Source organism: Saccharothrix obliqua, assembly GCF_019375475.1.
In the GTDB taxonomy this organism is placed as follows: Bacteria; Actinomycetota; Actinomycetes; order Mycobacteriales; family Pseudonocardiaceae; genus Actinosynnema; species Actinosynnema obliqua.
The window spans coordinates 173015-230685 of record NZ_JAHXGQ010000008.1 but is presented as its reverse complement, the minus strand read 5'-3'; the positions used below and the strand labels follow the sequence as shown (position 1 = coordinate 230685).

Annotated in this window: 43 protein-coding genes (2 of these 43 running past the window's edge); 17 read left to right on the top strand and 26 right to left on the bottom strand. The window is 73.8% G+C overall.

Going from position 1 to position 57671, the window contains the following annotated elements:
* Window positions 1–1228, top strand: partial view of a UDP-glucose dehydrogenase family protein gene (locus KZQ38_RS24725; protein WP_219444917.1) — the 3' portion only. Its footprint begins 113 nt before the window's first position; only the last 1228 of its 1341 coding nucleotides appear in the window; its start codon lies off the left edge, out of view; it ends in the stop codon at window positions 1226–1228.
* Window positions 1225–2577: an NAD(P)/FAD-dependent oxidoreductase gene (locus KZQ38_RS24720; protein WP_219444915.1), complete on the top strand. Its 1353-nt coding sequence runs from the start codon at window positions 1225–1227 to the stop codon at window positions 2575–2577. The genes KZQ38_RS24725 and KZQ38_RS24720 overlap by 4 nt, the downstream gene beginning before the upstream one ends.
* A gap of 300 nt (window positions 2578–2877) precedes the next feature.
* Here KZQ38_RS24720 and wecB read toward each other — a convergent pair whose 3' ends face one another.
* The gene (gene wecB, locus KZQ38_RS24715; protein WP_219444913.1) at window positions 2878–3996 is read right to left on the bottom strand and encodes a non-hydrolyzing UDP-N-acetylglucosamine 2-epimerase; all 1119 of its coding nucleotides are present in this window, start codon (window positions 3994–3996) and stop codon (window positions 2878–2880) included.
* 4 nt (window positions 3997–4000) lie between these two features.
* Entirely contained in the window at window positions 4001–4975 is a 975-nt protein-coding gene (locus tag KZQ38_RS24710; protein WP_257902130.1) for a ParB/RepB/Spo0J family partition protein, read from the bottom strand.
* A 710-nt stretch (window positions 4976–5685) separates the two neighbouring features.
* Between KZQ38_RS24710 and KZQ38_RS24705 the strand changes: the two genes are divergently transcribed.
* From KZQ38_RS24705 to KZQ38_RS36425, 3 genes are all read left to right on the top strand, one after another.
* Window positions 5686–7455, top strand: coding sequence for an oleate hydratase (locus KZQ38_RS24705; RefSeq protein WP_219444912.1), 1770 nt, complete (start codon window positions 5686–5688; stop codon window positions 7453–7455).
* 151 nt (window positions 7456–7606) lie between these two features.
* Window positions 7607–9367 (top strand): hypothetical protein, encoded by a 1761-nt coding sequence (locus tag KZQ38_RS36430; RefSeq protein ID WP_257902255.1) that lies wholly within the window; start codon window positions 7607–7609, stop codon window positions 9365–9367.
* A 101-nt stretch (window positions 9368–9468) separates the two neighbouring features.
* Entirely contained in the window at window positions 9469–11487 is a 2019-nt protein-coding gene (locus tag KZQ38_RS36425; protein WP_308258588.1) for a CHAT domain-containing protein, read from the top strand.
* 1 nt (window position 11488) lies between these two features.
* Here the strand turns inward: KZQ38_RS36425 and KZQ38_RS24695 are convergent, their stop codons facing one another.
* Window positions 11489–12385, bottom strand: a complete 897-nt coding sequence (locus KZQ38_RS24695; RefSeq protein ID WP_219444910.1) for a hypothetical protein — start codon at window positions 12383–12385, stop codon at window positions 11489–11491.
* Between the two features lie 4 nt (window positions 12386–12389).
* Window positions 12390–12737 (bottom strand): hypothetical protein, encoded by a 348-nt coding sequence (locus tag KZQ38_RS24690; RefSeq protein WP_219444909.1) that lies wholly within the window; start codon window positions 12735–12737, stop codon window positions 12390–12392.
* Window positions 12738–13340: 603 nt separating this feature from the next.
* On the opposite strand from KZQ38_RS24690, the gene KZQ38_RS24685 reads away from it, so the two are divergent.
* Genes KZQ38_RS24685 through KZQ38_RS24670 form a run of 4 tightly spaced genes read left to right on the top strand, consistent with a single transcriptional unit; the run spans window position 13341 to window position 18975 of the window.
* On the top strand, window positions 13341–14780 hold the full coding sequence (locus KZQ38_RS24685) for a trypsin-like peptidase domain-containing protein (protein WP_219444908.1): 1440 nt from the start codon (window positions 13341–13343) through the stop codon (window positions 14778–14780).
* Window positions 14777–17146, top strand: coding sequence for a serine/threonine-protein kinase (locus KZQ38_RS24680; RefSeq protein WP_219444907.1), 2370 nt, complete (start codon window positions 14777–14779; stop codon window positions 17144–17146). Before KZQ38_RS24685 ends, KZQ38_RS24680 begins: the two co-directional genes overlap by 4 nt.
* On the top strand, window positions 17143–18588 hold the full coding sequence (locus KZQ38_RS24675) for a vWA domain-containing protein (protein ID WP_219444906.1): 1446 nt from the start codon (window positions 17143–17145) through the stop codon (window positions 18586–18588). The genes KZQ38_RS24680 and KZQ38_RS24675 overlap by 4 nt, the downstream gene beginning before the upstream one ends.
* 21 nt (window positions 18589–18609) lie before the next feature.
* Entirely contained in the window at window positions 18610–18975 is a 366-nt protein-coding gene (locus KZQ38_RS24670; RefSeq protein ID WP_219444904.1) for a CU044_2847 family protein, read from the top strand.
* Window positions 18976–18979: 4 nt separating this feature from the next.
* On the opposite strand, the gene KZQ38_RS24665 is transcribed toward KZQ38_RS24670, so the two are convergent.
* From KZQ38_RS24665 to KZQ38_RS24655, 3 genes are all read right to left on the bottom strand, one after another.
* Complete coding sequence (locus KZQ38_RS24665) at window positions 18980–20074, bottom strand: transporter substrate-binding domain-containing protein (RefSeq protein WP_219444902.1); 1095 nt, start codon at window positions 20072–20074, stop codon at window positions 18980–18982.
* A 145-nt stretch (window positions 20075–20219) separates the two neighbouring features.
* Window positions 20220–21503 carry a GlnX family signal transduction membrane protein gene (locus tag KZQ38_RS24660; protein ID WP_219444900.1) on the bottom strand — a complete coding sequence of 428 codons (1284 nt, stop codon included), beginning with the start codon at window positions 21501–21503 and terminating at the stop codon, window positions 20220–20222.
* A gap of 91 nt (window positions 21504–21594) precedes the next feature.
* Window positions 21595–22191: a class I SAM-dependent methyltransferase gene (locus KZQ38_RS24655; protein WP_219444899.1), complete on the bottom strand. Its 597-nt coding sequence runs from the start codon at window positions 22189–22191 to the stop codon at window positions 21595–21597.
* A gap of 153 nt (window positions 22192–22344) precedes the next feature.
* Here KZQ38_RS24655 and KZQ38_RS24650 point away from each other — a divergent pair, with 153 nt between their 5' ends.
* On the top strand, window positions 22345–23541 hold the full coding sequence (locus KZQ38_RS24650; protein WP_219444898.1) for a sensor histidine kinase: 1197 nt from the start codon (window positions 22345–22347) through the stop codon (window positions 23539–23541).
* A 76-nt stretch (window positions 23542–23617) separates the two neighbouring features.
* The gene (locus KZQ38_RS24645) at window positions 23618–24337 is read left to right on the top strand and encodes a response regulator (protein ID WP_219444897.1); all 720 of its coding nucleotides are present in this window, start codon (window positions 23618–23620) and stop codon (window positions 24335–24337) included.
* On the opposite strand, the gene KZQ38_RS24640 is transcribed toward KZQ38_RS24645, so the two are convergent.
* Window positions 24258–25112: an MBL fold metallo-hydrolase gene (locus KZQ38_RS24640; RefSeq protein ID WP_219444896.1), complete on the bottom strand. Its 855-nt coding sequence runs from the start codon at window positions 25110–25112 to the stop codon at window positions 24258–24260. The two genes, KZQ38_RS24645 and KZQ38_RS24640, sit on opposite strands and share 80 nt — an antisense overlap.
* Window positions 25113–25190: 78 nt before the next feature.
* Here KZQ38_RS24640 and KZQ38_RS24635 point away from each other — a divergent pair, with 78 nt between their 5' ends.
* Complete coding sequence (locus KZQ38_RS24635; RefSeq protein ID WP_219444895.1) at window positions 25191–25823, top strand: TetR/AcrR family transcriptional regulator; 633 nt, start codon at window positions 25191–25193, stop codon at window positions 25821–25823.
* A 3-nt stretch (window positions 25824–25826) separates the two neighbouring features.
* Here the strand turns inward: KZQ38_RS24635 and KZQ38_RS24630 are convergent, their stop codons facing one another.
* The 15 genes from KZQ38_RS24630 to fabD form a co-directional block, all read right to left on the bottom strand.
* Window positions 25827–26324 carry a hypothetical protein gene (locus KZQ38_RS24630; RefSeq protein ID WP_219444894.1) on the bottom strand — a complete coding sequence of 166 codons (498 nt, stop codon included), beginning with the start codon at window positions 26322–26324 and terminating at the stop codon, window positions 25827–25829.
* The gene (locus KZQ38_RS24625) at window positions 26312–27268 is read right to left on the bottom strand and encodes a hypothetical protein (protein ID WP_219444893.1); all 957 of its coding nucleotides are present in this window, start codon (window positions 27266–27268) and stop codon (window positions 26312–26314) included. The genes KZQ38_RS24630 and KZQ38_RS24625 overlap by 13 nt, the downstream gene beginning before the upstream one ends.
* A 158-nt stretch (window positions 27269–27426) precedes the next feature.
* Window positions 27427–29337 (bottom strand): KedN5 family methylcobalamin-dependent radical SAM C-methyltransferase, encoded by a 1911-nt coding sequence (locus KZQ38_RS24620; RefSeq protein WP_308258577.1) that lies wholly within the window; start codon window positions 29335–29337, stop codon window positions 27427–27429.
* 12 nt (window positions 29338–29349) lie between these two features.
* Window positions 29350–30090, bottom strand: coding sequence for a class I SAM-dependent DNA methyltransferase (locus KZQ38_RS24615; protein WP_219444891.1), 741 nt, complete (start codon window positions 30088–30090; stop codon window positions 29350–29352).
* Between the two features lie 91 nt (window positions 30091–30181).
* Window positions 30182–31732: an ABC transporter ATP-binding protein gene (locus KZQ38_RS24610; protein WP_219444888.1), complete on the bottom strand. Its 1551-nt coding sequence runs from the start codon at window positions 31730–31732 to the stop codon at window positions 30182–30184.
* The gene (locus KZQ38_RS24605; protein WP_219444886.1) at window positions 31729–32520 is read right to left on the bottom strand and encodes an ABC transporter permease; all 792 of its coding nucleotides are present in this window, start codon (window positions 32518–32520) and stop codon (window positions 31729–31731) included. The genes KZQ38_RS24610 and KZQ38_RS24605 overlap by 4 nt, the downstream gene beginning before the upstream one ends.
* On the bottom strand, window positions 32517–33473 hold the full coding sequence (locus tag KZQ38_RS24600; RefSeq protein WP_219444884.1) for an ABC transporter permease: 957 nt from the start codon (window positions 33471–33473) through the stop codon (window positions 32517–32519). The genes KZQ38_RS24605 and KZQ38_RS24600 overlap by 4 nt, the downstream gene beginning before the upstream one ends.
* Window positions 33470–35023, bottom strand: coding sequence for an ABC transporter substrate-binding protein (locus KZQ38_RS24595; protein WP_219444883.1), 1554 nt, complete (start codon window positions 35021–35023; stop codon window positions 33470–33472). Before KZQ38_RS24595 ends, KZQ38_RS24600 begins: the two co-directional genes overlap by 4 nt.
* Before the next feature lie 101 nt (window positions 35024–35124).
* Window positions 35125–36324, bottom strand: coding sequence for an NAD(P)/FAD-dependent oxidoreductase (locus tag KZQ38_RS24590; RefSeq protein WP_219444881.1), 1200 nt, complete (start codon window positions 36322–36324; stop codon window positions 35125–35127).
* Window positions 36325–36330: 6 nt separating this feature from the next.
* A complete protein-coding gene (locus KZQ38_RS24585; protein ID WP_219444879.1) occupies window positions 36331–37563 on the bottom strand; it encodes a beta-ketoacyl synthase N-terminal-like domain-containing protein in 1233 nt (410 codons plus the stop codon).
* Window positions 37560–37790 carry a phosphopantetheine-binding protein gene (locus KZQ38_RS24580; RefSeq protein WP_219444878.1) on the bottom strand — a complete coding sequence of 77 codons (231 nt, stop codon included), beginning with the start codon at window positions 37788–37790 and terminating at the stop codon, window positions 37560–37562. The genes KZQ38_RS24585 and KZQ38_RS24580 overlap by 4 nt, the downstream gene beginning before the upstream one ends.
* A complete protein-coding gene (locus KZQ38_RS24575) occupies window positions 37787–38749 on the bottom strand; it encodes a chlorinating enzyme (protein WP_219444877.1) in 963 nt (320 codons plus the stop codon). The genes KZQ38_RS24580 and KZQ38_RS24575 overlap by 4 nt, the downstream gene beginning before the upstream one ends.
* A gap of 1 nt (window position 38750) precedes the next feature.
* Window positions 38751–40544: a non-ribosomal peptide synthetase gene (locus KZQ38_RS24570; protein ID WP_219444876.1), complete on the bottom strand. Its 1794-nt coding sequence runs from the start codon at window positions 40542–40544 to the stop codon at window positions 38751–38753.
* A 3-nt stretch (window positions 40545–40547) separates the two neighbouring features.
* Window positions 40548–41492 (bottom strand): DUF6039 family protein, encoded by a 945-nt coding sequence (locus KZQ38_RS24565; protein WP_219444874.1) that lies wholly within the window; start codon window positions 41490–41492, stop codon window positions 40548–40550.
* Between the two features lie 64 nt (window positions 41493–41556).
* Window positions 41557–43890, bottom strand: coding sequence for an ACP S-malonyltransferase (fabD, locus tag KZQ38_RS24560; RefSeq protein ID WP_308258576.1), 2334 nt, complete (start codon window positions 43888–43890; stop codon window positions 41557–41559).
* Between the two features lie 114 nt (window positions 43891–44004).
* Between fabD and KZQ38_RS24555 the strand changes: the two genes are divergently transcribed.
* On the top strand, window positions 44005–50622 hold the full coding sequence (locus KZQ38_RS24555; RefSeq protein WP_219444873.1) for a non-ribosomal peptide synthetase: 6618 nt from the start codon (window positions 44005–44007) through the stop codon (window positions 50620–50622).
* Complete coding sequence (locus KZQ38_RS24550) at window positions 50619–51353, top strand: thioesterase II family protein (protein WP_308258575.1); 735 nt, start codon at window positions 50619–50621, stop codon at window positions 51351–51353. Before KZQ38_RS24555 ends, KZQ38_RS24550 begins: the two co-directional genes overlap by 4 nt.
* Before the next feature lie 50 nt (window positions 51354–51403).
* On the opposite strand, the gene bioA is transcribed toward KZQ38_RS24550, so the two are convergent.
* On the bottom strand, window positions 51404–52771 hold the full coding sequence (gene bioA / locus KZQ38_RS24545) for an adenosylmethionine--8-amino-7-oxononanoate transaminase (protein ID WP_257902124.1): 1368 nt from the start codon (window positions 52769–52771) through the stop codon (window positions 51404–51406).
* 200 nt (window positions 52772–52971) lie between these two features.
* On the opposite strand from bioA, the gene KZQ38_RS24540 reads away from it, so the two are divergent.
* The 3 genes from KZQ38_RS24540 to KZQ38_RS24530 all read left to right on the top strand — a co-directional run bounded on the left by KZQ38_RS24540 (window position 52972) and on the right by KZQ38_RS24530 (window position 56051).
* The gene (locus KZQ38_RS24540) at window positions 52972–54210 is read left to right on the top strand and encodes a cytochrome P450 family protein (RefSeq protein ID WP_219444871.1); all 1239 of its coding nucleotides are present in this window, start codon (window positions 52972–52974) and stop codon (window positions 54208–54210) included.
* A gap of 90 nt (window positions 54211–54300) precedes the next feature.
* Window positions 54301–55251 (top strand): ATP-binding cassette domain-containing protein, encoded by a 951-nt coding sequence (locus tag KZQ38_RS24535; protein ID WP_219444869.1) that lies wholly within the window; start codon window positions 54301–54303, stop codon window positions 55249–55251.
* Complete coding sequence (locus tag KZQ38_RS24530) at window positions 55248–56051, top strand: ABC transporter permease (RefSeq protein WP_219444867.1); 804 nt, start codon at window positions 55248–55250, stop codon at window positions 56049–56051. The genes KZQ38_RS24535 and KZQ38_RS24530 overlap by 4 nt, the downstream gene beginning before the upstream one ends.
* Window positions 56052–56108: 57 nt before the next feature.
* Here KZQ38_RS24530 and KZQ38_RS24525 read toward each other — a convergent pair whose 3' ends face one another.
* Window positions 56109–57359: a hypothetical protein gene (locus KZQ38_RS24525; RefSeq protein ID WP_219444865.1), complete on the bottom strand. Its 1251-nt coding sequence runs from the start codon at window positions 57357–57359 to the stop codon at window positions 56109–56111.
* Window positions 57360–57522: 163 nt separating this feature from the next.
* Window positions 57523–57671, bottom strand: partial view of an alpha/beta fold hydrolase gene (locus KZQ38_RS24520; RefSeq protein WP_308258574.1) — the final stretch only. Its footprint extends 1015 nt past the window's final position; the window shows 149 of its 1164 coding nt (coding positions 1016–1164); its start codon lies beyond the right edge, outside the window; its stop codon occupies window positions 57523–57525.

Genomic DNA, 57671 nt, shown 5'->3' with positions numbered 1-57671 from the left:
GGCGGCGTTGTCGGCGGGCCGGGTGCCGTTCGTGGAACCCGGCCTGGACGAGCTGGTCGCCCGGCACGTGGCGACCGGCGCGTTGCGCTTCACGACGTCCTACCGGGAGGCGGCGGCGTTCGGCGACGTGCACTTCCTGTGCGTGCCGACACCCGAGGCCGCCGACGGGCGTGCCGAGCTGAAGCCCCTCGTCGGCGCGGTGGAGGAGCTGGCGCCGCTGCTGACCCGGCCGGTGCTGCTGGTCGGCAAGTCGACGGTGCCCGTGGGCACGGCCGCGGACCTGGCGAAGCGGCTCACCGACCTGACCGGGCACCCCGGCGTGGAGCTGGCGTGGAACCCGGAGTTCCTGCGGGAGGGCACGGCGGTCGCGGACAGCCTGCGGCCGGACCGGCTGGTGTTCGGCGTCTCGTCGCCGGCGGCCACCGCGGCGCTGCGCGAGGTGTACCGGGTGCAGCTCGCGGCGGGCGTGCCCGCCGTGGTGACCGACCCGGCGACGGCGGAACTGGTGAAGCTGTCCGCGAACACCTTCCTGGCCACCAAGATCTCGTTCATCAACGCCGTTTCCGAGGTGTGCGAGGCGGTCGGCGCGGACGTCGGCGCGGTCGCCGCCGCGCTGGGCCACGACCCCCGCATCGGCGGCGCGCACCTGCGGCCGGGCCTGGGTTTCGGCGGCGGGTGCCTGCCCAAGGACCTGCGGTCGTTCCGCGCGCAGGCCGTGGACTTCGGCCTGACCGACACGGCCACGCTGCTCGGCGTGGTGGACCTGATCAACAACAGGGCCCGGCAGCGGCTGGTGGACCTGGTGCGGGCCGAGTGCGGTGGCGAGCTGCGCGGGCGGCGGGTGGCCGCGCTCGGCGCGGCCTTCAAACCGGACTCCGACGACGTGCGTGACTCGCCCGCCCTGGCCGCGGCCGTCGCCCTGCACCGTGAGGGCGCGGTGGTGACGGTGCACGACCCGGCCGCCGGGCCCACCGCCCGTCGCGCCGAGCCGCGGTTGCGGCACGCCGACACCGTGGTCGACGCGTGCCGGGACGCCGACGTCGTCGTGCACCTGACGGAGTGGCGGGACTACGGGGAACTCGACCCGGCGGCGCTGGCGGAGGTGGTGCGCGGGCGGGTGCTGGTGGACGCCCGCACCACGCTGGACCCCGCGCCGTGGCAGGAGGCCGGCTGGCGGCTGCGCGCCCTCGGCCGACCGGGACCGGAACAGCGGGAAGGGGAGTCATGAGCGGCGGAGTCGACTTCGAGGTCGGGATCATCGGCGGCGGGCCGGCGGGTGCGGCGATGGCCGGGTACCTGGCCCGCGCGGGCGTCGAGTGCGTGGTGTTCGAGAAGGACCTGTTCCCCCGGCCGCACGTGGGTGAATCCCTCGTGCCGTCGTCCACGCGGGTGTTCCAGGACCTCGGGTTCCTGCCGACGATGGAGTCCGCCGGGTTCCCGCGCAAGTACGGCGCGGCGTGGACGGCCGCCCGGTCGTCGTCGGTGTACACCACGAACTGGGACGGCCTGGCCGCGGACCCGAGCGTGGACGTGCTGTTCAACGAGCGCGACCAGCCGGGCATCGACCAGAACCACACCTACCACGTCGACCGGGCCCGGTTCGACACGCTGCTGCTCCAGCACGTGCACAACATGGGCGCGCAGGTCTACGAGGGCGTGAACGTGACCGGGGCGGAGGTGGAGGACGACCACGCCGTCATCCGGTACCGGATCGGTCGCCGCGAGGTGGGCACGAAGGTGCGGATCGTGGTGGACGCCAGCGGACGTCGGACGCTGCTCGGCACCAAGCGCCGGTGGCGGCGGGCCGACCCGGTGTTCAAGCAGTACGCGCTGCACACGTGGTTCGACGGCTTCGACCGGGCGTCCGTCGCCGACGCGCCGGAACAGGGCGACTTCATCTTCATCCACTTCCTGCCGGTGACGAACACGTGGATGTGGCAGATCCCCATCACCGACCGGATCACGAGCATCGGCGTGGTCACCCAGAAGCAGCACTTCGCGGCGAGCCGCGCGTCCCGCGAGCAGTTCTTCTGGGACTCCGTCGCGACCCGCCCGGAGCTGCACGAGGGGCTGCGCGCGGCCACGCAGCTCCGCCCCCTCAAGGAGGAGGGCGACTACAGCTACGAGATGACGCAGCTCGCCGACGACCGGCTGGTGCTGGTCGGCGACGCCGCCCGGTTCGTGGACCCGATCTTCTCCACGGGTGTGAGCATCGCCCTGAACAGCTCGCGGTTCGCGTCGGCGGACGTGCTGGGCGCCCTGGAGACCGGGAACTTCGGCCGCGACGCCTTCGCCCGGTACGAGCGGACGCTGCGCCGGGGTACCCGCAACTGGTACCGGTTCATCAGCGTCTACTACCGGTTGAACGTGTTGTTCACCGCGTTCGTGAACGACCCGCGCTACCGGCTCGACGTGCTGAAGCTGTTGCAGGGTGACGTGTACGACGAGGAAGAGCCCGCCGTGCTGGCCCGGATGCGCGACATCGTGCACGAGGTGGAGGGCAACCCGGACCACATCTGGCACGACGCGCTGGGCGACCTCACCGCCCGCGCGTTCGAAGAGCTGTCGATGACCTGACGCTCCCACCACGACGGCCCACGTCACCGCGCGACGAGCGCGGGACGTGGGCCGTTCCGCTGGGCGAGTGGCCCACGACCAGCACGGGGCATGGGCCGTCGTGGCGGGCGAGCGGGCCACGTCACCGCGCGACGAGTGCGGGGCGCGGGCCGTTCCGCCGGGCGAGCGGGCCACGACACCACGCGACGAGCGCGGGACGTGAGCCGTTCCACCGGGCGAACGACCCACGACACCACACGACCAGCACGAGGCATCGGCCGTTCCACCGGGCGAGCACGGCCACCGGGCGAACGGGCCACGTCACCGCGCGACGAGCGCGGGGCGCGGGCCGTTCCGCCGGGCGAGCGCGGTCAGGGCCGCCGCGATCCGGTCGGACGCGGAACCGTCCCCGTAGGGCGAGGGCAGCTCGGCCAGCGCGGCACGGCTGCCCGCCGGGTCCGCGAGCCAGCGCCGCACCTCCGCGCCGATGGCCGGTCCCGGCGGCACCAGCGTGCCGAACGTGCCCTCGATCTCCGGCCGCTCGGTGCTGCGCCGCACCACCACCACGGGGCGCTTGAGCACGCTGACCTCCTCCTGGACGCCGCCGGAGTCGGACACCACGACGGCGGCGGCGCTCATCAGCGCCAGGAAGTCCGGGTAGGCCAGCGGTTCCGCGACCAGCAGGCCGTCCAGCAGGTGCTCCAGGCCGAACGCCGTCAACCGCGCGGCGGTGCGCGGGTGCAGCGGGAACAGCACGGGCAGCGGCAGGGCGCGCAACTGCGTCAGCACGTCCCGCAGCACCGCGGGGCGGTCGGTGTTCTCCGGCCGGTGGATCGTCGCCAGCGCGAACCCGTCCACCGCCAGCCCGTAGCCGGCCAGCAACGCGGCTTCCCGGTGGTGTGCCGACCGGGCTTCCAGCAGCGCCTCCACCACCGTGTTGCCGGTGACGGCGATGCGCGCGTCCGGGACGTTCTCGGCCAGCAGGTTGGCGCGGTTGCCCTCGGTCGGCGCGCAGCACAGGTCGGCCAGGTGGTCGATCAGCACCCGGTTGTGCTCCTCGGGCATCGCGCGGTCGTAGCTGCGCAGGCCCGCTTCCACGTGCGCCAGGGGCAGTCCGGCGGCGTTCGCGGCGAGCGCGCCCGCCAGCGCCGACGTGGTGTCGCCCTGCACCACCACGACCGACGGCGGCCGGTGCGCCAGCGCGGCGTCGAGCGCGGACACGGCACGACCGAGCTGGTCACCACGTCGACCACCGCCGACGCGCAGGTCGTGGAAGTCGGCGGGCAGGCCGAGGTCACGCCGGACCCGGTCGTAGAGGGCGGTGTCGTGGTGCTGTCCGGTGTAGACGACGCGTGCGGCGGCGCCGAGCGCCCGCGCGAGCGGGGCGAGCTTGATCAACTCTGGCCGGGTGCCGCAGACCAGGGCGATGTCCGCGCCCATCGCGTCAGCCCGCGCGGCGATCGGGTCGGGAGACCTGGCCCGCGAAGTAGTGCCAGGCGTCCGCGCACGCCTGCGCGGCTTCGGCGACGGACTCGGCGCAGTGCGCCGGCACCGCGCCCGCGAGCCGGTCCCACTCGTCGCTGCCACGCGAGTGGGCGTCCAGCAGGCGCAGCAGGGTCCGGCCCAGCTCGGTGAACCGCAGCGACGGGTCGGCACGCAGGTGGGCCAGCGCGGGTGTCTTGCGCGGCGGCACGACCGGCAGGCCCGGCGCCGGTTCCGGTGCGGCGCGGCGTTGTTGCGCGGGCACCGGGTCGTCACCGCGCAGGAAGCGCTCGCGGACGTCGCGCGCCGTGCCCACCGCGATGCCCGCCTCGCGGGCGATCTCCCGCAGCGAGGCCGAGGGCCGGTCCGCCAGCACGGCCATCGCGCGTCTGCGGCCGGCGGCGGAGCTGAGCGGGCGCACCCGGCCGTCCCGGCCGACCCGGGTGTTCAACCGCTGCTCGTCCCCGGTTGCACGGCGGCGCAACGCGCGGACCGTGCGGGTGGCGACACCCGCCACCTCGGCGATCCAGCGGTCCGACCAGTGGGGGTGCGACGCGATGATCCGCGACGCCGCCGCCGCGCGGTCCGTCGCGGACAGCGGCAGGCCGGTGCCCGAGTTCAGCTCGACCGACAGCACGAAGGCGTCCTCGGTGGTGCCGTTGAAGAACCGCGCCTCGATCGTCCGCTCACCCCGCGCGAGCGCCGCCCGCAGCCGGTGCATCCCGTCGATGACCCGCATGGTCTGCCGGTGCACGACGATCGGCGGCAGCTCTATGTCCACTTCGGACAACACACGTGTGTGGCGCTCGTCCTCCCCGTTGACGCGGGGCGAATCCGCGGGCAGCAGCGCCGCGATGTGCACCCGCTCATTGACCGGTTCCAGCGTCCCGCCCCGCGGCGGTGAATTGTCCGCGGTGTCGTGAGCGAAAGGGGGCAACCCGTTTCACCTCATTCAGCCGACTCGCTTCCGCACTTCGACGCGCCATCGCCGGGGGGTTCCCGCACGACTGGAATACCCCTGGTCGTACGGCCCGAAAAGACCGGATCGTCCCCCGGCCCAGTCGAGTCTACGGTGTTCGGAAGTGGCCAGGTCAACCGATGTCCGGACCATTCGCACAGAGATCACCGGATTGTCGGAACACCGGTCGAATACCCACCGGATGACTACGCGGAGTCACCCGGGCGACTATCACGGGTCGCGTGGAATGGCCGTCGCGAGGGTAATTCACCGATTATGGAATCGCACACCGGGCCGACTTGACGACCGAGCCGGACATCGCCAGGATGATGAGGAACCCTCGCCTCGACCGTCCTACCGGGACGGTCCGACAACGCTCGCCCACCCGGCGCCCTCGCCGGACCAACCCTCCCGGCCCTTCCGCCGGCCGACGGTGCTCTCCCCGGTGAGCCTCCCCGCAGCCCGGACCCGTTCCTCCCGTCCGACAGCGCCCCCGCCCTCCCCGGCCGACACCGCCCTCAAGGCACGCACCCCGCAGCCGTCGAGAGCACCGCGCCCCCCCCCCGCGCGACCGTGCCCCGCTCCCACTCGCACACCCCACCCGCGTTGGAGTTGCGGTCACCCGGGCGGCAGGTACGTTCACCGGCAGGCGCGGCCGACGTCACCGCACCGGGAAGGGCACCGACGCCATGTACTACAGCAGCGGGAACTACGAAGCGTTCGCCCGACCGCGCAAACCCGAAGGGGTGGACGACAAGTCCGCGTGGTTCGTCGGCGCCGGGCTCGCCTCGCTGTCCGGCGCGGCCTTCCTCATCCGGGACGCGCAACTGCCCGGCGACCGCATCACGGTGCTGGAAAGGCTGAACCTGCCGGGTGGCGCGCTGGACGGCATCAAGGAGCCGAAGAAGGGCTTCGTCATCCGCGGCGGTCGCGAGATGGAGAACCACTTCGAGTGCCTGTGGGACCTGTTCCGCTCGATCCCGTCGCTGGAGGTCGAGGGCGCGAGCGTGCTGGACGAGTTCTACTGGCTCAACAAGGACGACCCGAACTACTCCCTCCAGCGCGCGACCGTGAACCGCGGCGAGGACGCGCACACCGACGGCCTGTTCACCTTGAGCGACAAGGCGCAGAAGGACATCATCCGGATCTTCCTGGCCACGCGCGAGGAGGTGGAGGGCAAGCGCATCGACGAGGTGTTCGGCGAGGACTTCCTCGCGAGCAACTTCTGGCTCTACTGGCGGACCATGTTCGCGTTCGAGGAGTGGCACAGCGCGTTGGAGATGAAGCTGTACCTGCACCGCTTCATCCACCACATCGGCGGCCTGCCCGACTTCTCGGCGCTGAAGTTCACCAAGTACAACCAGTACGAGTCCCTGGTGCTGCCGCTCTACAAGTGGCTGCTGGACCAGGGCGTCGTGTTCCACTTCAGCACCGAGGTGACCGACGTCGACTTCGACCTCACGCCGGAGCGCAAGCTGGCGACCCGCCTGCACTGGGACCGCGGCGGCGAGCGGGGCGGTGTCGACCTCGGCCCGGACGACCTGCTGTTCATCACCATCGGCTCGTTGACGGAGAACTCGAACAACGGCGACCACCACACGCCCGCGCGGCTGGACGAGGGCCCGGCGCCCGCCTGGGACCTGTGGCGGCGCATCGCGGCGAGGGACCCGTCGTTCGGGCGACCCGACGTGTTCGGCTCGCACATCCCGCAGACCAAGTGGGAGTCCGCCACGGTCACCACGCTCGACCGGCGCATCCCCGAGCACATCCGCCGGATCTGCAAGCGGGACCCGTTCAGCGGCCGGGTCGTCACCGGCGGCATCGTGACCGCCAAGGACTCCAACTGGCTGCTGAGCTGGACGGTCAACCGGCAACCGCACTTCAAGCAGCAGAAGCCCGACGAGATCGTGGTGTGGCTGTACTCGCTGTTCGTGGAGAAGCCCGGCGACTACGTGCGGAAGGCGATGCAGGACTGCACGGGCGAGGAGATCACGCAGGAGTGGCTGTACCACCTGGGCGTGCCCGTGGAGGACATCCCCGAGCTGGCGGCGAGCGCGGCGAAGTGCGTGCCGGTGATGATGCCGTACGTGACGTCGTTCTTCATGCCGCGCCGGGCGGGCGACCGACCGGACGTCGTGCCCGAGGGCTCGGTGAACTTCGCGTTCATCGGCCAGTTCGCGGAGACCAGCCGGGACTGCATCTTCACCACCGAGTATTCGGTCCGCACACCGATGGAGGCGGTCTACACGCTGCTGGGCGTCGACCGCGGCGTGCCCGAGGTGTTCGGCTCCACCTACGACGTGCGCAGCCTGCTCGCCGCCACCAGCCGCCTGCGTGACGGCGAGGAGATCCACCTGCCCGGCCCCGCACCGCTGCGGAAGTGGTTGCTGCGCAAGCTCGACGCCACGGAGGTGGGCGAGCTGGTGACCGAGTTCGGCCTCGTCTCGGACGAGCGGTGACCCCGGCGCGTCCGACCACAGTGGACGGTGCCGTTCCCCGCGACCCCGGAGCCCGGTGGACCGCCGTACGCGGCGCTCTGGTTCCATTGCGTGATCACCGCCGCGAGCACGCGACGTGCCGAACGCCGCCGGTGCGGACCAGGGGGGCGAAGTGGGCTCGGGGAAGCGGCGCGAACGCGGTCCGGCTGCCCGGAAGGCACGTCGCGCGCCGAAACGGGTGGGGCTCGACGCCGCCGTCGAGTGGTTGACCGCCGCGGTCGCCGCGGCCGAGCCCGGCGACCCCGACCGCGTGGTGCTGATGGCCGACCTGGGCGTCGCCCACCAGACGCGGTACGAGGCGCGGGGCGACCTCGCGGACCTGGACCGGGCCGTCACCGCCAAGGCCGCCGCACTCGACGCCGCGCCGCCCGACCACCCGGACCGCGCCGTGCTGCTGTCCAACCTCGGCTTCTCGCTGCTGACCCGTTACCGGCGCGGCCGGGCCGAGGAAGACCTCACCCGTGCGACCGAGGCGTGCGAGGCGGCGGTGGCGGCGTCACCTGCGGGTCGACCCGGGCGGGACCGGCGGCTGGCCAACCTGGCGGACTGCCGGCACGCGTGGTTCGAGCGCACCGGGCACCTGGACGACCTGCGTGCCGCGCTCGCCGCGGTGACGGCGTGCTCCGCGGACCCGATGCGGTTCGCCGACATCGGGTTGCTGCACCTCAAGGCGTTCGAGCCGGCGGGTGCGGCCGACGACGTCCACCGGGCGGTCGGGGCACTGGAGTCCGCGCTCGCCGGCCTGCCCGCGGACGACCCGGACCGGGCGGCGATCACGGCCGGGCTGAGCCAGGCCCTGCTGCTCCGCTACCGGATCACGCACGTGCCCGCCGACCTGGACCGCGGTGTCGAGCTGGGCGCGGAGGCCGCGGCGGGCGCGGGACCGGACCTGCCCCCGTGGCCGGCCGCGGTTGTCGAGGTCCACCGGGCGCGCCGCGGTGGCGGCCACCCCGCCGAACTCGACCCGGCGGGCTGGGAGGCGGCCACCGCGCTGCACCGCGTGTGGTTCGAGCGGACGTACGACGAGCACGACCGGCGATTAGCGCTCGACGCCGCGACCCGCGGGATCGAGCGTGCGCCGGAGGGCCACCCCGAGCGCCCCCGGCTGCCGGCGCACCTGGCCTTCCTGCACCGCGCCGGCTACTCGCACGACGGCGACCCCGCGCACCTGGGCGCCGCGTTCGACGCGGCCCGGCAGGCGGCCGACACCGGGCTGCCCGAACACCTGGAAGCCCTCGGCGACCTGCACCGCGTGCGTTACGAGCGGACCGGTGACCTCGCCGACCTGCACGCGGCGGTCGCGCTGGTCGGGCAGGCGTTGGCCACCGCCGCCCCGGACCACCCCGACCGCGCGAGCACGGCGACGGCGCTCAGCACGGCGCACCGGATGCGCTTCCACCACACGGGCGCGCCGGAGGACGTGCTGATCGCGGTCGGCACGGCGCTCACCGCCGCCGCGAACGGCACCGCGCCGCCGGAACCGCTCAACGCGCTGGGCCTCGCCCACGTGGCGCGGTTCGCCCACAGCGCGGACCCGGACGACCTGGACCGGGCCGTCGCCGCCGTGCGCGCGGCGGTCGACGCCACCCCGGAGGGCGACCCCGAGCGGCCGGGCCGGCTGTCGAACCTGGCCATCGCCCTCCACTCCCGGCACACCCGCACCGGCGACCCGAAGACGTGCGGCAGGCGGTCGAGGCGGCCACCGCCGCGGTCCACGCCGGGAACGACGACGGCGCGTTGCTCGCCAACCTGGCCGCCGTCCACCTCGCCGGCTACCGGCTCACCGGCGACCCCCGTGAGCTGGAACGGGCCGTCGCCGCCGCGGAGCAGGCCCTCGCCGCGAGCCCTCCCGGGCACGCCGACCGCGCCCTGAGCCTGACCAACCTGGGCAACGCCTACCAGGCCCGCTACCGCCGCGTCGGCGTGCTGACCGACCTGCGGCGCGCGGTCGAGTGCAAGACCGAGGCGGTGGCGATGACCGGCGAGGACAACCTGGAGCGCACGGGCAGGCTGTCCAACCTGTGCGGCGCGTTGCTGGAGATGTACCGGCGCACGGAGGACGAGACCGCCCTCGACCTGGCCGTGGAGTTCGGCGCGGACGCCGTGGCGTCCTGCCCGCCCCGCCACCCGGAGCGGACCACCTACCTGTCCAACCCGGGTGGCGCCCACCAGACCCGGTACGAGCACGCGCGACGCCCGGAGGACCTGCGGCGCGGGCTCGCGGTCCTCCAGGAGGCGCTGGACGCGCCGGCGCCCGACCACCCGGGCCGCCCGCCGGTGCTGGGCAACCTGGGCAGCGTGTGCCTGAGCGGCTACCGGCACACCGGCGACGCGGACCTGCTGGCACGGGCCCGGCGGCTGTTCGCCGAGGCCGCCGCGACCACACCACCGGGCGACCCGGGGCTGGTGACCCAGCTCCGCAACCAGGCGGCGGCCTGGCACGCGGGACGAGACGCGCCCACGTCCGCTCAGGTGCGGGAACTGGCCGACCGGGTCGAGGCGGCGACGATGGCACCGCCGTCCGAGCACGCGGACACCGCGTTCGTCGTCGGGATGCCGGCCGACGCGATCGGTGACCACGAGACCGCCGTGCGGGTGCTCGACGTCGCCGTGGGGTTGCTGCCGTCCCTCCTCCCCCGTGAGGCCGGCCGGTTCGACCAGGAGCACCGGCTCGGCGAGCACAGCGGGCTGGTCGGGGAGGCGGTGGCGGCGCACTGCTCGGTCGGCGACCTGGTGGGCGCGGTGCGGGTGGCGGAACTCGGGCGCGGTGTCCTGCTGGGCACCGCCCTGGACCTGCGCTCCGACCTGACGGACCTGGAGCACGCGCACCCGGAGCTGGGCCGTCGGCTGCGTGCGGTGCGCACGGTGCTGGCGGACGAGGACGCACCGGTGGAGCACCGGCGGCGCGGGTGGGCCGAGTACGACGCCGTGCTCGCCGAGATCCGGGCGAGGCCGGGGTTCGAGCGGTTCCTGCTGCCAGCCACGTGGGAGGACATCCGCGCGGCGCTGCCGGACGGGACGGTGGTGCTGGTCAACGCCGCCCGCCGGCGGGGCGACGCGGTGGTCCTGCGCCGGACCGGCGACCCGGTCCACGTGGAGCTGCCCGACCTGACCACGCGGGAGGTCTTCGCGCTGGGCCCGGTGTTGGCGCAGGCCGCGGCCGACCGGTCGCTGACCGGGCTGCTGCGCGGGCCGCGGCTGGTCCGGGAGGTGCTGGCCCGGCTGTGGGACGTGGCGGGCGAGCGCATCGCCCGCGTGCTGCCGCACGGCGACGGGCCGTCACGGGTGTGGTGGATCCCGATCGGCCCGCTGGGTCTGCTGCCGCTGCACGCCGCCGGGCACCCCGGCCGGGTCGGGATGCCGGACCTGGCCGTCTCGTCGTACTCGCCCACGCTGCGCGCGTTGGCCCGGGACCGCCCACGCGCGACCACGGGCGGGCGGCGGCTCGCGGTCGCGCTGCCACGCACACCCGGCCTGCCGGACCTGCCGGGCGCCGCGGCCGAACTGCCCGAGCGGGCCGACGTGACCCTGGTCGGCGAGGCCGCGACCGCCGCCAACGTGCTGGCCGCCCTGCCCCACGTCGACCGCGCGCACTTCGCGTGTCACGCGGGTGTGGACCTGCTGTCGCCGTCCAACAGCGGGCTGCGCCTGCACGACGGCCCGCTGTCCGTGGCCGCGATCAGCCGGCTCGACCTGGCACGCGCGGAACTGGCCTACCTGTCGGCGTGCTCCACCGCCGCCGGCACGCCGCGGCACGCCGACGAGTCGCTGCACCTGGCGTCGGCGTTCCAGATCGCGGGTTTCCGGCACGTGATCGGTGGGCTGTGGCCGTTGCGGGACTCGGTGTCGGTGACCGCCGCACGCGCGTTCCACGACCGGCTCGACTCGGGCGACGACCCGGCCACCGCGTTGCACCACACCGTCCGCCTGCTGCGGGACGCCCACCCGGACAAGCCGAACCTGTGGGCACCGTTCGTCCACAACGGACCGTAGTTCACCGTCCTTTCCGGACCAGAGCGGTGATCGCGTCGCCCTCCTCCGGCGTCAGCGGGCCGGCCGCGCCCTCCTCCACCACGCCCAGCGCCGCCCCGAGGTCGCGGCCGTGCAGGTCCACGGCGGCCTCCGCGAGAGCGGTGAGGTCCGCGATCGCGGCACGCGACCGCGCCCACCCCGCGAGCCCCACCACCAGACCGACCGGGAGCGCGGGCCACCACAGCACGCCGAGCACGACCGGCGGCCACGCCCAGCTCGCCACCGCCACCCCGGCGGCGAACGCCGCGTGGGCCGCCGTGATCTCGGTGCGCGCGGTCTCCGGCAGCACCAGCCACAGCCGCGGCCAGGCGAAGGTCAGGTCGAGGCCGGAGCGGTCGCGGGCCGCGGACTCCAGGGCGTGCACGCGGTCGCCCATCCACGTCGGACGACCCGGTTCGGCCGGCGCCAACGCGTTCACCCGCGCCGCCGCCGCGTCGACCGCGCGTTGCTCGGGTTCGCCCCGCGGCCGGACCGCCTCCAGCTCGTGCCGCCGCGCCACGAGGCGCAACCAGCGCGACCTCCGCCGCCGCGTGCGCCACCGCGCGAGCGGGCGCACCGGCCACTCACCGAGGAAGACCCGCCTGGTAACCCCGGCCACGGCCTGCACCACCAGGCCGACCGCCGCCGCCGCGCCGAGCACACCCGCCACCACCGCCGCCTGCGCACCACCCGACCGCCGCCCGAACCAGGTCACGGCGTCCGACACGTGCCGCGCCGCCGCCGTCCAGTCCAGCGCGTGGGCGTGACCCAGCCGTGCGCCGAGAAGCGCGCCCACCACCACCAGCGCGCCCGGCACGAGCAGCAGTGCCACCCACCGCTCGGCCAGCTTCTTGGCCAGTTCCTGGAAGAACCCGCCCACCGCGTTACCGGCGCTTCATCCGCGCGCCCGTGACCTGGCAACGCGGCACCGGCCCCGCGGGCAGCGGGCGGACGTCCCGGTCACACGCGCCGTCCGGACACCCGAACCGCTCCTCGTGCGCCCGTCCCGCGCCGAAGCCGGGCAGCCCACCCGCCACCCCGCGTGCCGCCGGCGAGCCGTCCGAGCCGACCAGCTCGGCCAGCAAAGCCACGATCGGCCGCCGCGCCCGCGCCTCCACCTCGATCCGCGCGAACAGCCGCCGCACCTCCGCGGGGTGGTGCAGGCACTCCGCGCGCAGGTCCGCGAGCCCGTCACACAACTCGGTCATCGCCAACCGCTCCGCTCGGTCCATGGATCCCCTCCTCGTCGGGCCGCTCATTCTCGTGCGGCCGACCGGGCCGGGACCCCGGGGGCGACGACGCGGAGACGACGCGGAGAGGTGTGAGCCGGTTGATCGGCTTCGGACCCCCGCGGGAGCGGGGAAAACGGGATGCCCGGCAGGAACGTGTCGCTCATGGAAGGGCCACCCCCGCCGGTGCGGGGAAGACGGCACCGGCCCGAAGCCTGACATCACGCTGAAGGGACCACCCCCGCAGGCGCGGGGAAGACATCCTCACGCGCGGCGTGATCGCGTCGAGCTGCGGACCACCCCCGCAGGCGCGGGAAGACCGCAGCCGCACGCCCACGATCGCGGTGCTGTCGGGACCACCCCCCGCGGGCGGGGAAGACGCTTGTCGACCTCTGACTTTACCGCGAGGCGGGGCGGACTCCTCCTCCGGCTTTGCGGTCCACCGAAGCCCCACTTCGAGGACTCACGCAGCTCCTGGGCCGAACCGGGGACGGTAATGGGAAAACGGCGGTGCCGGCCGTCGAATCTGCCTATCGTGCGGGGATGACCGCTGCCGGGGACCGCACCGGACCCTTTGCACACGGTGCCGAGGGGTGGCGAGTCCGGGTGCGGGGCGACGGCGGGGTGCTCGGCGCGGGGGTGCTGCTGGACCAGGAGCACGTCCTGACCTGCGCGCACGTCGCGCTCAACACCGACCACCTCGCCGTGGACATGGTGGGCCTGCCCGGCGCGCCCGCCAGCACCGCCGACATCGTGGCCTGCGTGCCGCCGTCCGGTGACGACCGCGGTGACGTCGCCGTCCTCAGGCTCCGGCACCGGCAACCCGCCGGGCACGGCGCGACGCTGCGCAAGGCCGCCCTCACCTGGGACCGCCACGTGCACACCCTCGGCTACCCGTACGGCGAAGGGCTCGACATCGGGGTGTGGGCGCGGATGACGCTGGCGGCGTGGGCGGGTTCCGAGTGGCTCCAGATGAACCGCCGGTCGGACGGCGAGCAACGCGTCCGGGCGGGCTTCAGCGGGTCCGGCGTCGCCGACGACGCGACCGGCGACGTGCTCGGCATCGTGGTCAGCGAGTACACCGACGACGACGCCGGGCTGGCCTGGATGGTGCCGGTCGCGGCGATCGAGGCCCACCTGCCGCTGGTGTCCGAGTGGGTCGTGGGCGACAGCGGCATCGACCCGATCTTCACGTCGGCCGACGCCGCGCCGCCCGCCGACCGCGTCCGCCACGTGCTGGACTGGCTCGCCCGCCGCCACGAGGGCGCGGCCGTGCTGATCGTCGCCGGTGAGGACCTGACCGACCTGCGGCACGCCGTCGCGTTGTCCAGCGCGGGCGGCGCGGGCGAACCGGACCTGGCCCTGGACGTGGCGGGCCGGACGGCGGAAGAGGTGTCGCGGCGGATCGTGGACCGCGCGGGGCTCGCCGTCCACGGCTCCAGCACCGAGCGCGTCCGGGAGGGCACGCCGCCGATGACCGTGGTGGTGGACGGTGTCGACCAGGCCGACCAGCCGCGGGAGCTGTTCGAGGACGTGTTCCGGCCCATGGTCGCCGGCGGCGCGCGACTCGTGTTCGGCTTCCGCGAGAACGACTCGGCCGGGTTGACCGCCGCCCGCGCCCTGGCCAGGGACACCGTCACGGCGCGGCTGGACGACTTCACCACCCGCGTCGCCGCGCTGCCGCCCACCGGCGCGGGCGACCTCGCCACCCGGCTGAAGCTGCTGCGCGGCACCGTACCCGCGGACTGGGCGGCGGTCGCCGAGCAGCTGCCCCGGTTCGAGCGCGCGCTCGCCCGCGTCGAGCACGGCCACCGGACCGCGCGGCGGCTCGCGGCGGAGGTGTCGGACCTGCGTGGTCTGCTGGAGGCGTGGAAGGCGCGGGCGGGTGACGGCGGGCTGGTGGAGGACATCGACACCGACGCCGCCTACCGCGTGGCGGACGCGCTGCTGTCCGTCGTGCCGGTGGACCTGGCCGCGGCCCGTGCGGCGGTGCGGCGTTACCAGGACGTGGTGCGCCGGGCGTTGGCGGAAGGAGGACGGCGATGACCGCGTGCCCGCGGCCGGGCTGCGGCGGTTCCGTGGACGAGACCGGGTTCTGCGACTCGTGCGGACGACGACCGCCGGAGGCGTCACGCGACTCCGGCCGGACCGGCTCGCGGCGGGCGCGGTCGGGCGACCCGATGTCGCTGCCGGTGTTCGACTTCCCCGACCCGGTGAGCCGCATCCTGACCGACCCGCGGGTGCCGGTCCGCGTGCGGCGGTGCGCGCACCCCGACTGCCCCGACCCGACCGCCCTGCCCGCGCTGGACGAGGGGTTCTGCCTGGCGTGCGGCACGGCGTTCTCGTTCCTGCCAAGCCTCAAGCCCGGCGACCTGGTCGCGGACCAGTACCGCGTCCTGGGTTGCTTCGCCCGCGGCGGGCTCGGGTGGATCTACCTCGCCCGGGACACGCACCTGGACGACAACCCGGTGGTCCTCAAAGGACTGATCGACGTGGCGGACGAGGACCTGGCCACCGCCGAGCGCCAGGCGCTGACCACGATCGACCACCCGAACATCGTCCGCATCTTCAACTTCGTCAGCCACCCTGACGCGCATACCGGGGTGCCGCGCGCGTACATCGTGATGGAGTACGTGGACGGTTTGGTGCTCAACGAGGTGGCCGAGGACTCGAAGAGCGGTTCACTGCCGCTGGGCGAGCCGCTGCGCACCGAGCACGTGATCACCGCCGGCCTCCAGGTGCTCACCGCGCTCGACTACCTGCACGAGCGCGGCCTGCTGTACTGCGACCTCAAGCCGGACAACGTGATCATCCGGTCCGGGCGGCACGGCGAGCGCGGCAACCGGGTCAAGCTGATCGACCTCGGGGCCGTGCGGCGGGTGGGCGACCGGTCCGGCAAGGTCGTCGGTACCCGCGGCTACCAGGTGCCGGACGCCGAGATCGCCGAGCGCGGGCTGACCGTGCGGTCCGACCTGCACACCGCGGGCGAGCTGCTGTGGCAGCTCTTCCTGACCACCGCGGACCGCACCGGGCGGCACGGCGTGGCGGACCGGCGGCGCGTCGAGGTGGGCCTGGAGTCGTTCCGCCGGCTCTGCGACCGCGCCCGGCACCGCGACCCGGACCGCCGCTTCGCCTCCGCCGCCGACATGGCCGAGCAGTTGCGCGGTGTGCTGCGGGAGATCGCGTCGCTGCGGGACGGGCAACCGCGCCCGGAGCCGTCGACCCGGTTCACGCACAGCGCGACGCTGCTGGACGGCGGGCTGGGCGCGGTGCCCGCCCTGCGCCGCTGGACCACCACCCCGACCGCCCACCCGCCGCCGCTCGACCACCGCCCGCCCGCGCCGGCCGACGTCGCGGTCGGGCTGCCCGTGCCGCGCGCCGCGGACGACGACCCGGCGGCCGACGTGCCCGCCGCCGACGCGGAGGACCCGCACCGCCTGCTGAACCGGCTGGAGACGGCCGGGCTGGACACCTCGGAAACAGCCTTCGTCCGCTGCCGCGCCGGGCTCGCGGCACGCGACCTCGCCGCGGCGACCGCCGGTCTGGACCGGGCACGTGAGCTGCTCGGCGACGCACGCGACTGGCGGCTGCGCTGGCACGAGGGCTTGATGGCGCTGGCGGGCGGTGACATCGCGACGGCCGACCGGGCGTTCGACGCCGTGTGCGCCGAGTTGCCGGGTGAGGACGCGCCGAAGCTCGCGCTCGCCTACTGCGCCGAGTACGCCGACCGGTTCGGCGTGGACCTGACGCGCTCGCCCACCGGGCAGCAGGGGGGCGCCGGCCCGGCGGACCCGGTCGCGGCGACCTCCGTCACCGCCCGGGCGAACCGCTCAGGACAACTCGGAACGAGCGGCCGAGCGGTGCGGGCGGAAGTCGCCCCACCGGGCGAGTCGGGGACAACCGGCCTCGCCGGGAGGGCCGAGGCGTTGTACGAGGCGGTGTGGCGGCGGGACCGGTCGGTGGTGAGTGCCGTGTTCGGGCTGGCCCGCGTGCGGCTCGCACGTGGCGACCGGACGGGTGCCGTGACGCTGCTGGACGGGACTCCCCCGGTCTCCCGGCACTACGACGCCGCGCACATCGCGGCCGTGCGGGTGCTCAGCGGTGTCCTGGCCTCGTCCGCCGGCCCGGACCTCCCCGACCCGACGCACATCGCCGCCGCCACCGACCGCCTGGCGCGGCTCTACCTGGACGGCGGCGCACCCACCGGCCAGTCGCGCGTCCGGCTGGAAACCGAGGTGCGGGAAGCGGAACTGGCGCTCGTCGGGTCCACCGCGCCGGCACACGTCGAGAACGACCTGCGCACCCGGTTGGAGCGCTCGTACCGGGCGCTGGCGCGGCAGGCCGACACGCGTGCGGACCACTCCCGCCTGGTGGACCTCGCCAACCGCTGCCGGCCGGTGACGTTCCGATGATCCCCAGCGACGACCACAGGGACGAGCAGATGGCCCAATCGCCCGGATTCCACTTGTCGGTCAGCCAGAACCGCTACCTGTCCACCGATGACGACGAGATGCACGCCGTCATCTCGGTGTCCGTCGACGGCGTGCCGGAGGCCGCGCCCGAGGTGGCGGAGGTGATCGCCATCGACTGCTCGGGCTCCATGGCTCACCCGCCGACGAAGCTGACGGCGGCGCAGCGCGCCACGCGGGCCGCGATCGACGCGTTGCGCGACGGGGCGTTGTTCGCGGTGGTGGAGGGCACGCACACCTCCCGCGTCGTGTACCCGGCGGGTCCGCGCCTGGCGGTGGCGAACCGCGAGACGCGGCAAGCGGCGAAGAACGCCGTGGCCCTGTTACGCGCCAACGGGGGCACGCACATGGGCGAATGGCTCGCACTGGCCCGCTATCTGCTCGAAGACCACCCCACCGCCGTACGTCACGTCATCATGCTCACCGACGGCCAGAACAGCGAAACGGACCGCAAGCTGGACGAGGAGCTGTCGCGGTGCGCACGGGTCTTCACCTGCGACGCCCGCGGTATCGGCGCGGACTGGAACGACCGGGAGCTGCTGCGCATCGCGGCGGCACTGCACGGGACGGCCGACGCAGTCCGGCAGCCGGGCGACCTGGTGGCCGACTTCGAGGCCATGACCAAGGCGGCCATGGACAAGATCGTGCCCGAGGTCCGGGTGGTGGTGAAGACGACGACCCGCGCGAAGGTCGACTTCCTGCGCCAGACCTACCCCACCGAGGCCGATCTGGTCGGCGACGTGCTCGACGCGCGCACCACCGCGTTCGCCACCGGGTCGTGGGGCGCGGAGACCCGCGAGTTCCACCTGCGGCTCGCGGTCGACTCGACCGACGCCGAGGCGGACACCGACATCCGGGTCGCGCGGGTGGACCTGGAGGTGCGGCGCCCGGGCACGGCGGAGTTCGCGGGCACGGGCGCACCGGCCCTGGTCATGGCGCACTGGACGGCGGACCTGATGCTGTCCAGCGTGCTGGACAGCAAGGTCGCGCACTACACCAACCAGGCCGTCCTCGGGCAGGCCGTGCTGCGCGGGTGCGAGGCGCACAACGCGGGCGACCTGGTGGCCGCGGCGACCGACTGGGGTCGTGCGGTCGCCCTCGCCGCGAAGCTGGGCAACGACAAGGTGATGGTGCGGCTGCTGCGGCTGGTGGAGGTGGTCGGCGACCCGGCGGACGGCCTGGTGCGGTTGAAACCCGAACTGGCCGCAGTGGACGTGCTGTCCGCCGCGATGGGTTCGGTGGTGTCGAGCATGAGCCCGCGGTCCGCCCCCGTCGTGCCGACCGTCGAGGACACCTCGGAGGTCGAGTGCCCGAACTGCCACCGGCGGTGGCGGCGGGCGTCGGCCCGGTTCTGCGGCAGTTGCCGCACACCGCTCACCACGTGACACACGGAGGAGAACACCCCAGTGACGACGGAACACCCGGAGTTCGTGCGGTTCCCGCTGGTCGACGGCGGCTCGGTGCTGGTGGAGGTGGACGAGCGGCCGGGTGTGGCCCGCGCCGGCCGCTCCTCGGCCCGGGTGTTGCAGGAGGCACGCACCACGTTCGAACAGGCGGTCGCCGGTGTCCGGGACGCCGCCTCGGCGGCGCTCGCCCAGTTCGCGTCGATGACCCGCGCGCCCGACGAGGTCGAGCTGAAGTTCGGCCTGAAGCTGGACGCGGAGGCGGGCGCGGTGATCGCGCGGACCGGCGTGCAGGGCCAGTTCGAGGTCAAGCTGCGGTGGCGGCGGGACAACGCGCCGGTCGAGGAGGAGGCGGTCGAGGAACCGTGACCGCTCAACCGGTGTAGGACACGGGCGGCAGGCCGAGCGGCGGCACGGGTTCACCGAGCCGCGCCGCGCGCACCTCGTCGACGAACCACCGCTGACGCGCCTGCGCCAGCGAGCCGTCGGCACGCATCTCGGCCAGCACGCCGTTCACGAACCGGATCAGGTCGTCGTGGTCCTTGCTCATCGCGAGGCCCGCCGCGCCGCCGCCCTGGCCGGGCAGGTCGACCAGCGTCGTGCCGGGGTCCTGGAGGTGCAGGCCCTGGAGGACCGGGTAATCGGTGTAGACCGCGTCCACGACACCGCGTTGCAGCAGCATCAGGCACTCGCTGGAGTCCGGGACGGACACCGGCCGGATGCCGGTGGCCTCCCGCGCGGCCATCAGGTCGGCGATGCTGGTGGTGGCCGACGCGGCGCACACCTTGCGGCCGTTGAGCTTCGCCAGCGAGTCCCGGGACTCCGCGCCGGAGCGGGTCAGGATGCCCGCGTTGGTCACGAGGTAGGGCGTGGAGTACATGATGTCGTGGTTGGCCACGCGGTCGCACGAGAACGTCACGTTGGCCAGTACCACGTCCACCGTCGGCACGTCGGCCAGCTTCGGGTCAGCCCGCCGCGCCGCCCGGTTCTTCTCGGTTTTCAGCGCCACCAGGCGGTTGCCGGTGGGTACGGTCACCAGTCGCAGCCGCGGGTCGTCCGGCGCGAGGTCCGCGCCGAACAACCGGGACGCGATCCGGTTGACGATGTCGATCTCGTAGCCCTCCATGCGGCCGGTGACCTGGTCGCGGCGGCCGAGCAGCGGTGTGGTCTGGCTGACGCCCACCACCAGGCCCTCGGCGCGGATGCGTGCCAGTGCCGCCCCGGTGGGTCGGCCGGCGGCGTCCGACGCCAGCAGGGCGGGGTCGAGCGTGCGCCGCGGGTCGTGCCGCGCCCGGCCCTCCGGGGTCTCGCAGTCCGGAACCGGCGGCGCGGTGCGGCCGGGGTCGGCGTAGCCGTCCGGCAGCACCAGCGGCGCGGCCGACCGCGGGGTCGGCGGCGCGGCGGGCGTCGTGCACCCGGCGAGCAGCAACGCCGCGATCACGGCGGCGACGGTTCCACGTGCCCTCACCGGCAACACCCCCGAGTCCACCGCGACAACCCGACAGGACGGCAGGCGGCAACACCGCGACCGTTCCGCGCGCCCGGCCGGATACCGCGCGGCCACCACCCGACCCGTGCGGCAAGCGGCAGCGCCGCGGCCGTTCCACCTGCCCTCACCGGTAATACTCCTGGATGCGCGGCCACAGCCCGGCCGGTGCGGCGATCGCCGCTCCGCCCGCCAGGAGCGCGAAGAGGACGTCGAGCCCGCCGAGCACGCCACGCGCGGACGCGGTGGCCTCGACCGAACCGGCGGTGTAGCCCGTGATCGCGGCCGTGAGGTGCTCGTCCACCTGCTCGGCGTGCGATTTCACGTCACCCTCCGGCGGTGTCACGAGCGCCGCCGTGCGCGGGTACGGCAGCGGCGACTCCGGGTCCAACGCCTCGTCGGCCGCGATCCAGGCGTGCAACGCGGTCGCCGCCTGGTCGACCCGCTCCCGCTCCGGTCCGGGCTCGGCGTCGGTGATCGGCTTCGTCTCCTCGATCAGGGCGCGAATCCGGCCCAGGTCGGCCTTCAGCGCGATGATGTCGCCCGCCGCCGGGTAGATCAGGATCCGCGCCTCGTTGCCGTCGGCGGACCGCCCCAGCTTGCGCGCCTCCGCCAGCGGCGCCACCACCCGCTCCCACCGCACCACGCTCTCCTCCACGTGGTGGGCGGCCACCAGCAACGCCGCGGGCAGCCAGATCAGCGGGACGAGGGTGAGCGCGGTGGCCAGCACGAGACCGGGGTTGACCTTGCGGCGGGTGCGGTGGAACAGGAAGCGCTGCGCCGCGAAGAGCACGACCAGCAGCAGCACGCCGACCAGGTAGGTGAGCCAGGACTGGGTGGACGCGGCGCGCTGCGCCTCGGTGAGCGCCTTGACCTGCTCGCCGCGCAGCTCGTCCGCCGACCGCAGGATCTCGCCGCGCACCAGGAACGACGCCTGCGCGAGGTAGGACGTGCCGACCGGCTGCTGGTTGCGGGTGGCGGTCCACCCGGTCTCGACCAGCTGCACGTACTGCGGCACGAGTTCGGTCATCCGCCGCACGAGTTCGGCGGAACCGCCGTCCGCGTCGCGCACGGCCGCCTCCCGCAACGCGTCCACGGCGTGCGAGACGTCGTCCCGGAACGCCTGCTGGAGCCCGGGCGAGCGCTGCTGGTCGACCAGGACGGCGTCCAGCGAGGTGGCGTCGGCGTCGGCGAACGCGCGGTAGACGTCCAGCGCCGCGGAGGTCAGCGCGCCCCGCCGGTCGACGGCCTCGTCCAGCTCCGCCTGCCGCTGCCGCAGCGCCGTCGTGCCGACGAGGCCGAACAGGACCGCACCCGCCGCGGCGAGCGCGGCGAACACCGCGAGCCTGCCCTCGGTGCGCCGGAGGTAAGCGCGGAACTCCCGCCGCACCAACGCCATTGCTCGGTCCACCTCCGCACGGTCGCGCCCCGGGCGTCCGAGTCAAGCACAGCGGCCACGTGCTGTCGCCGGAATCCGCGATTCCCGCCCGTTCGCCGAACCGTCACCCCGTCCGCGGTCGGCGGCACACGTAGGTGAGCGCGGGTGGGGCGTTGCGCCACACGGACCGGCTCACCACCACTTCATCGAAGGTGTCGTGCAGCAACGCGCGCAGCAGGCGCGCGCCCTTCATCCGCAACGCGTGCAGGTAGGCGAACGTGGTGAACGCCGCGCCGGGCGCGAGCGCCCCGGCCACCCCGGTGAGGGCGCGGCGCTGGTCGGCGGGCGGGATCAACGACCACGGCAACCCGCTCACCACCGCGTCCACCGGCCCGACGCCCAACCCGCGCAGGATCTCCGCCAGGTCCGCGGCGTCCCCGGTCACCACCTCCACGTCGGGCCGGGTGGCACGCACCCGGTCGGCCAGCTCGGGGTCCAGTTCGATCGCGACGTGCCGGGAGCCCTCGGGCAGGCGACGTGCGATGGCGTCGGTCACCGCGCCGGTGCCGGGTCCCAGCTCCACCACGACCACCGGCCGGTCCGACGGCACGACGACCGCCAGCCGCGTGGACAGCCGGGCGGAACTGGGCGCGACCGCGCCGATCAGCTTGGGGTTGCGCACGGCCGCGCCGAGGAACACACCGAGATCACTCGAAGGCATGGCGCCCAGCGTCGTGCGCGGCGCGGGCCCGCACCTCGGGACATCGGCCGCACCGGTCGGCCTGGAGGAGGAGGCCGCATCCTCCTCCGGCATGAGGCGTGGCGGTGCCCGCGGCATGACTCGCGTGGACGTCGCGCGACCTACTGTCGCCTCGTGGCCGTCCACTCCTCCCGACAAGTGCCCGGCGGGTCCGCGTTGTTCGTGCTGCGCCTCGTGCCGCTGATCATCACGACCGGCCACCTGGTGCTCGGCCCGGCGCACCGGCCCGTGCCGGCGTGGCACTGGGTGCTCGGGCCGTTGGCGGCCGTGCTGCCGCTGCTGTGCCGGGGTCGACCGCTCCTCGGGCTGGTCCTGCTGAACGTCGTCCTGGTGGTCGCCCGCGGGTTCGGCCTCGACGCCGCGCTGCTGGTGGTGGCGCCGGTCGCGGTGTGGTTGGTGGACGTGGCCGCGGAGCGGACCGGTCGGCGGCTGGCACCCGCCGCGCTCGCCGCCGCGGTCACCGTGGTGCTCGCCCTGGTCGACGACCGGCTGGACGTGGCGCAGCCCCGGATCTGGTTGGCCGTCGCGGCGTTCGTGGCGGCCGGTGTCGGCATCCCGCTGCTGATCGGCGTGAACCTGCGGTCCGCGCGGCTGGCGGCGCGACGGGCGGAGGAGCGGGCCGCGGAGGTGGAGCGCCGCCGGGTGTCGGAGACCAGGGCCGCTCGTGCCGAGGAGCGGACGGCGATCGCGCGCGAGCTGCACGACCTGGTGGCGCACCACGTGGCGTCGATCGTGCTGCGTGCCGGGGTGGCGCGGCACGTGGTCGGCGACCGGGACCGCCGGGTGGCCGAGGCGCTGGACGACGTGCGCGCGACGGGGAGCGCGGTGCTCGGCGACCTGCGCGGGCTGGTGGCCGTGCTGCGCGACCCGAGCACGGCGAACGGCGGGTTGGGGCTGCCGCAGCCGGCGGACCTGCCCGACGCCCTGGCGGACGCGGTCGCGCGTGGCGAGCAGGCGGGCCTGGTGGTGACCTCGTCCACCGACGGCGGTGTGGCGGGCCTGGACGCGGTGCGCGGGCTGACCGTGCTGCGGGTGGTGCAGGAGGGGCTGACCAACGTGCTCAAGCACGCGGGACCCGGCACGACCGTCGCGGTGCGCGTGACAGCCGACGACGCCGGGGTCCGCGTGGAGGTGGCCGACGACGGCGCGGGCAACCGCACCGCGCTCGCCGCACCCGGCGGTCACGGGCTGCTCGGCCTGCGTGAACGCGTCGACCTGGTCGGTGGCGCACTCCAGGCCGGCCCGACGGGCACCGGCTGGCTCCTGACTGCCGTCCTGCCGACTGCCAACGGACCGGAGGTGACGAGGTGATCCGGCTGCCCGCACCCCGCACCGGCCGGCTCCCGACGGCCCTCCTACCCACCACCAGCGGACCGGAGGCGGAGAGGTGATCCGGCTGCTGCTGGTCGACGACCACCGGCTGATCCGGGCCGGGCTGCGGGCGTTGTGCGAGTCCGCGCCGGACATCGAGGTGGTGGGCGAGGCGGCGGACGGGCGGGAAGCGGTGCGGCTCGCCCGGACCACCGGGCCGGACGTGGTGCTGATGGACCTCCGGATGCCCCGGCAGGACGGGATCGGCACGACCAGGGCGGTCCTCGGCGAGCGGCCCTCGACCCGGGTCCTGGTGCTGACCACGTTCGACGACGACGACCACCTCTACCCGGCGCTGGAGGCGGGCGCGTGCGGTTTCCTGGTGAAGGACGCCGCGCCCGCCGAACTGCTCGACGGCATCCGGCGGGCGGCCCGCGCCGAGCACCCGTTCAGCCCGTCGGTGCTGCGCCGCCTGGTCCGCCAGGCGGCCAGGGCGCGGGAGGAGCCGGACGAGGGCGTGCGCGTGGCCGACCTGACCGGGCGCGAGCGGGACGTGCTCGCGCTGCTCAGCGCCGGGCTGTCGAACGCGGAGATCGGCGCGCGGCTGAACCTCGGCGTGACGACGGTGAAGACCCACGTCGCGAACCTGATGACGAAGACCGACCGGGTCAACCGGGTGCAGCTCGCCGTGCTCGCGGTGCGGCTCGGGCTGCACCTCAGCGGTGGAGGGCGCGCACCGTCAGGCCGATCCAGTCCAGGTTGTCCCAGCCCCAGCGCGACCGGGCGGACTCCGTGACGGCCGAGACCGCCTCGTCCACACCCGCGCCGGCGGCCCGGAGCGCGGAGACCTCGCCGCGGACGTGGTCGAAGTAGTCGCGGACGGCACGCACCAGCGCGACGTCGGCGACCTCGCCGTGCCCCGGGACGACCACGGCCGGGTCGAGCCGCAGCAGCTCGTCCAGCACCGCGATCCACCGCACCACGTCCACATCGGTGTCGTGGGGCGGGAAGTACGGCGCGATCGGGAACATGCGGTTCTCCACCAGGTCACCGGTGAACAACACGCCGTCGGCCAGGACCACCTGGTCGCCCGCGGTGTGCGCGGGACCCACGTGGCGGAGCACCGCGGTCCGCCCGCCCAGGTCGATCTCCGCCCGGTCGCCGGTGTAGACGAGGTCCGGCGCGACCGGCCGGAAATCGGCGAGTTCGGCCGCCACCGCCGGGCCCAGCCCCCGGAACATCCCGGCGAACGCCGCGCTCTTGCGGTGCGCCTCGTCCCGTTGGGCGCTGCTCGCGACGAAGGTCGCGTGCCCCTGGAACGCCTGCGCGCCGAACCCGTGCTCCGGGTGGAAGTGGGTCGTCGTCAGGTACAGCGGGCGGTCGCCCGCGAGCCGCCTGGCCCGCGCCAGCACGAGCGCGCCGTTGCGCGGCCCCAGACCGGTGTCCACGACCAGCGCGGCACGCGTGCCGACCACGATGCCGATGTTCGGCACGAGTCGCACGCGCCCGTCCGGGATCACGAAGACCCCGTCGGCCACCTCGACCGGTTCTCCCCGCACGATCGGTTCCACGACGCACCCACCCGTCTGATCGGTGTTCAGATCACCGCCGACGCTAGCACGGTTTCTGAACACCGCTAAGATGGCCGGGTGGAACGACGGACCTACCACCACGGCGACCTGCGTGGCGCGCTGCTCGACGCCGCGGAGTCCCTGGTGCGTGAACGGGGCGTGGACGGGTGGTCGCTGCGCGAGGCGTCGGCCAGGGTCGGCGTCAGCCCCAGCGCGGCCTACCACCACTTCGCCTCGCGTGACGTGCTGGTGCGCACCCTCGCCGACCGGGTGCTGGCCGGGCTGGGCAGGCGCATGGCCAACGCCGCCGCGCGTGCCGACCCGGCGCAACGCGTCGTGGCGGCCGGACGCGCCTACGTCCGCTGGGCCGTCGAGGACCCGTCCGTGGCCCGCCTGGTGTTCCGCGGCGGCTCCGCCGAACCCGCGGCGGCCGTCACGCCGCACCCGCACGACGTGCTGTCCGCGGAACTGGACCGGCTGGCCGAGGCGGGCGTCCTGAGCGCGTCGGCACGGGCGGGCGCGGAGTACGTCGTGTGGGCCGCCCTGCACGGCCTGGCCACCCTGCTGGTGGACGGCCTGGTCCACGTCGACGGCCCGCGTGCCCTGGACCGCGAGGCGGAACGCCTGGTCCGCACCGCCATCACCGGGCTGTCCCACGAACCGCCGCGCCCCGTGCCCCGCACCGGCCCGCGCACCCGCCGCTACGACTGACGGTCAGCGCAACCTCATGGCGTTGAAACCCCAGTCGACGATGACCTCCCGGTCGTACTCGTCGTCCAGCGCCACGTACTCCAACCCCAACGGGTCCCGCCCGGACAGGTGCAACTCCGTGCGGCCGTCGCCCCAGAGGTGCTCGTCCACCTCCACCTCGAACCGGGCCAGTTCCTCCCGCTCCCGGGGCGACATCGCCTCCGCGATCGCGGCCACGGCGAGCGGGCAGCTCGACGTGCCCTGCTCGGCCATGAGCTTGTCCCGGGCGGACCGCGCCAGCAACGCGCACGCCCCCTCGTGGTCACCCGAGCCGATCGCGCGGAAGTACGCCTCCACCGTCGACCTGCTGGCGGACATGGCATCCACGCAGCTCCGGATCAGGAACCCGCTGCCGACCACCACGACCAGCAGGACCGACACCACCGCCGCCATCCTGCCGACCGACCGCAACGCCTTCACCACGCCCCCGTCCGGAAACCCACCCGCGCTCAACCAGCGCACCCCTGATCGACCTCGATCGGTTGTCCGAGGTCGAAGTAGCTCTCGGGATCGCGGTCGTCGGCCGGGCCGCCGACCGCGATCCGCTCGGTGAGCTTCGGCGCGAGGAAGCCCTCCCGGGCCGCTCGGCACGCCATCGAGTACGTGTACCCCGTGCCGGGCCCGAACCACAACCCCGCGTCGTCGGCGCGGACGCGGTCGGGGAAGTGGCGGGTGAAGTCGGTCCGCGAGCGCTTCACCACGATCACGTCCAGCGGGTCGCCCACCAGGTCGGGGTGGTCCGGCGCGAAGGCGTAGGCGACGATGTAGTCGGTCTTGACGACCAGCTCGCCGTCCGGCCCGACCTCCGCGCGCATGGTGCCGCTGACCTTCGGCGCGACGGGCGACAACCGGCTGCCCCCGGCGGCCCGCGACACCAGGGCGAGCGCCGCGCCGCCGGGGGCGACCTGCTCCGCCACCCACGTCCGCTGGGTCGGGGCGAGCAACGCGTACAGCGGCTCCAGGTCGTGCCCCTCCACCAGCCGCCGGTCCAGCCGTGACGCGATCACCACGGCCCGCACCTGCGCGTACACCTCGGCGACCTGCTCGGCGGTGTACTCCCCGACCGGTCGCGCCTCGCCCACGACGATCCCGGCCTCGCCGTCGGCCCACGTCGCGGCGGGCGTGCCGGTGAACGGCCGGTACGGGTCGTACCGGGGCTTCCCGGGCGTCGTGGTCGTGGTCGTGCTCGCCGCCTCCGCGGCGCCGACGGACTCCCACGGCCGGTAGACGGCCAACCCGGCGACACCCACCGCGGCCACGACCACGACGGCCAACGCCTTCAACCGCCCCCGCCGCAACGCCTTCCGCCGGTCGGCCTGGACGCCCCGCATCGCCCGCCGCTCCGCCTCACGCGCCCACTCCTCGCCGAGCTGCTCCAATGGGTCCTCGAACCCGTACCCCGTCACCGCGTCTCCGATCTCCGTGCAGTGATCACTCGATCGGAGCAACGAGCCGCGGCGTTACCGGGCGCGGGCCGCGACCGGGTCGGGCGGGGGCGCACCCGCCCGACCCGGGGCGTCCGGGCCGGTCGAACGTTCCTACCCCCGGCCCGGCGGTCGGGCTCCTACGCGGTCTCCGCGCGCAGGTCGTACGGGGTGCCCGCGGGCCGCGGCTCGCCCATGAAGTGCATGATCTCCTCGTGGTTGGTGGACATCACCGCGTTCAAGGCGCTGGTGCGGTAGTAGATGTCCAGGGCGGTCGGGTGCGGGGTGGTGTCCGCGTGCTCGTCGGCACGCAGCAACGCCAGCGCGACCGGCACGTCGTGGTCGAACTCGACGCCCCGGCGGACGTAGTGCTCGACCCCGTCGACCACCACCAGCGGCAGGTCGGTCGGCTCGCACACCGGGCGCGTGAGCAGGTCGTAGCGGAACGCCGAGGTGAGGAACGGGCGGAGGTCGGCGGGCAGGTTCGGCAGCACGGCCTCGGCCCACCAGTGCTCCAGAGCACGCGTCCCGTCGTCGGTGGTGAACAGGTAGCCGATCGCCTTGGCGTACGCGGGCGCCCCGCCGCCGTGCCCGCGGGCCGCCGCTTCCCGCAGCGGTCGCGCTTCGGGGCGCGGTGAGGTGTCCGCCCAGTCGGCGAGGCTGTTCAGCACCCGCGACTGCGGCCACCCGGCCAGCTCGCGCAGCGGCAGCCAGCAGTGGCGCAGCACGGCGTTCTCCGCGACCACCCTCGCCCAGAACAGGAAGCGCTGCATCCGCGTGTTGTCCGCGAACGTCATCGTGCGGTGCGCCAGCACGTACTCGAAGTCGTCGTGGTCGCCGCGCAGCGCGACGATGCCGTGCAACTCCTTGTTCGACGAATACTCCGTGTTGGGCAGCAGCATGATGGGGTACACGGCGATCCGGGACACGTGTCGCGCCAGCTCGTCGTAACCCGCCAGGAACGACTCCGCGGTCTCGCCCGGCGCGCCCCAGATCAGCTCGGCGTAGCAGTCCATGCCCTCCTGGTTCAGCCACTCCACCAGGTCGCGCCAGTCGTTGACCTTCATGTTGCGGCGGCGCATGGCGGTCAGCGCGTCGGCGTTGAGGGACTGCAACGCGAGGGTGAAGGAGCTGCGCAGCCCCGCTTCCTTCATCCGCCGCACGATCTCGTAGAACACCTTGGACTTGTTCTTCGCCCAGGAACTCTCGAAGGCACGCGGGAAACCGTGCCGCCGCTTGATCCCGATCAGGTCGTCCACGAGTTCGAGGTCCATCGGCAGCATCCCGAAGTTCGCGTCGCACGCGACGATCGTGTGCACGCCGAGCTTGGCGAACAACTCCATCTCCGCCTTGAGCCGGGCCCGCGAGAACGCGCGCACCCGCTGCCCCACCGCGCCGCCCCAGTAGCAGAACGAGCACTTGTAGGGGCAACCGCGGTTGGTCTCGATCAACGCCACGTCGTAGCGGAAGTCGCCGTTGTCGTCGAGGAGGTCGATTGCGCCGGTGAGGAACGGCGACGGGATGGTGTCCAGGTCCTCGATGCGGGGCCGTTCCGGGTTGGTCACGACCTCGCCGCCCGGTCCGCGCCACGACACGCCGAGCACGCCCGCCAGGTCACCGCCGGCGAGCCGGGTCCGCAGCAGCTCCGCGAAGGTCAGCTCGCCCTCGCCGTTGACCACCACGTCCACCTCGGGGAACAGCCGGAACACCCGGTCCGCCTGCTCGCTGACGTGCGTGCCGCCGAACAGCACCCACCCGTCGGGGTTGAGCTGCTTGAACGTGGCGGCCAGCGCGCCGAACGCCCGCTGGTTCCAGCCGAACACGGAGAACGCCAGCACGTCCGGCGGTTCGCCCGCGAACAGCCGGTTGGCCATCTCGCCGTGGGTGACCCGGCCGCGGAAGTTGCAGATGTCGATCGACACCGCCGGGCGCAGCACGGGGTCGTCCAACGCCATCGCCTTGAGGTAGCCCGACGCCAGCGGCATCGACTCCAGGGGCATGTCCCAGACGCCTTGCTGGACCAGGACCACCTTCAACCGGGAAGCGGACACGGTCGGCTCCGGCTACGGCTTGCGGTAGATGGAGATGTGGCGCTCGTGCGAGTCCCGCAGCGGCGCGCCCGACCAGTCCGACCACCGGGATTCCAGCTCGAGCCCCGCGATCCGGGCCATCAGGTCCAGTTCGGACGGCATGACGGTGCGGATGTGCATGGGGAAGAACCGCACGCCCTGCTCGCTGAGGACGGCGAACTGGATGGAAGACCGCTGCGTCAACCGCTCCCGGCGGGTGAACGTCAACACCACGTGGTCTTTCTCCACCCGCACGGTCTGGGTGCGCTGGTTGCGGTCGTAACGCGCGGGGTCCGGGATGGAGCACTGGGTCACGAACCGGCCGCCGGACTTGAGCACCGCGGCCACCCGCTCGAAGCAGCGGATCTGGCGCTCCTGGTCGGTGATGAACGGCAGGGTGTCGAACACGGCGTACGCCATCGAGTATTCGTGCGGCACCGAGAAGTCCGTGAAGTCCTGGACGAACAGCTTCACCCGGTCGCCGCCGGGCTTGGCCCGCAGCTGCGCGAGCATCCCCTCGGAGGCGTCGATGCCGTGGACCTCGATCCCCTTCTCCGCCAGGGGAACCGCGACCCGGCCGGTGCCGACGCCCAGTTCCAGCACGGGCCCCTCACCCGCGTGGTCGGCGAGCCACTGGATGGTCTCGGCGGTGTCACCCGGGTCACCCGCCCACCCGGTACCGTCGAACAGCCCGGCGATCGCGTCGCCGTAGGTCGAGAGTTCGAAGCCTTCCACGGTGTGCTCCTTCCCCCGTCCGAGAACGGGTCGTCGCGGGAATACTCGGGGATGGCGGCGGCCGGCGACTGCACCGTTGTGAGCACCCGCGTCACTCGACCGGCACGACAACCGCCCCGGCCGCATCCACCAACGCACGCGTCACGTCGTGGGCGGGAGCCCGGAACACGTCCGCGACCGGCCCCTCCTCGACGACCTTGCCGCGGTCGAGCACGACCACGCGGTCCGCGTTGCGCGCGATCACGCCGAGGTCGTGGGTCACCGTCAGCACGGCCAGGCCCAGGTCCCGGCGCAACGCGTCGAGCAGTTCCAGGACCGACGCGGCGACCCGGACGTCCAGGTTGGACGTGACCTCGTCGCAGATCAGCACGTCCGCGCCGGCGGCGAGGGCACGCGCGATCGCGACCCGCTGCCGCTGGCCGCCGGACACCTGGCGGGGCAGCCGACCGGCCAGTTCGCCGGGCAGCCCGACCAGCTCCAGCAGCCGCCGGGTCTCGTCGGCGACCCGGTCCACGGGCACCGCGCCCGCGAGCCGCACCACGCGGCCGATCGCCGCGCCGACCGTGCGGCGCGGGTTGAGCGAGCCGGTGGTGTCCTGCGGGATGAGCTGGACGCGCCGCCGCTGCGTCACGGGCCGCCCGCGCAGCACCGGCGCCAGCACCTCACCGGACAGCCGGACCTGCCCGGAGCGGGGCCGGAGCACGCCGGTCACGCACTGCGCCAGCGTCGTCTTGCCGCAGCCCGACGAACCCAGCAGCGCCAGCGACTCACCACGCCGCACCGCCAGCGAGACGTCGTCCAACACCACCCGGCCGCCACGCGCCGCGACCAGGTTGGCCACCTCCAGCACCACGGGGCCCGGCACGCGGGCGGGTAGGCGGCGGTCGACCTCCACCCGCGGGTCCGGCACGGCGGCGAGCAGTTCCGCGGTGTAGGGCGCGGACGGGCGGCCGAGCACGTCGGCGGTGGGTCCCTGCTCCACCACCTCGCCGCCGCGCAGCACCACCAGCCGGTCGGTCATCCGGGCGGCGGCGGCCAGGTCGTGGGTGATGAACACGACCGCCAGGCCGCGTCGCCGCGCCAGGTCGGCGAGTTGGTCGAGCACGAGCCGGCGCATCGGCGCGTCCAGGCCGGTGGTCGGCTCGTCCAGGATCAGGCCACGCGGGTCGCCCGCGGTGAGCCGGGCCAGCGCCAGCCGCTGTTGCTGCCCGCCGGAGAGCTGGTGCGGGTAGCGGCGGGCGAACTCGGCGTCGCCGGGCAGCCCGACCTCCACCAGCCGCCGGGACACCGCCGCCGGCGAGCGGTCGGCGGCGAACTCACGCACCTGCCGCCCCACCCGCATGGTCGGCGTGAGCGCGGACGGCGGGTCCTGCGGCAGGTACGACAGCACGCGGCGGCGCAGTTCGCGACGCCGCGCGGGCGACGCGCCCAGCACGTCGTCACCGGCCACCCGCACCACGCCGCGCACCACGCGCAACCCCGGCCGCACCGCGCCCACCAACGCGAGCGCCAACGTGGTCTTGCCCGCGCCGGACTCGCCGACGACGCCGACCCGCTCGCCCGCGGCGACCGCGAGCGACAACCCGGCCAGCACCGGTTCCCCGGCGGCGTTCTCGACCCGCAGGCCCTCCACCTCGATCACCGCAGCACCTTCCCGACCAACCGGTCCAGCCCGAGGTTCGCCGCGACGGTCAGCACGCCGAGCAGCAGGGCGGGCACCGCGACACCCCACGGCGTGAGCCGGATGCCCTCGACGTTCTCGCTGATCATGGCTCCCCAGTTCGGTCCGCCCGACCCGAAGCCGAGGAAGCCGACGGCGGCGGTGAGGGTGATTGCGATGGCCAGCCGGGTGCCGAAGTCGGCCAGCACCGGCCGCGCGATGTTGGGCAGGATCTCGCGCACGATCACCGACAGGTGGGAGTCGCCGGTCGCGTACGCGGTGACGACGTAGCCGTCCTCCACGGCGTGCAGCGTCTCGGCACGCGTCACCCGCGACACGAACGGCGTGCCGGTCAGCACCACGGCCGCCGTGATGGTCACCGCGCTGTAGCCCCAGCCGTTCAGCAGCACCAGCAGCACGAGCACCGGCGGCAGGCCCAGCAGCAGGTGGTCCAAACGGGACACCACGGCGTCCGCCACACCGCCGAAGTAACCGCCCACCAGGCCCAGCAGCAGCCCGAGCGCGGTGGCCAGCAGGGTCGCCACCACCGGCACGGTCACCAGCGACCGACCGCCCGCCAGCACGCGCTCCAGCACGTCCCGACCGGTGCCGTCGGTGCCCAGCGGGCTGCCCGCGGTGGGCGCGGTGTAGGGCAGGCCCACGATGCGCTCCGGGTCGGCGGCGAACGCGGGCCCGAACACCGCGACCCCCAGCACGAACGCCACCACCAGCACGGCGAGGCCGGCCGGCACCCGGCGTGCGGCGCTCACCGGGCCGCCACCCGCAGCCGCGGGTCGGCCAGCAGCACCAGCAGGTCGGCCAGCACGAACGACACGATGATGATCGCCGCGAGCAGCAGGCCGACGCCTTCCAGCACGGCCGTGTCGTGGTTGCGGACGGCCGCGACCAGCGTCTGCGACAGGCCGGGGTAGTTGAACACGATCTCCACCACCGCCGTGCCGCCGAACAGGCCGCTGAGCAGCCAGGCGAAGGCGTGCGCGCAGGGCGGCACGGTGGCGGGCAGCAGGTGCCGCCACACGACCGCCCGCTCCGGCAGGCCCGCCAGCCGCGCCGCCTCCACGTGCGGCAGGCCGTCGGCGTCGATCACCGCCGCCCGCACGATGCGACCCGCCCACGCGGCGCCGAACAGGGTCAGCGCCAGCACCGGCAGCACGAGGACGTCCGGCTTGTCCAAAGGCGTGCCGCCCAGCGGCGGCAGCGAGATCGCGGGCAGCACCGGCACCAGGTCGGCCAGCAGCAGCACCAGCAGGCCGGCGGTGACGAACTGCGGCACGGACACCGCGACCACGGACACCGCGGACAGCGCCCGGTCCGCCCGCCCACCCCGTCGCAGCCCGGACACCAGGCCGACCAGCACGGCCAGCGGCACCGTGACCGCCGCCGTGACGCCCACGAGCAGGCCGGTCGCGCCGAGCGGTTCGGCGATGATCCGGGTGACCGGCTCACCGGACATCACGCTGGTGCCCAGGTCGAGCCGGACCGCGCCGGCCAGCCAGTCCGCGAACCGCACGGGCCACGGCCGGTCCAGCCCCAGTTCCACGCGCCGGGCGGCGACGTCCTCCGCGGTGGCGTCCAACCCGAGCGACGACGTGGCCGCGTCGCCGGGCAGCACCTCCGAGGCCGCGAACAACACCACCGCGACGGCGAGCAACGTCGCGGTGGTGGCCGCCACCCGGCGGACGAGGAAGCGGAGCGCGGTCACGCCGGTCCGGTCGCCCGGTCGAACAACTGCACCGACTGCTCGATCCGCACGCCCGCGACACCCGCGCGGCTCGCGTCCAGCTGCTCCTGGAAGCCCCACAGGACGTCGCCGCCCTGGTCGTAGAACTCCTGCTGGAGCGCGCCGAACGCCTTGCCCCGCGCGGCGTCGTCCGGTGTCGCCTGCGCCTGCGCGAGCCGGGCCTGGTAGTCCGCCGACGTGCCGGTGACGTTGAACGGCGCCTTGCCGTGCGTCACGGCGGACAGGTGCACCGCCGCCGGTCGGTTGACGTAGTAGAACGCCTGGAACGGGTGCGTCGCCAGGGTGGTCACGTCGGCGTAGAAGGCGTCCGCGGACAGCTCCTCCAGCGCCAGCTCGACACCCGCCTCCTCGAGCTGCTGCACCAGCAGCTTGCTGGCGTTCATCATGCCCGGCACGAGTTCACCGGTGCGCAGCGTCAGCTTGGTGACACCCGCCTCGGCGAACAACGCACGAGCCCGCGCCACGTCCCGCGTGCGCTCGGGAAGGTCGGCGTATCCGGGCAGGTTCTTGCCGACCACGTCGTCGGCGGTGGAGCCTTGGCCGAGCAACGCGTTGTCCACCAACGCCTTCCGGTCCACGGCCAGCCGCACCGCCGTGCGCACGCGGGGGTCGTCGAACGGCGCGAGCTTCTGGTTCATCGCGAACGACAGGGCGTTGGAGTTCGCCGGCCCGCCGCGGATGATGGTGACCGCCGGGTTGGTCGCCTCGGTCTTCGCACCGGTCGCGCTGATGCCGATCGCGTAGTCCACCTGGCCCGCCTTCAACGCCGCCAGCCGGGCCGACGCGTCCGCGACACCCACTATCCGCAGCTCGCCCACGGAGGGCTTGCCACCCCAGTAGCCGTCGTTGGCGACCAGTTTCGTCGTCGTCCCGTTGCGCTCCACCAGCTTGTACGGTCCGGAGCCGATGGGCTTGGCGAAGTCGGTCATGCCTTCCGGGAACACCGGCGAGAACACGATGAGCACCGATTCGCGGAAGTCACCACGCGGCACCAGGAGCGGCACCTTCACGGTGAGGTCGTCCACCGCCGTGACGCCCGGCAGGTTGACCATGGCGTACACCGACGCGCGGTTGCTCGGCTTCGTGCCGACGGTGCGCAGGCTGTGCACCACGTCGGCGGCCCGCACCGGCTTCCCGTCGTGGAACGACACGCCCGAGCGCAGCTTGATCGTCCACTCCGACGCGTCCGCGTTGGGCGTCACCGACTCGGCGAGCTGGTACTTGTACTCGCCGTTGTCCAGCACCATCAACGAGTCGTAGACGTGCCGCATCACGATCAGCGTCGCGCCGATGCTGGTGGCGAGCGGGTTTCCCGCTTCGCTGTCGGTCACGGCGTGCGGCGCGCTCACCGACAACGCGGCGAGCGGCTTGCCCGCCTCACCGGGCTGCCCGGCGGTGGGCGCCGCGTCACCACCGCAGGAGGACAGCAGCGGTGCGCCCACCGCCGTCGCTCCCGCGAGGACACCCAGGCGCAGCAGCGCACGACGGTCGAATCCCTGGCCTTGAACCACGGTTCCTCCAAGTTCACGAGCACGCGGTGCGGTAGGGGGCACCACGCCCCAGACGCTCTCCGAAGCCGTACCCGGGTGTCTGCTCAAAAGGCGGCAGCGGCTCAGGTCGCCGACGTGGCGCCGGCCATGAGCGCCATCAGCTCCGGCGTGTACAGCTCGCGCACGGGCACGATGCCCGCCACCGCGTCGAAGTAGCGGGTGGTGAGGTCGGGGCTGGTGCCGACCGCGCCGAGCAGCGCCCGGCGCTTGGGCCGTGCGCCCTCCTGCGCGATGAGCAGCGTGGCGGCGTAGTTCTCGCTCAACCGCTCCTCGCGCAGCCGGTCGTACTCTGCGACGGCGGCGTCCTGGCGCACCCGGTCGCCCGTGCTGTCGCCGACCGCCTCCACGAGGAGTTCGGCCTGCATGAAGGCGTCCGCGATGCCGCGCGCGGTCAGCGAGTCCTTGTGGTGCCCGGCGTCGCCGACCAGCGCCCAGCCGGGACCGTGCGCGCGCCGGAAGAAGTTGCGCTGGTCGCCGGTGCCGTGCAGCCTGCCCACCCGCTCGGCCCGCTCCACCTGTGCCCACAGTTGGGGCGCGTTGTCCCGCACGAGGTCGAGGTAGGACCGCAGCGCGTCGTGGCGGATCTCCTCGAACCGGCGCTGCGGCGCGTACGCGGCGACCAGCACCAGGTCGTCGTTCGTCGGCACGGCCGACACCCAGCCGGTGCCACCCTCGTACATCTCGAAGTGCGTCTTCGGCCCGCGCCAGTACGTGTAGTAGGCGCACGTGAGCGGCGGGTGCTCCGTCGTCACGGGAGCGCCGACGAGGTCGGCCACCGCGGACCGCATCCCGTCCGCGCCGACGACCAGCGCCGCGTCCTCCCGGGACGAGCCGCGCGGGCCCTCGCACCGCACGCCCACCACCCGGTCGCCGTCCCGGTACAGCTCGGTGACGCGGCAGTCGTCGCGGAACTCGACACCCGCCGCGACGGCCGCGTCCACGAGGATGCCGTCGAGCACGTCGCGGCGTGGCGCGTACGCGGCGCGGTGGCCGTCGACGCCGCTGCAACAGCCTTCCACCCGGACGTCGCCGAGTTCGTAGACGACGTGGTCCAGCGGCGGGCAACCGGACGCGCGGACCGCGTCCAGCACGCCCCACTTCGCCAGGCGCGCCACGCCGGGCTGCTGGATGTACAGGGTCGACAGCTTGTCGGACGGGAACCGGGCGCGGTCCACCAGCAGGACCCGGTGGCCGCGGCGGGCGAACAGCAGTGCGGTCGGCGCGCCCGCGCAGCGCGCGCCGACCACGATGACGTCGTACATGGGTCCTCACCCTCCGTTGTGGACAGCGGCGAAGACCACGGCGGAGTTGATGCCGCCGAAGCCGAAGCCGTTGGACAGCGCCCGGTCCAGCCGAGCCGGTCGCGCGGTGGCCCCGGCGAACCGGACGCGGTCGTCGACCGGGTTTGCCAGGTTGGCGCTGGGGTGGACGAACCCGCCCGCGAGCTGCGCGACGGTCGCCACCGCCTCGACCACGCCCGCCGAGGCCAGGCAGTGGCCGGTCAACCCCTTGGTGGAGTTGACCCACGGCCGGGCGACCGCGTCGCCCAGCACCGCGTGCAGCGCGGCGAGTTCCGTCTCGTCGCCGAGCCGGGACGCCGTGCCGTGCGCGTTGACGTAGTCCAGCTCGCCCGGTTCGACGCCCGCCGCGCGCAGGGCGGCCCGCATCACCCTGGCCTCGCCCGCCGCGCTCGGGTCGGCGAGCCGGTTGCCGTCGAGCCCCAGCGCGACACCCGGCACCAGCGCCCGCACCGGCACGCCGCGCCGCGCGGCGGACGCCGCGGACTCCAGCACCAGCGCCGCCGCCGCCTCGCCGGGCACGAAACCCCGCCGGTCCGCGTCGAACGGGCGGCACGCACCGGCGGGGTCCCCGTCCGGCGCGGCCAGCGCGCCCAGCGCGGTGAAACCCCTGCGGTGCAGCGGTGTCAGCTCGGTGAGCGCGCCGACCACCACGCAGCAGTCCACCACCCCGGCGGCGACCAGCCGCGCGCCGTGCACGATCGCCACGTTGCCGCTGGCCGACGCGCCGCCCACGGTGTAGCCCTCGCCGGTCGCGGACAGCACCTCGCTGATGGTGCCGACGTGGTCGGTGTCCAGGGCGTGCAACGCGAACCGGGCGGGGAGGTAGTCCAGCCGGTGCGCGTACGACTCGTGCAGGTCGTGCGCGTACCGGTCGGTCAGGTTGTGCCCGGCCACCACGACGCCCACCCGGTCGCCCGGCACGTCCGGCAGCCCGGCCGCGACCCACGCCTCCACGACCGCCGCTACGGCGGCGGCCACCGGCCGCGGTGACCGGCCCGCCGCGCGCAACGCCCTGGTGCGCAGCGGTTCCGGCACGTCGTCCACCGCCGCCCGGAACGACCAGTCGCCGAGCGGCGCGCACAGCACCCCGTCGGCGCGGGTGATGCCGCTGCGCCCGTCGCGCAGCGCGGCGGTGAACGCCGGCACGTCCGCGCCGAGGGAGCAGACGATCCCGGTGCCCACCACCGCGGGCGCGCTCACCGATGCTCCGCCAGCAGCGCGACGATCGCGTCGAGGTCGTTGACGTCCTGGAACTCCGAGATCGGCACCACCACGCCGAGCCGCTCCATGGCGAGCGTCACCACCTCGGCCCGGTCGATGCTGGTGCAGCCCAGCTCCCGGAGCGTCCGGCCGGGCACGACCGCGGCCGGGTCGGTCTCCGGCACGACCTCCAGCAGGCTCTCCTTGACCGCCTCGAAGACCGTCACACCCGGTTCACCCCGAGGCCGGGGCGGACCCGCGTGGTGAACGGGTGGCCCTGCGTGGTCTCGGTGGCGACCCGGTTGCGCGGGTTGTCGTTGCCGCCCGCCACGATCACCGTGCCCCACCGCTCCAGCGACACCGAGCCGCCGTACTCCTCGATCTCGTCGGTGTCCGGGTACACGTCGACCGAGGTGGGCACGTACCGGCCCGCGAAGCCCAGGCGCATCTCGTCGGTGCGACCGGCGTGCGGCAGCGACGCGTGCATCAGCGTGGACCAGAACATGATCGCCTGACCGGGCCGCATCACCATGGACACGGCCCTGCTCTCGTCGGGCTTCCAGTCCGGGTCGACCTGGAGTTCGCGGTAGTCGTAGCCGAAGAACCCGCGGCGGACGCCCTCCTTCTCCAGGTTGTTGATGTTGTCGGGGTCGTAGTGCATCCGCTTGGTCTCGTCGTAGAACATCGTCCGGTGCGTGCCGGGGATGAACTGGAGGCACCCCGTCTCCTCGTTCGCCTCGGTGAACGCCGTCCAGACGGTGATCGTGCCGCCGAAGTCCTTGGCGTCACCGGGCCACACGATCTGCGGTTTGCCGGAGGCGTTGGCGAAGGTGTCCGCCTGGTGCCAGTCGGTGCCCTCGTCGCCGGGGTACTTGGGGAAGAACTCCGAGCGCCAGCACTGCACGTTCGGGCCGAGGACGCTGGACACCCGGTCCACGATCCGCGGGTTGCAGATGTGGTCGGCCAGGAACGCGTTGTCCAGGTGCCGGTCGTAGTTCGCGATGTTGGTGTTGCCGGATTCGGCCGTGTCACCCCGGTAGGCCGCGTGCGCGCGGTCGAGCAGGCGCAGGCGCTCGCGCCGCCACCGGGCCTTCATCTCCTCGATCTCGTACACCTCGAACGGGCCGAAGTACCCGTTGCGGTGGAACTGCGCCAACTCCTGCTCGGTGAGCCCGAAGTCGCCCATGTCAGCCTCCCACTTCCTGAAGAGCGCCGGGACGGCGCGTTGGCCCGGCCACGTCGGCGAGGCAGGCGATGGTCGGCTCGTCCAGCTCGGCGCCGGTCAGCGCCGTGCCGAAGCGGTTGTTGACCATCGCGATGATCCGGGCCAGCGACAGCGAGGTTGCCCCGTGGTCGAACAGGTCGCCCTCCGGCGGCACGTCCCGCAACAACACCTCGTCCACGATTGCTTTCACGACCGCGGCGGCGGAGCCGTCGACCGGTTCGGCCACCTCGGCGGGCTCGGTCAGCGCGACCAGCGCCGCCAGGTCCGCCTTGCCCTGGGCGGTGACCGGGATGTCGTCCACGACGTGGAACCGGGACGGCCGCAGGTAACCGGGCAGGTCGGCGACGGCGGCGGTGAGTTCGGCCTCGGTGGGCGCCACCGGGTCCGGTGCGGGCGGCGGCGCGACGTAGGCGACCAGGCGCACGTCACCGTCGCCGAAATCGCGGGCGGTGACCAGGGCGGTGCCGACGCGGGCGCAGGAGAGCAGCCTGGCCTCCACCTCGCCCGGCTCGACCCGGTAGCCGCGGACCTTGAGCTGGCGGTCGACGCGGCCCAGGTACACCAGGCCGCCGTCGACCAGGGCGGCGCGGTCACCGGAGCGGTACCAGCGCTCGCCGTCCAGCACCACGAACCGCTCGGCGGTCAGCTCCGGCCGGTTCAGGTAGCCACGCGCCACGCCCGTGCCGGACACGAACAGCTCACCCGGCTCGCCGGGCGGCACGGGCAGGCCCTCCCCGGTGCGCGGCTCCACCCGCAGACCGGGCAGCGCGTGACCGATCGGGCTCACCTCCGGGTGCGCCAGGTCGGCGGCGGTGATCCGGCGGTGCGTCGCGTGCACCGTGGTCTCGGTGATGCCGTACATGTTGACCAGCGCGGGCGAGTCGTCGCCTCGGCGGGCGATCCACGGCGCGAGCACCGCGACGTCCAGGCGCTCACCGCCGAACACCACCAGCCGCAGGGACAACTCCGCGGGCGGCCCGGCCGCCGCGTCCGCCGCGACCAGGCCGCGGAACGCGGACGGCGTCTGGCTGAGCACGGTCACCCGCTCGCGGCGCAGCAGGTCCAGCACCAGCGCGGGTGTGCGGGTCACCTGCGCGGGCACGACGACCAGCTTGCAGCCGAACAGCAGCGCGCCCCACACCTCCCACACGGAGAAGTCGAAAGCGATGGAGTGGAACATGGTCCACACGTCGAACTCGTCGACCTCGTACAGCTCGCCGACCTGCTCCACCAGGGCGACCGCCGACCGGTGCTCGACCTCGACGCCCTTCGGCGTGCCGGTGGAGCCGGACGTGTAGATCACGTAGGCGACGTCGGAGGGTTCCGCGGCGGTGGGCGGGAACTCGACCACGCCCGGGTCGTCGCCCTCGTCGGCGTCGCTCCACAGCACCGGTCCGGCCCAGTCGGCGAGCGCGTCCGCCGTGCGGATGACGGCGACGGTCAGCGCCACCTCGCTGTCGGAGAGGACGAACGCGACGCGGCCCGCCGGGTTGTCGGGGTCGACCGGCACGTACGCCGCGCCGGCCTTCAGCACGGCGAGCACGGCGACGATGAGGTCCACGGAGCGGTCCACGCACACGCCGACCCGCGCGCCGCGGCCCACGCCGCACCGGCGCAGCCGCGCGGCCAGGGCGGCGGCCCTCTCGTCCAGCTCCGCGTAGGTGAGCTGGTCGTCACCGCAGCTCACCGCGACCCGCCGCGGCACCAGCGCGGCACGGCGGGCGAACGCCTCGTGCAGGCAGTCGGTGGAGGCCATGCGTCACTCCTCCGTCTTGGTGGCGTACATACCCCAGTGCTGCGGGGTGAGCGCCAGGTCGGTCAGGCTGCCCTGGACGAACATGCGGTCCCAGCCGCCGCCGCCCTTCTCGTCCGGGATCCACTGCCGCGTGAAGACCTCGCGGGTCTCCGGGTCGCTCATCGCCCGCACGCCCATCAGCGTGTAGTACGAGCTGAGCGACTTGAGGTGGATGAAGTGGTGGATGCGGTCGGACCGGCCGAACGCCTCCTCGTACAGGTAGATCGTGGCGTGCCCGGCGAGGACCTTGTTCCAGCTCTCGCACAGCGCGCGGGCGAACGCGCGTCCCTCGGCGCGGTACTCGTACTTCAGCTCGCCGACGCGGTGCATCACGATGCCGCAGTCGGCCGAGTTGAGCTGCTGCTCCACCGGCACGGAGGTCTGCGCCGACGCCGTGGGCACGACGAACGTCGCCGGGCTGTCGTCGGCGCTGGACACGGAGTCCGGGGTGGACTCGGACGTGCCGTACATGCCGAACGCGGACGGGATGAGCACCGTCTCGTGCAGGGCGCCGTCGAGGAACAGGCGGTCCCAGGAGCCGCCGCCGCGTTCGGCCGGTACCCGTTGCCGCAGCACGATGTCGCGCCAGCCCGCGTCCTGCGTGCCCATCCGGATCAGCGTCTCGTAGGCGTGCAGGGACTTGATGTGCAGCAGCCAGTGCAGCCGGTCCTTGGTGCCGAAGGTCTCCTCGTAGACGAAGACCGTGACGATCCCGGCGTAGTTCTTGTTGATGTACTCCGACAGCTCGCGGGCGAACTGCCTGCCCTCGGAGCGGAACTCGGCGCGCAACTGGCCGACGCGCTCCACGATGACACCCGCGTTGCCCGAGTGCAGGATCGCGTCCCGCGCGATCGTCGTCTGGTCCTGTGCCGTCGGCAGGACGAACGGCGGACTCGATGTTGTCGTCATCGAACGCTCCTTGGCTGTCGTGGGTGCGTGGCCACGCTAATGACGGTGTTGCCGGCCGCTCTGCTCACTTGTGGTCACGGGACCGGGCGATCACGTCCGCCGCGCCGCGCATGAGGAGTTCGGCGATCACGTCGACGTGCCGCAGCCGCCAGTCGGCGAGCCCGGTGCCCGCCACCAGGCGGTTGAACGCGCCGATCGCCGGTCCGGTGTGGACCTGGAAACCCGCGCGCTCGGCGGGGTCGCCACGCAGCGCGGCGGCGGTCGTGTGGGCGAAGTACCAGCGGAACGCGAGTGCCATGCGGCGCTTGGGGTCGGCGTGCTCGACTAGTCCGGCGCGGCCGGTTTCCCGGTGGTGGCGCGTGGTTTCCCGCCACACCTCGGCGAACGGGCGGCGGAACGTGTGGCGCTCGACACCGGCCCGCACCTGCTCGGGCACCTCCTCCCAGCTCCCGTAGCGCTGGTACAACTGGTGGAGCTGGTTGGCGCGGGCGGCGAACATCGTGCCGCGGCGCAACACCTGCACCCGCGCGCCGCTCTCGAACACGTCACCGGCGGGCGCGTACGCGGTGTCCTGCACGCCCGCCGCGGCGAGCATGTCCTTCACCAGGTCCGAGGTCCCCGCCTCGGGGGTGGCCTGGTTGACCGACCCGGTCACCACGAAGTCCGCGCCGAGCACGAACGCGGCGGCCACGGCCGCCGGCGTGCCCAGCCCGCCGGCCGCACCCACCCGGATCCGCTTGGCGTACCCGTGCTCCGCCGCCACGCGGTCACGCAGCAGGGCGAGGTCGGGCACGAGGGTGAGCGCGGAGCGGGCGTCGGTGTGCCCGGCGGAATCGGCCTCGGCGCACAGGTCTCCCGCGACCGGCAGCCGTTCGGCGGCGCGTGCCTCCTCGCGGCTGAGCGCGCCGTCCCGCACCAGGGCGGCCAGCACGGCGGGTGGCGGCGGGCGCAGGAACGCCGCGGCCACCTCGGGCCGCGACACCTTCGCCACCAGGTGCCGCGCGGCCACCGGCGTCCCGTCCGCCGCGAACCGGGCGCCCGCGAACCGGAACCGCACCAGGGGCGCCGTGACATCGGTGAACCCGGCCGCCTCCACGTACCGGACGCCTTCCCGCACGTACAGGTCGGCCAGCCGCGCTTCGAGGGCGGGGTGGTCGGGCATGGCGAGCAGGTTCACCCCGAACCGCCCCGGTCCCGGCGACGAGCCGAGCGCCCGCACCGCGGCCACCACCTCGTCGTAGCGGAGACCACCCGCCCCGAAGAACCCGAGCAGCCCCGCCCGGCCCATGCGCTCCACCAGCCGCACCGAGGCGATGCCGCGGAACATCGACCCGGTGAGGTAGGACCAGCGGACGCCGTAGTCGGCGCGGAACGCCGCGTCCCCGAGGCTCTCCGGCCCCGACAGGCCCGCACCCGCGCTCCCGGACTCCGCCTGCACCGCAGCTCCGCGCACCACACCTGCCACCGGCCCCGGCGGCGGAGCCGCACGCTTCGCCGCCGCCGCCGGCGGCACCTCGCACCGCTTCCCCGGCACTCCCCCCGACCCGGACGGCTCGGCCCCCACCGCGCGCCACAGCTCGGTCAGCACCCTGCCGGGTCCGAACTCGCGGACCTCGCGCACGCCCGCCGCGGCCAGCCGGTCCATGGTCTCCCGCCACCGCACGGGGCTGCGCACCTGGAGCGCCAGCATGTCCCCGATCAGCCCCGGGTCGTGCGGGCGGGCGGTCACGTTGGAGAACACCGGCACCCGGGGCGGGGCGAAGCGGATGTCCGCCAGGACGTCCTCGAACTCCCGCGCGGCGGCCCGCATGTGCCGGGAGTGGAACGCCGCGGAGACCGCCAGCGGCACGCAGCGGGCCGCACCGGCGGCACGCACGGCCTTCGTGGCGGCGGCCAGGGAGTCCAGCGGGCCCGACAGCACGACCTGGGTGGTCGAGTTGTCGTTGGCGACGTCCACGTCCGCCACCCCGGCGTCCGCGAGCAGGCCACGCAGCCGGTCCGGGCCCGCGCCGATCACGGCGACCATCCCGCCGCCCGCCGCGCGCGACATCACCTCGCCACGTCGGCACACCAGCTCCAGCGCCGTGGCGAAGTCGAGGCTGCCCGCGGCGAACAGGGCGTTGTACTCACCGAGGCTGTGCCCCGCGAAGAAGTCCGGCGGTCCGGCCTCGGCGGCGAGGTAGCTCAAGGCGTTGACGACGAACAGCGCCGGCTGCGCGTAACGCGTGTCGCGCAGCAGGTGGTCCGGGTCCTCCAGGCACAACCGGGCGACGGGCACGCCGATGACCCGGTCGGCGGTCGCGCGGTGCTCGGGGAAGCGGTCGAACAGGTCGCCGCCCATCCCCCTGCGCTGCGCGCCCTGCCCCGGGAACACCCATGCGGTCTTCGGCGTGGACACGACCTGGACTGTCCAGCGCCGCACCACGCCGTGGCTGCCCAAGGTTGAGCAGCACGGCGTCCACCGGCCCGCTTAGCGTGCGACGACACCGTCCGCCGTCGCAGCGGGGAGCCCATGGACGACCACGCAGACGCCACCACGACGATCCTCGGTGTGCTCGCGCGCGTGCTGCCACCGGACACCCCGGTCGCCGCGGACACGCCGCTGGCGACGCTCGGCCTCGGCTCGCTCGCCGCCGCGCGGGTGCTGCTGGAGGTCGGCACGGCCCTCGGCGCCGAGCTGCCCATGGACGCCGTCCGCACGTGCCGCGACCCGCGCGAGCTGGCCGCGCTGGCGGTCGGCTCGCTGGGCCGGGCCGGTGTGCGGCCGGCGGTGCGAGCCGCGCCGGGCGCACGTCACCAGCCCTTCCCGCTCTCCCCGTTGCAGGAGGCGTACCTGCTGGGCAAGAGCCTCGGCGACGGCATCGGCTGCCACGTGTACCGCGAGTTCACGGTGCCCGACCTGGACGTGACGCGCTTGCGCGCCGCCTGGGGCCGGTTGGTCGCGCACCACGACGCGTTGCGCCTGGTGCTGACCCCGGACGGCACGCAGCGCATCATGCCCGACCCACCGGACTGGTCGATGCCGGTGCACGACGACGTGCTGACCGTACGAAATCAGCTGTCACACCGCGCCTACCTGGACACGGACTGTCCATTGTGGAGTGTAGCGGTGTCCCGGACCGCCGACGGCGCGGGCGTGCTGCACCTGAGCGTGGACGCGCTGATCACCGACGGCGCGGGGCTGGAGCTGCTGGTGGAGCAGCTGTGGGCCACCTACGAGGACCCGGCGTGCGCGCTGCCCGGCGGCGGGTTCGGGGTGCGGGACCTGGTGGTCGCGCTCGCCGAGCACCGGTCGGGCGACGCGTGCCGCGCGAGCCTGGGTTACTGGGTGGACCGCTTGCGCGACCTGCCACCCGGACCCGCCCTGCCCGCCGCCGACACCCCGCCGGACGGGGTGCGCACCCCCTACACGGCCGAGCTGACCCCGCGCGAGTGGAGCGCCGTGCGGCGGTTGGCGGCCGACCTCGGCGTCTCACCGACCTCCCTGGTGCTGACCGTGTTCACCGAGGCGCTGCAACGGGCGTGCGCCGACCCGCGGTTCTCCCTGGTGCTCACCACCAACAGCAGGCTGATCCTGCCCACCGCGGCGGACACCGTGGTCGGGCCGTTCACGTCGACCGCGGTCTTCGTCGCTGAGCCGACCACGGACCTCCCGCTCACCGAAGCGGCGAAACGGGTCCACGAGAGGCTGCGCCGCGACCTCGACCACACGGCGGTGCCCGGGGTGAGCGCGCTGCGTGCGATGCGCGCGCAGAAGTACCGGGTGCCGGACTCGCTCCCGGTGGTGTTCACCAGCCTCATCGACATCGGCGGCGGTGGTGCGGACGGTTCCTACGCGCTCAGCCAGACCACCGGCGTCACGCTCGACGCGCAGGTCGCCGAGCGGGACGGCGCGCTCGGCATCCGCTGGGACGTGGTGGACAGCGCGTTCCGGCCGGGTGTCGTAGCGGGTGTGCTCGGGTGGTTCGTCAACACCCTGCGCTGGCTGTGGCCGGGCGACGCCACCGATCCCCGACCGCTCAACGACCTCCAGCAGGCGTACTTCGTGGCCCGCACCGGTGACGGCGTCGGCCCGTGGTCGGGTTGCCAGGTCTGCCACGGCTTCCGGGTCGACGACCTCGACCTGCCACGCCTGGAAGCCGCGTGGTTGGCCATGCTCGCCGACCACGAGGTGTTGCGCACGGTCGTCACGCACGACGGCAGGCTGGTGGTGCACGACACCGTGCCGGACCGCTGGCACATCCCGGTTTCCACGGGCGAGGTCCAGCAGGACATGGTCAGCCGCGCCTACCCGCTGGGCAGGCTGCCGCAGGGCGAGATCCGCGTGACAAAGGACGACATCGGCACCACCGTCCACATGGCACTGGACCTGCTGGTCGCCGACGGGCGCAGCATCCACCTCCTGATGCGTGAACTGCTGCGCCGGTACCACGACCCGGCCGTGCGATCGCTGCACGCCGCGCCCTACGCCGAGTTGGTCGCCGGGCGGCGGCACTCGGACGCGGACCGCGCCCACTGGCGGGAGCGGTTCGCCACGCTGCCGCCGGGGCCGCCGCTGGCCGCCACGTCCGGTCCACGAACCCGGCTGACCGCGGTGGTGCCCGGCTGGTCGCGCTGCCGGGAACGGGCGCGGCACCGCGGGATCAGCCTCGACGCGGTGCTCGTCACCGCCCTCACCCAAGCTCTCGCCACGCACTTCACCGACGACTTCGCGGTGCCCGTGGTGCGTTGGGCCGAAGCGGTGGAGCGGTTCCGGCCCGCCGAGGTGACGGCGTTGAGCTGGGTGCCGCGCGCCGAACCGGGCCTGCCGTTCGAGGAGGCGGCCCGGCGGGCGCACGCGGTCCTCACCGGCGACACCGCCGCCGACGCCGCGTCCGGGCTGGCCGAGCTGCGGACGGTCGTGCTCCGCAAGCGGCGGACCGGTTCGTACGGGTTCCCGGTGGTGTGCACCGGGTTGCTGGAGCTGGGTGACGCGCCCCTGCCCGAGGGCGTCACCGCGGGACCGTGGCTGACCTGCACCCCGGATGTCGGCCTGGACTGCATCGCGATCGACGAGGGTGGCGACGAGCTGCACGTCTTCTGGGACGCCGTGCGCGGCGCGGTGCCCGATGGCGCGCTGAACGGGATCTTCGCCACCTACCGGGAAATCCTGGCCGGGCTCGGCGCGGACGAGGCCGCGTGGTCCGCCGACGACCGGGACGCCGAGCTGGAACTCGTGCTGCGGACGTGGAACGACACCGCCGCGGACTTCCCGCACGACGGGCCGGTGCACCTGCTGTTCGAGGAGCAGGCCCGCACCCGGCCGGACGCGGTGGCCGTGCGCGGTCGTGGTGGCGTCACCACCTACCGCGAGCTGAACGCCGCCGCGAACCGGATCGCGGCACGCCTGCGAGCCGCCGGTGTCGGCGCGGAATCCGTGGTCGGCATCCGCCTCGCCCGCGGTCCGCTGCTGGTGGCGGCCGTGTTCGGCGTGCTCAAGGCGGGTGGCGCGTACCTGCCGGTGGAGCCGTCGCTGCCCGATGCCCGTGCCACGACGATGTTGACCGACGCGGGGGCGGTCGCGGTGGTCACCACGTCCGACCTGCCACCCGCCGCCGGGCTGCCGCTGGTGCACGCCGACCGGCTCGGTGACGCCGACGAACCCGATCCCGAGCCCGTCACCGACGAGAACGCCACCGCCTACGTCATCTTCACCTCCGGCAGCACCGGGCGGCCCAAGGGTGTCGCGGTGAACCACCGCGCGGTGCACAACCTGCTGCACTGGGCCCGCCGCACGTTCGGCTTCGGCCCCGCCGACGTCGGCCTGTGCGTCACGTCGCTGGGGTTCGACCTGTCGGTGTTCGACCTGCTCGGCCTGCTCGGGTACGGCGCGTCGGTGTACGTCGCGGACGCCGAGCAGCAGCGCGACCCGGCGTTGCTGCTGGACGTGCTGCTGACGGAGCCGATCACGTTCTGGAACTCCGCGCCGACCACGCTCGCCCACGTCGTGCCGTTGATGGCGGCCCACCGCGGCGACCCGCGGACGGCGGACCTGCGGCTGGTGTTCCTCAGCGGCGACTACACGCCGCTCACCCTGCCCGCCGAGCTGCGTGCCTGCTTCACCCGGGTGGATTTGATCAGCCTGGGCGGCGCGACGGAGGCGACCGTGTGGTCCAACTGGTTCCGGGTCGGCGAGGTCGACCCGTCGTGGCGCAGCATCCCCTACGGCAAACCGATCGACAACGCCCGGTACTACGTCCTCGACGACGACCTGCGGCCGTGCCGGATCGGTCGGGAGGGCGACCTGTACATCGCGGGTGACGTGCTCAGCCTCGGCTACCTCAACCGGCCGGAGCTGACGCGGGAGCGCTTCGTGCCGTGCCCGTTCGAACCGGGCGGCGCGCTGATGTACCGCACCGGCGACCGGGCGAGCTTCCTCCCCGACGGGAACATCCGCTTCCTGGGCCGTGCCGACCACCAGGTGAAGATCCGCGGGTTCCGGGTGGAGCCGGGCGAGATCGAGCACCGGCTGCGCACCCACGGCGCCGTGCGGGACGCGGTGGTCGTGCCGCGTGACGACGCCGGGGAGCGCAAGCTGGTCGCCTACGTGGTGCCCGCACCCGGTGCCACGCCGGGGCCGAAGGAGCTGCGCGCGCACGCGGCCGAGGCGTTGCCGGACTACATGGTGCCCAACCACGTGGTCCTCCTGGACCGCCTGCCCGCCACCGCCAACGGCAAGCTGGACCGCGACGCCCTGCCGTGGCCCCCGACCGCCGAACCGGCCGCACCCGGCGAGCCCGACCCGGTGCCCGCCGCCGACCAGGACCTGCGCCGGGCGCTCACCGAACTGGTCGCGGAACTGGTCGGCGACGCGGTGGACCCGTCGGTCGACCTGTGGGACCAGGGCGCTACCTCGTTCACCATGGTGCAGGTGTCGACCCGTCTCCAGGAGCGGTTCGGGACGCGGGTGCCGGTGGCCGTGCTGCTGGACAACCCCACCGTGGACGGCATCGCGGCGCATGTCGCGACGGTTGTCGGCGGACCCGCGCCCCAACCGGAGGGGCTACCCGACCCGCGACCGGAGACGCTGCCCGACCCGCGACCGGAGACGCTGCCCGACCCGCGACCGGAGGTAGGACCGGCTGGTCCGCCCGACCCGCGACCGGAGGCGGAACGGGCGGAGTCGCCCGACCCGCGACCGAAGTCGGAAGCCGCGAAGTCGCCCGCCCCGGAGCAGGCGGTGGAAGCCGCTCCGGCGCTCGCCGTGGACGTCCTGTCGGCGACCGAGCGGGCCGCGTTCGCCGACGCCCGGTGGGACCTGCGTGACGACGGCACGCCCCTCCCCCTGCCCGACGAGCGGCCGGACGAGCACCTGTACCGGTGGCGTGGCAGCCGCCGCGACTTCCGGCCGGACCCCGTGCCCTTCCCCGCGTTGACGGGCCTGCTCGCCCTCCTGCGCCCGCTACCGGACGGCGACCGGCGACGGCGGCTGTACCCCTCGGCGGGCGACACCTACGGCGTGCAGGTCTACGTCCACGTCCTCGACGGCCGGGTCTCCGGCGTCCCCGGCGGCGTGTACTACTACCACCCGGACGAGCACGCGTTGCGGCGGATCTCGGCGGGCGCGGAGCTGGGGCGGTCGGCGCACTTCGTCTACAACCGCCCCGTGCGCGACCGGGCCGCGTTCGAGCTGCACCTGGTGGGCCAGGCGAAGGCCGTGCGCCCGCTGTACGGCGACGACGCGGACCGGTTCCTCGCGCTCGAAGCCGGTTACCTGGGCCAGTTGCTGATGTCCGGCCAGGCGCCGCACGGCCTGGGGCTGTGCCCGGTCGGCGCGGTGGCCGAGGAGCCGCTGCGCCGGGCGTTGTGCCTCGGACCGGACCACGTGTTCCTCCAGTCCTTCCTGGGCGGGGCCGTGGACCACGCGCCGGCCACGCCGCCGGAGGTCGCGGTCGTCGGTGTCGCGGGTCGCTACCCGGAGGCGGACGACCTGGACGCGTTGTGGCGCAACCTGGTCGACGGCCGCTGCTCGATCACGCCGCCGCCCGCCGCGCGGGGCGACGGGCCGCCCGGCGGCTACCTGCGGGACGTGACGTCCTTCGACAGCGCGGTGTTCGGCATCGCGCCCGCGGAGGCCGCCACCCTGGACCCCCAGCTCCGGCTGCTGCTGGAGGTGGTGTGGGGCTGCCTGGAGGACGCGGGCCACACGGCCGCGTCGCTGGGGAGGGTCGGCGTGTTCGTCGGGCTGATGTGGCACGACCACCGCCTGGTCGGCAGCGACCGGTGGCGGGCCAACGGCTCGGCGCGGATCTCCGGCACGGGTTCCGAAGTCGCGAACCGGGTGTCGCACGTGTTCGACTTCCGCGGCCCGAGCCTGGCCGTGGACACGTCGTGCTCCTCGTCGCTCACCGCGCTCGCGCTGGCCGTGGAGAGCCTGCGTCGTGGTGACTGCGACGCGGCCGTGGTGGGCGCGGCGAACCTGCTGCTGCACCCCTACCACGCGTCGGTCCTGCGCGGGCTGGACCTGGTCGCGGAGGTGCCGGGCCGGGCGCTGGACGCGGGCGGCTGGTCGCCCGGTGAGGCGGTCGGCGCGGTGCTGCTGCGCCGGCTGTCCGACGCGCGGGCGGACGGCGACACCGTGCACGGCGTCGTGGAGAGCGCGTGGGTCGGGCACACCGGCGGGTCCGGCCGGTTCGGCACGCCGGACGTCGCGACGCTGACCGGCTCGCTGACCCGGGCGCTGGACCAGGCGGGCCTGACCCCGGCCGACATCGGCTACGTGGAGTGCGCGGCGTCCGGCGCGGCGTTCTCCGACGCGGCCGAGGTGGCGGCGGTCGGGCGGTTGTTCGCCGACCGGCCGGCGGTGCCGATCGGCACCCTGAAGCCGAACCTGGGGCACGCCGAGGCGGCCTCGGGCCTGGCGCAGCTGACCAAGGTGCTGTTGCAGCTGCGGCACGGCACGCTCGCGCCCACCCTGCTGTCCGACCGCCCGAGCGCTCTGGTGGACCTGGCCGGTCTGCCGGTGCGGTTCGTCACCGAGCCGACGCCGTGGACCGGCACCCCGTTGCGGGCGCTGGTGAACGCGGTCGGCGCGACCGGCTCGGTGGGCCACGTCGTGCTCCGGGCCCCGAAACCCGCGGAGGACGCGTGACCGACCCGTGGCTCAAACCACCGTCCACACCGGACTCACCCGTGCTGTTGTACTGCATCGCGCACGCGGGTGGCGGCGCGGGGTTCTTCCGGGCGTGGCCGGGATCGCTCGCGCCGGAGGTGGGTGTGTGCGCCGTCGTCCTGCCGGGCCGGGAGACCCGCCTGCGGGAGACGCCGCTGACGACCGTCGCGGACATCGTGACGCCGCTGGCGGACGCCGTGCGGGCGCACGCGGACCGGCCGTACGCGTTGTTCGGGCACAGCATGGGCGCGGTGGTGGCCTACGAGGTCGCCCGGCGGCTGACGACCGCGCCGCGCCCACCGCTGCGGTTGTTCGTGTCCGGTCGGCGCGCACCGCACCTGCCCGCACGCCGCGCGCCGCTGCACCCGTTGGCGCACGACGAGTTCCTGGACGCCGTGGCGGCGATGGGCGGCACGCCCCGTGAAGTGCTCGACCAGCAGGACCTGATGCGGTTGTTCCTGCCGGGCCTGCGTGCGGACTTCGCGGTCAACGAGACGTACCACCCGCTGCCCGGCCCGGTGCTGGACTGCCCCGTGTCGGCGTTGACCGGTGACGCCGACCCGGAGGTTTCCGTGCCGGAGATGCGGCGCTGGGCGGAGGTCACCACCGGCCCGTTCCGCCTGCGCGTGTTCCCCGGCGGGCACTTCTACCACGCCGGCCCGCCCGCCGCGCTGACCGCGGCACTGCGCACCGACCTCACCGACCCCTGAACACGCCGAGCCCGGCCCACGCGCGGCGGGCCGGGCTCGGCGGGCACGGGTCAGGAGTTCGCCAACGAGGCCACGACCTCCGACGTCGCCTGGAACAGGATGCCCGCCATCTGACGCACCTGGTCCTCGGTCATCGCCAGCGGCGGCACGATCACGATCGTGTCGCTCGGCGCGGAGTGGATGATCATGCCGAGTTCCCGGCAGCGCTGGGTGATGCGGGTCGCCACGCCCAGGTCCCACGGGAAAGGCTCGCGGGTCTCCTCGTCCGCGACCAACTCGATCGCGGCGAGCATCCCGCACTGGCGGATGTCGCCGACGTGCGGGACGTCCCGGAACTTCGCCAGCTCCTCCGCGAGCACCGCGCCCAGCCGGCGGCCGTGGGCGATCACGTCGTCCTTCTCGAACAGGTCCAGGCTGGCCAGCGCGACGGCGACCGCCATCGGGTTGCCCGAGTAGGTGTGGCCGGACAGCAGCATCTTGCCGTCACCGCGGAACGCGTCGAACACGTCGCCGGTCGCCATCGTGGCGGCCAGCGGCAGGTAGCCGCCGGTGAGGCCCTTGCCCACGCACAGGATGTCCGGGCGCACGCCGTCGGCCTCGCACGCGAACATCGGGCCGGTGCGCCCGAACCCGGTGCCGAGTTCGTCGGCGATCAGCAGCACGCCGTGCTCGCGCGCGATCTCCGCGACCCGCGCCAGGTGCCCGTCGCGTGCCACCACCATGCCGCTGACGTTCTGCACGCGAGGCTCGACCAGCACGGCCGCGACCTCGTGGCCCTCGCGCTCCAGCACCTCTTCCAGGGTGTCCGCGCACGCCAGCGAGCAGTTGTTGCGGCACAACGCGCACCGGTACTGGTAGGGCTGCGCGAACGCGCTCGTGGGCCGCAGCAACGGCTCGTAGAAGTTCTTCAGGATCGTCATCTGGCCGACCGACAGCGCGCCGACGGTGTCACCGTGGAACGCACCCGTCATGGAGACGAACTTGTTGCGCTGCGGCTCGCCCTTGAACACCCAGTACGAATACGCCATCTTCATGGCCGTTTCCACGGCGCTGGAACCGCTTTCCAGGAACAGCACCCGCTCGATGCCCTCCGGGGCGAGGCGCACCAGCCGCTCGGCCAGCTCGGCCGCGCCGGGGTGGGTCATGCCGTACAGCGTGGTGTGGGCGATCTTCGCGGCCTGCGCGGTGATCGCCTCGTTCAGCTCGCGCCGCTGGTGGCCGTGGATGTTCACCCCCAGCGACGACCCGGCGTCCAGGTAGCGGTTGCCGTCGGAGTCGACCAGGTACACGCCCTCGCCGTGGTCGATCACCAGCGGCTCGGCCTTGAGGTAGTCGTCGGTCGGGGTGTACGGGTGCCACACGTGCTGCTGGTCGAGCGTCCGCAGCCGTTCGGTCTCGGTCATGTCCTTGTCGTCCATGCGTCGGCGCTCCGAGGTGGGATCGTCGGGTTCCAGGCTCGGGCAATACCAACGGTTCCCGCGCCGCCGCGTCTGCGCAGTTCTGCGCAGCGCCCGGCACTGCTCAATGGTGAGCAGAGGGCCGGGCGGGCGGGTCGCGATGCTCTTGGCGCGGCCGGGGTGCCCCCGCCGTTGTTCTCGACGCCAGAAGGGGACGCCTCGTGACGACCTCCGAACACCTCGACCTCGTCTCACCGCAGTCCCGGGCGACCGCGTACCGCACCTACGCGGGGTTGCGCGCGGCGGGACCGATCTCCAGAGTGCGGATGCCCACCGGGCAGGACGTCTGGATGATCACCGGCTACCAGGAGTGCGTCGACGTCCTCGGCGACTACAACCGGTTCAAGACCAGCCCCACGGTGGTGCCCGAGGGCGTGGAGATGCCGTCGCTGCCCGAGGCCGTGCTGCGGTTGCTCGGCGGCAGCATGGGCAGCATCGACCCGCCGGAGCACACCCGGCAGCGCCGGCTGGTGCAGGCGGCCTTCACACCGCAGTACGTGGAGCGGTTGCGGCCCGCCGTGCAGTCCATCGCGGACCGGCTGCTGGACGACCTGATCGCCTCCGGTGAGCGGACCTTCGACATCGTCGAGGGTTTCGCGGTGCCGCTGCCACTGACCGTGATGTCGGAGATGCTCGGCATCCCGAGCGCCGACCGCGACCGGTTCCGGCTGTGGTCGGAGCTGCTGCTGTCGCTCGACCCGACCTCCGCGCAGTCCGCGCCGCAGGGCATGAGCCCCGCCGAGGTGATGGCCGAGATCGAGGAGTTCGTCCGCTACCTCGACGCCCTGATCCAGGCCAAGCGCGCGAACCCCGGCGACGACCTGATCTCCGGCATGGCGGTCGCGGAGGCCGACGGCGAGCGGATGACCGACGACGAACTGCTGAAGATGGTGGCGTTGCTGGTGGTCGGCGGCCTGGGCACCACCCAGCACCTGATCGGCAACATGCTGCTCGCGTTGTTCCGCAACCCCGACCAGCTCGCCCTGCTGCGGGAGCAGCCGGACATCGCGGCGTCCGCGGTCGAGGAGATGTTGCGCTACCACGGTTCCATCGAGATCAGCTTCCCGCGCTTCGCCGCGGAGGACACCGAGGTCGCGGGCACGCCGATCAGCCGCGGCGAGATGGTGATCGCGGTGCTGGCGGCGGCCGACCGCGACCCCGCGCGGTTCCCCGACCCGGACCGGCTCGACCTGCGGCGCACCGCGAACCGGCACCTGGCGTTCGGGCGCGGCGCCCACATGTGCCTGGGCGCGCCGCTGGCCCGCGTGGAGGGCCAGGTCGCGCTGAACACCCTGTTCGCCCGGATGCCCGACCTGCGCCCGGCGGGCAACCTGGACGACGTCGCGTGGCGACCCGGCCTCACCCTGCGCGGCGTGGTGGACCTGCCGGTCACGTACTGACGCCGTTCCCGCTGGGAGATCCGGCCGACGGAACTCCACCGGGGGTTTCGCCGGCCACTGCCGACCGAAACCCCCGAGGGAGGGAGTTCCGTGACCGACGCGATCGTCGCCGAGGGGCTGGGCAAGAGGTTCGACGAGGTGACCGCGCTCGACGGGCTGGACATGGTGGTGCCCGAGGGCACCATCACCGGACTGCTCGGCCCCAACGGCGCGGGCAAGAGCACCACCGTGCGCCTGCTCACCACGCTGATGACACCGGACTCGGGCCGGGCCGAGGTGGCCGGGCTGGACGTCGTCACCCGGGCCGCCGAGGTGCGGCGGGTGATCAGCCTGTCCGGCCAGCACACCGCCGTCGACGGCAACCTGACCGGGTTCGAGAACCTGGAGATGCTGGGCGAGCTGCTGCACCTGGGCCGCCGCCGCGCACGCACGCGTGCCGACGAGTTGCTGGCCCGGTTCGATCTGGTGGAGGTAGCCGGGCGGCGGGTCAAGGACTACTCCGGCGGCACGCGCCGCCGCCTCGACCTCGCCGCGTCGCTCATCCGCACCCCCGCCGTGCTGTTCCTGGACGAGCCGACGACCGGCCTGGACACCCGCAGCCGCATGGGGCTGTGGGACACCATCACCGAGCTGGTCGCGGGCGGCACGACGCTGCTGCTCACCACCCAGTACCTGGAGGAGGCCGACCGGCTGGCCGACCAGGTGGTGGTGGTCGACGGCGGTCGCGTGGTGGCTCGCGGCACGCCGCACGAGCTGAAGCGGGAGGTCGCCGGCGAGCGGCTGGAGATCACCGTCGCGCCGGGCGCCGACGCGGCGGCGGCGCGGGCGGCGCTGGCGGGCGTCGGCACGGGCGCGGTCGTGGTGGACGACCTCGGCCGCCACTTCAGCGTGCCCGTGGACGACGGGGTGGACGCGCTGCTCGCCGGGGCGCACGCCCTGCGCGCGGCGGGCGTGCCCGTGGTCGACGCGGCGGTGCGCACGCCGACCTTGGACGACGTTTTCCTCGCCCTCACCGACAAAGACCAGGAGTACAGCGGATGAGCACTCTGGGCGTGGCGTTCCACGAGGGCGCCGTGGTGGCCAAGCGCAACCTGCGGATGATCCTGCGAGTGCCCGAGCTGCTGGTGAACGCCGCCGTCGCGCCGATCATGATGACCCTGCTGTTCGGGTTCGTCATCGGCGGCGCGATCGAACTCGACGGCGTGTCCTACCGGGAGTTCCTGATGGACGGCATCTTCGTGCAGGCCGTCCTGTTCTCCGCGGTGAACACCGGCACCGTGATCGCGTCCGACATCACCACCGGCATCGTGGACCGGCTGCGGTCGATGCCGATCTCGCGGTCCGCGGTCCTGATGGGCCGCACGTCCAGCGACGTGGTGAACAACCTGGTGGTGGTCGTGGTGACCGCGGTCCTGGGCCTGGTTATCGGCTGGCGCGTGCGCACGTCGTTCCTGGACGCCCTGCTGGGTTTCGTCGTGCTGCTGGTCTTCGCGTACGCGCTGTCGTGGCTGATGGCGGTCGTGGGCCTGGCGATGCGCGTGCCCGAGGTGGTCAGCAGCACCGGGTTCACCATCGCGATCCCGCTGGGCTTCCTGTCCAACGCGTACGTGCCGATCGACACCATGCCGGGTGTCCTCCAGGCGGTCGCCGCGTGGAACCCGATCTCGGCGGTCGTGCAGGCGCTGCGGGACCTGTTCGGCAACATGCCGGCCAACGCGGTGCGGCCGGACGCCTGGCCGATGCAGCACCCGGTGGCCGCGTCCCTGCTGTGGATCGTCGTCCTGCTCGCCGTGTTCATCCCGCTCGCCACCCGTCAATACTGGAAGGCCGTGAGCCGGTAAGCCCGCACGACCACGACGTCCGGACCGCCCACCCGCGGCGGTCCGGACGTTTCGCGCTCACTCCACGAGCACGCGGTCCGGCGCGCGCCGCCGGGCCCGGCTGGAGCGGATCAGCGCGCGGACCCACATCACGATGCCGCCGAAGTCCAGCAGGAACGTCAGCAACGCGAACGCCAGGATGTCCGCCCACGTGAACGACCCGCTGATCGGCTCGCCGGTGAAGAACGCCACCACCCGGCCGCCGTAGAACAGGATCAGCGGGATGGTGAGGCCGAACAGCGTGGCCAGCGACATGAGCCGGCCCAGCACCCACACCACCGAGAAGATCCGGATGGCACGCATCTCCCGCCGCCCGATGCCCGTCTGGTCGATCAACGGCCTGCGCCGGACGCGGCGGACGACGTTGCGCAGGTACACGCCCGTGTCGGCCATCAGGCTGCGGGTGTCCAACGCGGTGGCGATCACGTAGTAGAGATCGGTGCGCAGGAACACGAACGTCTGCCACAGCAGCCGGATGAAGTAGGTGAACAGCACCCCGGCCAGCACCGTGCGCACCGGCCCGGCCAGGGTGAGCACACCGGCCCGGTCCAGCCACACCACGATGAACAGCAGGGCCGCGCCGACCACGTCGACGATCATCCCGGCCACCAGCGCGAGGTACCGGGCGCGCTTGGGCGCCAGCCAGATGCCGGTCATGTCGGTCTGCGCCACGATCGCGTACATCTGGTTGCCGATGGTCATGCGCGCGGACACACCGGCGGCGCGGGCCGCGATGACGTGCGCCAGCTCGTGCACCACCACGCCGATCGTGGCGATGGCGATGACCACCCACAGGTAGGCCCAGAAGTGGGTCTGGAACATGAGGCTGGACGAGCCGGGTATCGCCCGCGGGTCGAGGAACGCGAGCACCGCGGCGGTGAGCACCACCAGGCCCGCCACGACGGCGACGGGTGCGGAGAACCACCTCCGGGCGGCCTGCGGCGACAGCCCGTCGAGGTTCCACACCCGCTTGCGCCTGCCGTCGCCCGCCTGCGCCAGCTCGGCGTCGTGCGGCGCGACGAAACCCTCCTCCGCCAGCTCTTCCAGGAACGCCTCCGCGTCGGGGCTCTCGCCGTGACGGGCCTCGTAGCGGCGGACCGCCTCCGCCAGGGTGGCACCGTCACGCAGCCACTCCAGCAGGTCGAGCCCCTCGCTCGGGATGGACAGGTAGACCTGGCGCTGGTCGTCGCCGATGACGGCGAAGTCGTCCTCGCGCCGGGACGAGTACGGCCGGACCTTGACCGCCGCCTCCATGGGGAACCGGGACACCGGGACACCTCCTCACGGGAAGACGTGCGCGGGTGGGGCGAACCCCACCCGCGCACGCCGTCATCTCAGGGTCAGACCGGCTGGTTCCCGCACGCCACGGACGCGCTGGCCTTGACGGACTCCAGCTTGCGGACGACCAGCTTCTTCTTCGCGGTGGTCTTGTTCATGACGAACTCCCTTTCGGTTGAGTGACTTGCGCTTCCGGCACGTCGCCGGAGTTCGTGGGTTCCGCGAGGAACCGCAGGGCGAGGTCCACCACGTGCGGTTCGGCGCGGAACAGCGACAGGTGGTCGCCGTGGGGCAGGACGGTCA

What these genes read in the sequence shown, in the direction of transcription:
- KZQ38_RS24720 (WP_219444915.1), top strand. Translation starts at nt 1,225, where the DNA reads ATGAGCGGCGGAGTCGACTTCGAGGTCGGGATCATCGGCGGCGGGCCG.
- wecB (WP_219444913.1), bottom strand. Translation starts at nt 3,996, where the DNA reads ATGGGCGCGGACATCGCCCTGGTCTGCGGCACCCGGCCAGAGTTGATC.
- KZQ38_RS24705 (WP_219444912.1), top strand. Translation starts at nt 5,686, where the DNA reads ATGTACTACAGCAGCGGGAACTACGAAGCGTTCGCCCGACCGCGCAAA.
- KZQ38_RS36425 (WP_308258588.1), top strand. Translation starts at nt 9,469, where the DNA reads ATGACCGGCGAGGACAACCTGGAGCGCACGGGCAGGCTGTCCAACCTG.
- KZQ38_RS24690 (WP_219444909.1), bottom strand. Translation starts at nt 12,737, where the DNA reads ATGGACCGAGCGGAGCGGTTGGCGATGACCGAGTTGTGTGACGGGCTC.
- KZQ38_RS24680 (WP_219444907.1), top strand. Translation starts at nt 14,777, where the DNA reads ATGACCGCGTGCCCGCGGCCGGGCTGCGGCGGTTCCGTGGACGAGACC.
- KZQ38_RS24675 (WP_219444906.1), top strand. Translation starts at nt 17,143, where the DNA reads ATGATCCCCAGCGACGACCACAGGGACGAGCAGATGGCCCAATCGCCC.
- KZQ38_RS24655 (WP_219444899.1), bottom strand. Translation starts at nt 22,191, where the DNA reads ATGCCTTCGAGTGATCTCGGTGTGTTCCTCGGCGCGGCCGTGCGCAAC.
- KZQ38_RS24590 (WP_219444881.1), bottom strand. Translation starts at nt 36,324, where the DNA reads ATGTACGACGTCATCGTGGTCGGCGCGCGCTGCGCGGGCGCGCCGACC.
- KZQ38_RS24575 (WP_219444877.1), bottom strand. Translation starts at nt 38,749, where the DNA reads ATGGGCGACTTCGGGCTCACCGAGCAGGAGTTGGCGCAGTTCCACCGC.
- KZQ38_RS24570 (WP_219444876.1), bottom strand. Translation starts at nt 40,544, where the DNA reads ATGGCCTCCACCGACTGCCTGCACGAGGCGTTCGCCCGCCGTGCCGCG.
- KZQ38_RS24565 (WP_219444874.1), bottom strand. Translation starts at nt 41,492, where the DNA reads ATGACGACAACATCGAGTCCGCCGTTCGTCCTGCCGACGGCACAGGAC.
- KZQ38_RS24555 (WP_219444873.1), top strand. Translation starts at nt 44,005, where the DNA reads ATGGACGACCACGCAGACGCCACCACGACGATCCTCGGTGTGCTCGCG.
- bioA (WP_257902124.1), bottom strand. Translation starts at nt 52,771, where the DNA reads ATGGACGACAAGGACATGACCGAGACCGAACGGCTGCGGACGCTCGAC.
- KZQ38_RS24530 (WP_219444867.1), top strand. Translation starts at nt 55,248, where the DNA reads ATGAGCACTCTGGGCGTGGCGTTCCACGAGGGCGCCGTGGTGGCCAAG.